This window comes from Pseudoalteromonas sp. PA2MD11, from assembly GCF_017808125.1.
In the GTDB taxonomy this organism is placed as follows: domain Bacteria; phylum Pseudomonadota; class Gammaproteobacteria; order Enterobacterales; family Alteromonadaceae; genus Pseudoalteromonas; species Pseudoalteromonas simplex.
Genome location: NZ_JADKNF010000025.1, coordinates 10,445 through 54,886 on the forward strand (window position 1 = coordinate 10,445; position 44,442 = coordinate 54,886).

The following is a 44,442-nucleotide window of genomic DNA, read 5'->3' on the forward strand; positions in this document are numbered from 1 at the left end:
TTACTCTCGCTAACTTAATCTACCAACTCAAACTGCTCCCATTCGCTTTTAACCATTGCTCTGCTTTTTTATAGTCTGGATAAAACTGGCTCACACGTTGCCAAAACTTAGCGCTATGATTCATATGTAAAAGATGCGCAAGCTCATGGACAACTACATAATCAATCACCCAGGTTGGCGCACTTGCTAAATGTAAATTAAAAGTCAGCTCACGGCGTTTGTTACAACTGCCCCAGCGACGTTTATAATGTTGAATTTTAAGCTTTGTAGGCAACGTCTCAGACATTTGCAAGCAGTAATCATGCACTCGCATTTCGATATAGCTCTCAAGCTTTTCATGCATAAACTGCTCAAGCAAAGCGAGGTAGTTAGCCTCTTGATGTTTGACACGTGATGATATTAGTAAGGTAAGCTGAGGCCGCGCATCTTGTTGCCAAGTGTTTTTCGGGCCTTTGCCGAATACTATTGGGACGTTTTGCCCAAACAACTTAATAGTGGCGTTTACTAATGGCAATTGGCGACGCTCAGCTTGCATAGATTGCTTTGCTATTTGTTCAGCGACCCAATCTTGCTTAGTGTTTAGCCAGGCATCTATTTCAGTTTGTGGAACATAAAAAGGCGCATACACAGTGAGTTTCTGCTCAGCAACTTTAATTGCCACGGTTGTTCTGCGTTTACTGCGCTTTAGGGTGTAATCCAACAAAAGTAAGCCAATTCAATTAATAAAAAAATGAGAGATTCCATTTTACCCTGCTAAATAGCTGCTAATCTATAAAGATGACTCACAAATAAGTTTTCATCCTTATGCCTGACAAACCATGTTGTAGTTATACCTCACCAACAGGTAACAAGTGCCAAGAAACAGATATGGGCTCTGGATTTTGCTTTTGGCATGATAGTAAATTTGATAAATCAGGGCTAGATCTAACCCAAAAATTAGAACGCTATGCCAAAAAAGGAGGCTTAGTAGAAGGGTTACAATTAAAGCGAGCAAATCTTTCTGGGCTTAACTTAATCAAACAGGATGATGAAGAGGGCTATAACCTTTCTTACTGCAACTTCTATCGAGCAAATTTAACGGGCGCTCATTTATTTAATAATAAGATTGCTAATGCCTCACTAATGAAAGCTAACCTTCACAGTGCTAGTTTGCATTACTGTGACTTAAGAAATACCAACTTGTTAGGTATCAAACTCAACGACAGCAGAATTGATAATATCGAGCTAGGCGACCAATTACTGCAAGAAACGGCGGCCATTAAAGCCCGCAAGAATAAGCACAACTCAGAAGCACGAGACTTATTCGAACAATCTGAAGAAATATACCGTAATTTAAGAAAAGCTTCTGAAAATCAAGGACTATTTGAGCTTGCTGGTAACTTTACTTATAAAGAATTGCGCATGCGTCATGCACAATACCCTAAAGGTTCAAGTAAACAAATAACTTCAAGCTTTATCGATATGTTATGCGGCTATGGCGAAAAGCCTGAGAATGTCATTCGTTTTAGTTTGTCGCTTATTATTTGTTGTGCACTCTGTTATTTTTTATTTGGGGTGAATTATCAAGATACGCTAATAAGATTAGATTTTTCTAACTCTATTGAAGACAATTTATTTGCATTTCTAAATAGCATTTATTTTAGTGTTGTTACCTTTACGACTCTAGGTTACGGTGACATAACACCTATTGGTTTCTCTCGATTTATTGCAGCAGTTGAAGCATTTTGTGGGAGCTTTTCACTCGCTTTATTCGTTGTCGTATTCGTCAAACGCATGACGCGTTAACAGTATCTAGTGATAAAAAGTTATGGATAAAAAATATGAATTTAAAACTAAGCATTTATAGCTAATATAAAATAATTAAATTCATTAATTTCACATCTTTTACTCTTAATAAATTTTAAATTGTATTAGACTGAAAGCACATGCAGCCTTTAACTTATTCTATGCTAGCAGAATTTTTTCTTACTGATCAAAGTTCAGATTTATTAATAAACGGTACCTACGACCCGACTCTAGTCCTTTTGTCGATTACCACGGCCGTCTTTGCCGCTTATTTTTCTTTACACCTTATTGATCTTGCAAATAAAACTAACTTTAATTCTTACCGTCAACTCGCCAATGGTACTGGCGCACTGGTTTTATCTGGTGGTATTTGGAGTATGCACTTCATTGGCATGCTGGCATTTTCACTATGCACAACAATTAACTACGATCCGACTTTAACATTCTTTTCGTTTGTACCGGCATTTTTCGCGTGTTTAACAGCATTTTCTTTTCTTCGGCGCAAGGGTAATACCCAGATCCCAAAAACGTTAAAGCTTCTAGTCAGTTCTGTATTATTAGGTGCAGGTATTGGCACCATGCATTATACAGGCATGGGTGCGATGCAAATGAGTCCATTGTTACGTTATGACCCTTGGTGGTTCGCTGCATCTATTGTTGTCGCTGTTGGCCTGTCATTCATAGGCTTATACACTCGCTTTCATTTGAGTGACCATTTTAAGCGTTTATCTAACTTTCAAAGTAGAATAATTTGCAGCATTATTCTCGGTTTTGCCGTTGCCGGTATGCATTACATGGGAATGGCTGCGACTCGCTTTGTTGCGACTTCGCCCCTCTTATCCGATAACGTTGATACATCACATATTGAACTTATTGCTATTTGCGTCGCGTTTGCCACCGTTTTATTAACTGCACTCGTAGGCATTATCAATGGAATGGTTCGCTATCGTATGCTGTTGGTGGAGAAATCTGCCGAAGAATCTCGTTTAGATGCTATTTTAAGTACAGCTATTGATGGCATTGTGACTATTAACATTAAAGGAAAAATTTTAAGCTTTAATAAATCTGCAGAAGCTATTTTTGGCTGGCAGCAACAGGAAGTTCTCGGACAAAACGTTAAAATTCTAATGAACGACGAAATTGCTGCACATCATGATGATTACTTATTAAATAGTGGCAATCATGAGCTTAAAAAAGTAATTGGCATCAACAGAGATGTTTGCGCAAAACATAAAGATGGCCATTTATTTCCTATTCGTCTTGGCCTTGGAGAAGTGAAACAACCAGGTGAAGAGACTCTATTTGTAGGGTTTATTACTGATTTAACTCAGCAACGCGCCCTGCAACAGAGTCTAGAAGAAAAAGAACTACAATATCGTACCTTGATGAATAATACACCTGGTGCTGTATTTCGTTGTTTACTTGATAAAAACTGGACGATGCTGTTTATTAGCCCACGAGTCTTTGAATTAACCGGTTACACAGCACAGGAGTTCACATCAAACGAAGTAGCATTTGCAGATATCATAAATTCCAAGGATGAGCAGCACATAGCAGATGCCCTAGACGACGCCATCTCAAATTCTAACCAATACGCTGTTGAATATAGAATTAAACACCGTAATGGCCAAACAGTTTGGGTACTAGATCAAGGCACAGTTAACCATAATCCAGATACCAACGACAAATGGATAGATGGCGTGCTAGTCGACATAACCTCACGTCATGAATATGAGGAGTCGTTAAAGACAGCCAAGCAAGAAGCTGAAGCCGCTGCACAAGCCAAACAAGCATTTATGGCGAATATGAGTCATGAAATCCGCACACCAATGAACGCTATAATTGGCTTTAGTGATATTTTGATGGATAGCCCGCTTAGCAAAGAACAACAAAAGCATATAATTACTGTGAATAGTTCGGCCAGGTCATTATTGCATTTATTAAATGATGTACTCGACTCCGCAAAGCTAGAAAAAGGTAAATTAGATATCACGCTTGAACACTTTAATTTGCAGGCTCTACTAGATAATATCGTTTCAACCTTTTGGCTTGAAGCGAAACGAAAAAACTTACTTCTCGATTTAAAAATAGCCGAAAATGTTGCGCCAATATACATTGGAGATGATTCGCGTATTCGCCAAGTATTAAACAACCTAATTGGTAATGCGATTAAATTTACTGAAACAGGCTCTGTGACAATTAGTATCAGTAAAACGCAAAACAACCAGTTGTTTTTTGAAGTGCAAGATACAGGCATTGGTATCGCAAAACATAGACTAAAAGCAATTTTCCAGCCATTTGAGCAAGCTGATGGAACTATGACTCGCCGTTTTGGTGGCACAGGGTTAGGAACAACGATTAGTAAGCAACTGGTAGAGTTAATGGGTGGCAGCATTAGTGCTGTGAGCACAGAAAACAAAGGAAGTTGTTTCTTTTTCTCTTTACCTCTAAAAGAAGGTGATATTAATAAAGTTGATAAATTAAGTAATAATATCTTAAACCTGCCGCCTCTGAGAGTTCTAGTTGTTGACGATATAGAACAAAACCTCGAGTTACTGAATATTTTACTTTCTCAAGCTGGTCATGTTGTTACAAAAGCGAAGAATGGCTTAGAGGCTATCAGCGCCTTCGAAAAAAATAGCTTTGATGTAATTTTAATGGATATACACATGCCAGAGTGCGACGGGATTACAGCGTGTAAAGTGATTCGAGAAAAAGAGCAGCAACAACAACTTAAAAAAACCCCTATCATTGCCCTAACTGCCAGTGTTTTACAGCAAGACAAATTAACCGCAAAACAAGCCGGTATGAATGGCTTCGCTAATAAGCCCGTTGATATTCAGCAAGTTAACCATGAAATAGCAAAGGTTTTAGGGTTAGAAGTTAATACAATATCTCAACAACAGCCAGATAAATCTAAGCAGCATATCAACTATGCAAAAGGCCTGAAAATGTGGGGAAGTAGCGAAAAACTAAACTCAGAAATAGCAGCGTTTTTATCTGATCATTATGCCAATATGATTCGTTTAAAAGAGCTTAATACTGATAGTTCTGAGGTGAAAACAATTTTGCACACTTTAAAAGGCGTTGCCGGGAATTTAGCGCTAGGAAAACTGCTACATTTACTTTCTCAAGCAGAGAATGAACTAAGAGGGACTCGTTTTATTTCACTCATCCATGCATGTGAAGATGAATGGCATTTTTTACGCTCAAAAATAGCCGAAACAAAAACTCAAGAGGAACAAACATCAGTTACTATGATGCCTACGAGTGAGCTAAATAAAGCCTTAGACACACTGCTAGAGCACGCAAAACATGCCGAAATTGACGATGACTTTTTGGCTCAAGTGGCGTCGAACACCAAGCCTGCTTTTAAATCGCAAATAAATGAAATTTGTGAACATTTTGACAATTTTGATTTTAATGCTGCACAGGAAGCGATTGAAAAATTGCAACGTGAAATAACTGCAAGTGAGGAGAAATCATGAGCGAACTTATTGAGCGCGAAAGAATTCTTATCGTAGATGATGAACCCGCTAACCTTAAAGTAATGCGTGAAGTATTAGGCAATGACTACCGCTTATCATTTGCGAAATCAGGTGAACTTGCATTGCAACTTATTAAGAATGAGCCGCCAAGATTAATTCTATTAGATGTGATGATGCCAGATATGAATGGCTTTGAAGTCTGTGAAATACTGAAATCTACACCAGAAACCGCTCATATTCCGATTATTTTTGTGACGGCTTTATCACATGAACAAGATGAATCAGAAGGCTTTGCGCTAGGTGCGGTAGACTACATTACAAAACCCATCAGCCCTGCAATTGTCCGAGCACGTGTTAAAACTCATTTATCATTAGTGCAAGCACAGCAATTACAGCTCGCTCATATTGATTTGATAAACCGTTTAGGACGTGCAGCAGAATACAAAGACACAGATACTGGTGAACACATTGCGCGTATGAGCCGTTACAGTAAAGTACTTGCACTTGCCTACGGAATGACTGAATTTCAAGCTGAGCAACTAAGACAAGCAGCACCGATGCATGATGTTGGTAAAATCGGTATTCCTGACGCCGTGCTTCTGAAGCCTGGGCGCTTGGATGAAAATGAATTCGAGCATATGAAGCAACATGCAACAATCGGGGCGAAGATTTTAGAAAACTCTAGTTCGCCTTTATTACAGCTAGCACACAAGCTGGCACTTGAGCACCATGAAAAATGGGATGGAAGCGGCTACCCTTATGGACTAAAAGGTGAAGAGATTAGTATTGAAGGCCGGATAGTGAGTATTGCCGACGTGTTCGACGCACTAACCTCAACAAGGCCATATAAAAAAGCATGGTCTGTTGACCAAGCTGTCGAACTTCTCAAATCTGAATCTGGTAAGCACTTTGATCCGCAGTTAGTCGACTTATTTATAGGTCAGCTGGATGCAATTATAGAAATAAAAAATACATTCACTCGATAAATAGAGCCTCCTATCTGGAGGCTCTTTTATTACTAAGGTAAAGACTTAAGATCTATTTTAGGAATGTCTGTAGGGCTTCTTTCAAACTCGCTGCCATAAGCAGTGGGAGCGGAAAAAAAGCCTGTATTTTTTAGGTAAAACCCTTTCTCTGTCGTACCGCCTTGATAGTCAAAACGCGCATTTTTTTTGGCTGTGGCATCGTAAGTAAATTTAGCTTGGGTCACTTCTTGCCATTCCCCTCGCTCAGGTTTAGCCCATTGGTTTGTATAAATTGCACGACGTTCAAATTGCCCTGCCCCAGGTATGAAGTTCTCTAAAAATGAATAGGTGCCTTGATGATATATACTCGTCTTTGGGCGCCTGAAACTTGCAATTAACTGCCATTTTTCAACCATAGGATCATAAAAGTATGCTGTAAAATCAGTACTTTCAGTTCCTTCAACTGGCCTAATGTGAGTTAGAAAACCATATCGCGTGTCAGCTTTCCAATCGTATCGCTTATAGCTTTGTCCGCCAGAGCCTTCATTGCCAAATTTACCTACATGCACATTTTTACCATGCTTTAAGGTCTGTATTCGGTACTCAGGTGGAATTAATGAAGGATCATCTGTTGAAAATGGACTCCAAATAGAGAATAACACTCTGCGCTCACTATCAGAGTTTACTTGTATACCAAAATAGCCCCCATCAAAACCATTCGCCATGTAATACGAGCCTATTGCATCGGCTCCTTTTGGCACTTCTATTTCACTATAAAACCACGGGTAATTCATCGTTTGAGAAGGCAACGAGTATTGCAAGTGAACCGAAGGGCCTCGACGTCCCCAGTAAAAGTCATCTTTAACATAACTAACTTTACCTAAAGCCACTTCACCACCGATTTTAATCTCACTTATGGCTGGTAAAAGCGTTTCTGCTTGCTCTAATCCCGTGATGGTTAACTTTTGATAACCTAATTCATCAAGGTTAAATGTACCAACAGGTACGCTCATTGGTTGATTATTTTTTACTGTTACAATTTTGCTTTGCCCTGCTATCGAAACTTCAATTGTTGCAGGTTTGTCTTTCACAAAGGTTTGCAAAGAAACGGCTAACTCACCTGTTTTAGATGTGTAAAAATAAGTGCTTAAACTGCCTTGTTCAGCAAACCAATGGGTCACACCACTCTTGTCTATCAGCTTATCTGACAGCTCAACATTATTATCAATCCAACTGTTTCCTGCCACTGGAATACTGAGCGTTGTTTCTATCTTCTTATCTTCTAACTGTAACTGTAACTGCTGATTTCCACATGCGACCAAGGAGGTCAAAAAAAGCGATAAAACAGCCGTTTTTATTCTGTGATTGTTCATTTTCTTTCCCACAAAAAAGCACTATCCGTAATAACGAATAGTGCTCCTTAAAACAGTTTATGGATTTATACGAACAGAGAACTCTGCCGCAGATGCCCAAGCACCACCACCTTGCTCCTCAAGAGCAACAAATTTAACGTAACGCCCATTTGTCGCTGGAAGAATGGCTGATTTTACATCACCATTTGAAGCCCATTCACCTTGTGCAACAGGCTCACCAAATTCAGTTGCTGTTTCACTTACGTACACTTCATATTTAACTACAGTACCATTACCGCCACCTGGGCGAGGCGTGTAGTCAAATTGAGCAACCTCATAAGACTGCCCTAAATCAATAACAACGTCGTGTGGGTAAGTAACTGAACTGTCACTCCATGAGGTGTGCCAGTGCGTGTCAATATCACCATCGAATGCAAGCTCAAGTTCATTTCCAACCTCAGCAGCAGAACTTGATGTTGCAGAAACTGTGCTCATATCAATTGCTTGAGTTAAATTAACTCCCACATTTAATTCTCTTGCTGCCGCCCAAGGGTTACCACCGCGTTCTGCGAGTGCAACAAACTTAACAAAACGACCTGTTACATCATTAAACGTAACCGTTTTAACATCGCCATTATCAGCAAAGCTGCCACTTGATACAGGTTCGTCAGCAAAAGCCTGCTCATCTTCGCTTACATATAACTCATACTGCACAACTGTACCATTACCGCCACCATCTCGTGGCGCATAATCAAAGCGATTGACAGCATAATTCTCACCTAAGTCAATGACCACCTCATGTGGATAAACAACGGATGTATCATCCCAATTGGTATGCCAATGCGTGTCATCTTGGCCATCAAAAGCAAGCGCTAACTCATTGCCTGGTTGTGCAGGAGATGTTGATGAGTAGCTAAATGTCGTATTATCTAAAAGCGTACTATTTACTTCGACCGCTTCAGTAGCAGGCTCTTCAACAGGTTCATCTTCATCACCTGTGCCTGAGCCATCAATAGGTTCATATACGTTGCCATCATCAATGCCTACTCGCAGTTCAGCAGCTGAAGCCCATGCACCACCACCACGCTCTTCTAAAGCGATAAATTTAACAAATCGACCTGTTACTGGGCCAAAAACTTCTAGCTTCAAGTTAGTGTTATCAGCCCAGTTACCTGAATGAACCTTTTCACCATAATCAACTGACGACTCTGAAACATAAATTTCAAAGCTAACAATCGTTCCGTTGCGTCCGCCGTCTTGGCGTGGCGTGTATTCAAAGCGATTTACATCAACTGTTTCGCCTAAATCGATAACAACTTCATGAGGATACTCTTGCATATCATCACCCCAAGAGGTGTGCCACATGGTTGAATCATCGCCATCAAAGGCATATTTTAAGTCATTACCCGGTTGTGCAGGTGTGTTGCCCGTGACTACAAAATTAGCACTATTTAGCATGCCATTTTCTTCGCCATCATGTGTAGCAGTTAAACTCAAACCCTCAACATCAGAGCGTGCAACAACAAGGATTGTATAAGGCGTCTCTTTACGTACATTTACAGCAACGATGCAAGTTTCATTGCTCGTGCCACCATAGCCGATACATTCTGCATTATCAGGGTTAGCAGCTTCTTTTGCAGTGACATAAATATCTGCATCACCAGCATTACCACTTAGTTCTACGGTTAGTTTATTTGCAGAATCTATAGCCATGACCTCATACAGACGCGTTTCTCCTTTACTCATTGCGTCAATTGTCATAGCTTCACCACTAATTAAAGGCTCTGATTCAGTATCAAAAAGTACTGTATCATCATTATTTGTAAGTCCAGCCGCTGCAGTGCCTGTATAACTAGTAACTTTGCCAAGAATGTTTTCAAGTTGTAACTCAACGACAGCATCTGTCGCAATCGCGCTGAAACTTGCTTCACGCGCTGATAAATCTTGCCCGCTACTAACTACCTCACCATTGACGATAACCGTGTATTTGTACATAGGCGTAGATGTTGCCGGAATTGACCAACTAATACTTTGAGTATCAATAGAGTCAATCGTTGCTGCCAAAGGGCTATTTTGCGGTGAGAAAGAAGAATAAGGACGAGATAAAACATCTGCTGCTTCAATTTCATCAGGAGAAATACTGCCGCCAGAGCTCATCCGATAATATTCACTTGTTGATGTCGCATCATAGCTTTCATTGTATGCTGCAGTTGCTTCCTCTTGAATGACATTAAAATCTGCTTTAGTAAACCCAGCCCAAGAACCATCCAACTGACGTTTATGACCAGCGGTAAATAATGCAGTGCGGGTTTGATCGCCCGTCCCCAGCCAATCCTCTACAAACGAGCCTGTATTGCTATTAAAGTAGACATTTTCAACTGGGTAATCCATGGTGACTATATGTGTCCAAATACCCGTTTCTTTATCCATTGACCAATAGCCAAATTGCGTATGGCCATCTTTTTGCCAAACTTTAGCCACCAGCGTATACCAATGATCAGGCTGCCATCCAAGTTCAAAATTCCATGATTTTAACCCTGTACCTTCGCCACCAAAGTTCTCTACTTTAGTACCTGCACCTTGATATGGTGCAGTGATAAGTTCACCATTTGAAGGATCCCACAAAGAAAATATAAAATTACGGCCATCGGGATGATCTTGTATGCCAGCATAACCGCCCCCTTCCATACCTGCGTTCCAATTTAGAACCGAATAGTATGTATATGGTGTTAAACCTTTTGCCGGAATATACACATCTTGCATGATGATGTCCCCAGCCGCGTTATCATTAAAGCGCAACCATACTGAAGGGGCTCGATCAATCGATCCCGGGGTTGCAACAACTTGCTTTCCTGTAGATCCAACTGAGCCTTCAGGCTCTTCGGTCCCGCAACCGAACAGTGTTGCTGTTATTACCGCAATACTGAGCACAGATAATTTATTTGTGAAGCTCATAAATTTACTCACTTATATTTATTCTTTTTAAATTAGGCAATACAACTATTGCCGTGAATTTATCTACTGCTATTAAAACCTGACATTAACCCCAAAGGTAAATAGGCGCCCAGCGCTATCAAGTTTATGAACCTGATCAGAGCGAGAGATATAATGCCAGCCACGTTCATTGGTTAAGTTATTACCTGAAACATTTAAATTGATTGATTCAGTAATATCGTAACTAGCACTGAAGTCTAACTGGCCATAGTCTGCAACCCACTGCGGGCCGCCCCATGCATCTGCATTTGCAACATATTCATCGCGCCAGTTATAGGCAAAGCGTAATTGAAAGTCATCCGTCTCGTAGTACACGACTGCGTTATAAGAATGCTCGGACATTCCTTGATAAGGAAGGCCAAGGCTTCTAAAGTCGTATTCAGGATGATCTTGAGGAACCTGATCATACCCTGAGTCAACATAGGTGTAGTTAAGTTGCACCCCTAAATTATTAAATGGCGCTGGTAGTAATTCCGTAAAGGCATGCTGATAGGCAATCTCATAACCTTCAATGGTACCTCCACCGTCACCATTGATAGATGACTGTACTTTGAAGGTTTCTCCATTGATATCAATTGATCCATTTTCACCATTTATGACAAATGACTCGATATCTTTATAAAAATAAACAGCAGTGAGTGCACCATTCTCAGAAAAATACCACTCAAGAGCTAAATCTGCTTGATTAGCACGAAGCGGTTCGAGTCCAGGATTTGAGGCGTGATATTCCATTTTATTGAAGTTGATGTAACTCCAAGCCTTGAGTGATTGGATACTTGGGCGAGTAATTGCTTTTGAAGCTGTTGTTCTAAGTAATAAAGTATCTGTCAAATTTAGTTTTAGATTTAAACTTGGTAATACATCCGTATACGTATCCTCAAATTCCACAATATCCTGATAATCTTCAACTTTACCTTCGTAGCTTGGATTACCTTGTTTATCAGGAACAAATACAACTTTGTCTAAATTAAGTGAATAACCTTGGCTACCTACAGTTGTTTCAATAGCCCGAACACCTAAATTTAAAGCATAAGGAAAGCCAAAAACTTTGTCTTCTATATTCACGGATGCGTAAATTGCATTGGTTTGCTCATTTACTTCATATGAGTCTTTAGGGCGCGGAAGCGCTTTAATTAACTGATTAGCAGCTTCCGGACTAATAGATTCATAAAATGCGAATAACTCATCGTAGTCAAAACGAGGCCACGGATTAGGGTGCTGACCGGGTTCACCTTTAAAGAAGTTCTCAAAGTCACCATCAATTAACACACTTTCAGGGAGTCTAAATAGGTCAAAGCCGTTAATATTTTCAACTGATGAGTAATCTACGCTGAAGTGATCATAACGTTCAGAATCAAGTTGCGCTCCAGCATTACTAAATGCACTGGCATTTTCTGACGAATTAACATTTGTGGTCTTCGTTTGATCGCCAATATTTAAACCAAAATCGATTGATTTGATCCAATCAACATTTGGCATCCACTGTGCGTCAATACGAAGTTCATTTACGACATCTTTAACACCTGTTCCACTGTTATAGCTGTAGTGGGCGCCAAAAGGAGAGTTCGCAGTTAAGTTAGGAGAAATTGATACATCAGGTAAAAGGTTATTACCTGATTTATCCAGCATAATTTCATCAACAAAACCACGTGCTACAATATATCTATTGTGACCATCATTTTTATTTTCTGAACTCGAATGCGCAACATCGAATGCAACACTAAAGTTATCAGCAACAAACCATTTTGCATTCACACCAACTTGATACGTTTCGGTAACTCGAGGCGACGATACATTAAGTATTTCAGCCATCGCTCCAGTACCAAATAAAGTCATTTTATTAACTAAACCCTCATCATTAAAACCAACATCTTTAACGCCAGGTATGCCTTCGGTCCAACTTTCATCATATGTAACAAACGAAATTTGCGACTCTGTTGCATCCGTTTTATATGATGAATAAATGCTATCAAAATTCATTTCAAAGTCAGAGTTCGGGATCCATTGTAACGCTAAACTTCCGCCAATACGCTCACGAGTATCTTCTTGGTTACCATAACGCATATAGCCCGGTATGATTGAGCCCCACTCGTTATCAACTAACGGATCAAATGCCCCATCACCATTCACATCTTGGCGAACCGTAATATCTGACTCCGTTGTTTCATTCCAAAAGCCTTCACCTTCATAACTGTCGATCCTTAAAGTTCGCTCAGAATAAACTGCAGTGAAAAGGGCACCAAATGTGTCGTCGAAAAACGTGTCGCTTAATAGAAATGAAGCTTGAGGTGTTACATCTTCGGTTCGATCTTCGTAAATACCTTTTATAGAACCTGATGCCGTGAAGCCATCAAAATCCATCGGTCTACGTGTTTTGATATTGATAACAGATCCAATTCCCCCTTCTTGAGTGTGTGCAACGGGAGACTTATATACTTCAACGCCACCTAACAGCTCAGCTGCAATCAAGTCGTAATTAAAGTCACGGCTGCTATGCTCTGAAGCCATACGTCGGCCATTTATGGTTGTAATGTTATAGTCCCCACCTAAACCACGCACTGTGACATTTTGCCCTTCTCCGGCATTACGCGTAATCGTAATACCCGAAATGCGTTGTAATGCTTCGGCTACGTTTTGGTCAGGGAACTTACCGATATCTTCAGCAACAATTGCATCAACAACCTGTATTGAGTTTTGCTTAATAAATAAAGATTCTTTCAAACTGTTACGAATACCGCGAACTTCAATTACCTCAACAGCATCATCGTCAGTCTCTTTTAGTTGTGGGTCTTGCTCATTTGCCGCTAATGCGACTGCTGAGGAGGTCGAAAGTATCGAACCTATGAGCAAGCTTAGGTACTTCTTATTGTAATTTACCATTGCACTTCTCCGAATTAGTTATTCCATGAAAGAACATCTGTAGATGTATAACAATTAATTTACACCTTTCGAAAGAAAAAAATCAATAGAAAACGCAATAAAACTTTCATTTTCTTTTAATTTGATAGTCGCATTTTTATCGCTAGATAAAAAACTAGTTAAAAATCAACACTCAATCAATATGGAACTAAAGGGAAAATATTTGGACTTAAATCGAAAGTCTTCGAAAAAGGAACTACGTAAGTAAGGTACCTCACCAGAAGCAGGATAAGCATAAAGTAACAAAATTGAATCTATTATCAGCTGAAGCAGCCATTTTTGACTGACAAGAGTTGGACTTTCAACTTCAACATGATTCTTTTTAATTTTTACAAATAAAACAACAAAGTGAATTTGAAATATTTTGAAAGGCTGATAATCTAATTTGAAATATTATGAAACAAATTAAGGTAAATCAATTTATGATTAACTTAATAAATAACCGTGTTAGTTTAATCAAACGAATGTTAATCGTCTGTCTTTGGTCTAACTGTGCCTTTGCAGCACTTAGCAATGATTGGGAAAATCCAAAAGTTGTCGGAATAAATAAATTACCCGCTAGGGCAAGCATTTTTCCCTACACCGTTGCAAATTTACAAGCGCCAGATCAAGCGCAAAACTATTTGAATTTAAATGGTATCTGGCGTTTTCATTTATCTAAGAACCCCGCATCAAGATTGAAAGACTTTGAGAGCCCTACTTTTAATGATAGTGATTGGTCAACAATCAAAGTGCCAGGAAATTGGGAGTTGCAAGGTTATGATCGTGCTATATACGTTAACCACCCCTACGCTTTTGCGAAAAACCCGCCTTTTATTCAACAACACGACAACCCAATTGGCCATTACCGTAGAACATTTAATTTAGATGAACTGTGGACTGATAAGCGAGTAATTCTACATTTTGGCGCCGTTAAATCAGCGTTCTACCTTTGGGTAAATGGACATAAGATAGGCTATAGCCAAGGAAGTAAAACCGCTGCAGAATTTGATATTTCTGATTATGTAAAGTCAGGGTCAAATACACTGGCAGTTCAGGTGTTTCGCTGGAGCGATGGTAGTTATTTAGAGGCTCAAGATTTTTGGCGGATCTCCGGCATTCAGCGTGATGTATACCTGTACTATACACCTAAAGATTATATTGAAGATGTGTTTGTAAATGCCGGCTTAGTTAATAACTACAAAGATGGAAATCTAAACCTTGCTGTTGATTTAAGCCCATCAAATAAAGAGCAGACACTGCAAATTCAGCTCAAAAATCCTAACCATGAAATCATTTTCGAAACCCAGCAAACTTTAGCCAAAAAAGAGCTCAGCCAAACAGTTCAATTCAACAAACAATTTAAAAATATAAAAGCCTGGTCTGCTGAATCGCCCACTCTTTACGAATTAAGCATATCACTTTTTGATAATAAGAAGCTGTTAAGTCAATACGTTAAGAAAAAGATTGGCTTTAGAACCTCAGAAATTAAAAATGGCCAACTGCTTATTAACGGCCAAGCTATTTTGATCAAAGGGGTCAACCGGCATGAGCATGACCCTATTACAGGGCATGCCGTTTCACGAGAAAGCATGGAATTGGATATAAAACTATTCAAGCAATTCAATATTAATGCCGTGAGACTCGCTCACTATCCTAACGATCCTTACTGGTACGAATTATGCGATAAATACGGCATTTATGTGGTTGATGAAGCCAATATTGAATCACATGGCATGTATTATAATTTGGCAAAGGGCCACACATTAGGAAATAACCCCGACTGGAAAAAAGCCCATCTTGCACGAATTTCGGCCATGGTCGAACGTTCAAAAAACCATCCTTCAGTAATTATTTGGTCACTTGGCAATGAAGCAGGTAATGGCTACAATTTTTATCATGGTTATGACTGGGTAAGATCTCGCGACCCATCTCGTCCTATCCAGTACGAACGCGCTGTTTTTGAATGGAATACCGATCTCTATGTACCCCAATACCCTACTCCGCAATATCTAAAAGAGTATGCCGAATCAAATCCTGAGCGCAGTATGATCATGAGTGAGTATGCGCATGCGATGGGCAATAGTGTGGGTAACTTTGCTGACTTTTGGCATCAAATACGTAAGTACGACAAGTTACAAGGTGGCTTTATCTGGGACTGGGTTGATCAAGGTATACAAACCACCACCTCTGAAGGCAAAACTATCTATGCTTACGGTGGGGATTTTGGTGTTCCAGGCACTCCTTCAGATGGTAATTTTCTTTTAAATGGTATTGTTTTACCTGATCGCACACCGGAACCTGCTCTATATGAAATTAAAAAAGTTCATCAATCTGTTTTGTTTTCTGTCAATGACAAAGAGTTAACTGTATTTAATGAAAACTTTTTCAAAAACCTCAACCATTACCGTTTAAATTGGCAATTGATGAGCAATGGTAAGGTGTTTAAAGAAGGCCGCATCAATAAACTTGAAATACCACCACAGCAATCCGCTAACTTCACACTTAACTATTCAATTCCAAAAGAAATCGATGATGAAGTATTTTTGAATATAAGTGTGGTGACGCGGCTTGATGAGCCACTGATAGGAAAAAGTTTTGAAATCGCAAAAGAGCAATTTTTAGTACAAACAGCACGTGCGAAAGAACAACAAACTGATTTAAGAAAACTCAATGTTTATCGAACCGTTACCGATAGCGAGATTATTGGTAATAACTTTGTAGTAAGATTTAATCACGCGCGAGCAGAGTTAACAGGCTATCGCTTTAACGAGGTTGAATTAATTAAAACACCTGCCAGAGCCAACTTTTGGCGCGCTCCTACTGATAATGACTTCGGCGGAAATTGGCAAGATAAGTTAAGGGTTTGGAAATACGCCTCAGAGCGTCAACAGCGTACAAAATTCACTTTAGTAGAAGCTGAAAACCAAGTTGTTGTTACCACTGAGTTTGATGTGCCAGATGTTTCTGGAAAATTAAATATTATTTATATCATCACAGCTGATGGCAAAGTAAAGGTCGATTACAAGTTCAGTTCATCTATGCAAGACATGCCTATGATCCCTCGCGTCGGTATGAACTTGGAATTATTTGCCGAGCTTAACAATATTACCTACTTTGGCCGTGGACCACAGGAAAATTATCGTGATCGACATACCGCAGCACATGTTGGTTTATATCACTCTAAAGTGTCACAGCAATATCACCCTTACATCAGACCGCAAGAAAGTGGCTATAAAACGCAAGTACGCTGGCTTCACTTGACCAATCAACAAGGTGTAGGATTAAAAATTACTGGTGCACCTCATTTTGGTATGAGTGCTTTACACTACAGGATCAGTGATCTAGACCCCGGCATGCGACGAAGCCAAACACATTCCGGTGAACTTCAGCCTCGTCCACTCGTTTCACTGAATATTGATTATGGGCAAATGGGTGTTGGCGGCGTTAACAGTTGGCATACAACAGCACTGCCAGAATACACGCTGACAGCCTCAGAGTATGAATATAGCTTTACTCTGCAAGGAGTTAACATAAATTAAAATGTTGGATAAGGGCTCTTTTGAGCCCTTATCTCTTATATGGTTTCAATTACTTATAAACAGCAATCTCTGCTGCACTTGCCCAAATGCGACCATTAATTTCACTTTGTGCGACTAAACGAATATACCGTGCAGTAACAGGTGCAAACTGTGTTTGCTTGATTTGTGTATTCGCAGCCCATGTACCAACAGCGATGGGTGAGCCAAAGTTGATACCATCGTCACTCACATACACCTCATAGTCTGCAATAGTGCCGTTTACGCCAATGGTTCTTGGTAGATAGGTGATTTTTGAAAAGCTTTGCGAGTAACCTAAATCTATATCAACCGAGTGAGGGTACTCAGGCACTGTGCTGTCAGACCAATTCGTGTGCCAAATGGTGGCTGGATTATTATCAAAGGCGTAGATAATTTCTTCTCCAAGCTCTGCCTGCGAGTCGCTACTCACAACAAAGCTCGAACTATCAAGTTTTCCTGTGTGATATAGCTCAATCTCTGCCGCACTAGCCCATACATTCGCGTTTACTTCTGACAAGCCAACCAATTTTATAAAGCGCGTTTGCGTATTATTAAGTGCAACCACTTTGCCTTGTTTGCTGGCATCCCAAGTACCCGCAGCAACTAATTCATCATAGGTTACACCATCATGACTTACATACACTTCATAGTCTGCAATTGATCCATTTTCGCCCACAGCGCGTGGCGTATAATGAAGCTCTGACAACTCATAGTGTTTACCAAGATCAATGATGACATCGTGAGGGTAACTAGGCACTTGTGGAGTTGACCAACTGGTGTGCCACAGCGTGGTTTTGTCTCCATCAAATGCGTTTGCCAATTCATGATAAGGCTCTGATTGCGAGTTAGAACTTACCGTCAATGTGGCGCTGTCGATCAGGTAGTGTTGTGCTGACGTATTATCAATCGTGACGGTCGCTGAGTGCGAAACTGTTCGACCGAAAATATCTTCGAGGGTAATGATAACGTTGTCATTTTCACTTGCAATAATATCTACTTGGCGCTTTTCTGGCAGGCTTGCTGATGCAACGAGTACGTTGTTTATCATCACAGAATAGCTAAATTGAGGTGTGCTCGTTAGCGGCACTTGCCAACTTACGCTTCGCGTAGTGGCATCAGTGATGGTGAATTCAATATTAGGTTGATTGGGAGTATCCGCTACATTGTTTCTGGTTAACGGAGAAAGTGAATTTCTCCCGCAAAATGATGTCAAGTTACCATATGCATCTGTGCAGGTTTGATTGCTAATACTTAACGTAGGTGAGGTTGTCCCGCCAGTTGTCATAGTAAAATAACTTGGGTTTGCGCTTGCATCATAATTATCGTCGTAATTACGTTTTGGTTGGTGCTGTACAACACTAAAACTTGCTGAATCAAAGCCAATCCAGCCACCATTATCGAGCTTTTTATGGCCATTTTTGAGCCTCACGGTTCTTGCGTTCACGCCGCTATACCACCAATCTTCAACAAATGATCCGGTTGTCGTTTCAAAACGAACATCAGCTACAGGGTAATCCATGGTCACCAAGTGCGACCATTCTCCAGCAGCCTGATCATGCACCCAATAACCAAAATGAGTATGCGAGCCCACCGGCCACGCTTTTGCCACTAAGGTATACCAACGGTCAGCTTGCCAGCCTAAATCAAAGTTCCATGTTTTTAACCCTGTTCCTTCACCGCCAAAATTTTCAGATTCAGTACCATGGCCAAGATAACTGGCTACAATTGGCTCTGAAGAGTTGCGCGGATCCCATATGGAAAATATGTAATTGCGGCCATCAGGATGATCTTGTATGCCCGCATAGCCCCCGCCTTCCATGCCCGCATTCCAGTTAAGCACTGAATAGTAGGTGTACTTAGTAAGTCCATTGCTAGGCACATACACATCCTGCATGATCGTGTTACCGCGACCTACATCATTAAAGTTAAACCAAATCGACGCGGCCCTGTCTTCAACCGTATTAGCTTGGGCACTCCAACTACTCAACATACCGACTACTGCCAATTTTATTGTCATTTTTCTCATGCTAGCTCCTGTAAGTGATAAAAGTTAATTTCTAGATTCTGTGGACTTATCCTTTAGTAGCAATAAAGAACCAAAAAATATAAACCACCGAGTAATTAAGGTTCAAAAACGAAAGAATCGCAAATAAAAAACATAAAATGAAAAAAAATCGAATGAAAATGAAACTAATTGAAAGTTAATAACAACGTAAAAATGAGTGAAAAAGCCGTATGAAGGATAGTGAAAAATGTATTGCTTGATTTTTATAAGGCGAAGTGGCATGAAGGTTAAAATACACTATGAAAAGTGCATTTATTAAAACCTTTAGGTAAGAGCTGATTTTATAGCTTCATAATCATGAGAGGTTATTTCATGGCTGTTACCAGCACAATCTTTAAAGTACATTGAGTAAGTAACACCATGATCGGCAACAACAGTTTTAATATCAAGCTGAGCTAGATGCTCAAGCCATGCTAAAAACTGTGTTGCATTTGCGCCAAAAGCAATACCTTTGCTTCTACCGTCAGCTTCAAACAGTGCCAAACGAATTGTTTTTGCTTGATCTTCTAAGGTTAAAGGGCCTTTTCCTTCATCCCAAAATGCAAGTTCCGGTATCACATTAAAACCAAGTACTTGTTGATACCACTTTAGCGCAGCCGATAAATCATCAACATTTAAGTGGCAATGATCAACACCACATAAAGATGGAATAGCCATGTTACTCACCAATTTCGGTTTTTAACTGCTCTAAAAATTCGAGCATGTAAGCTGTGCGTCGTTTAGCCTCATCTTTTGCCGATGGCGTGTTCATACTCTCGCTAATGTGTAACAGCTTAATGAAGAAATGATCGAGGGTGTATTTTGTATCGTCAGGTTCGCGGTTTAAGCAAAATGGATCGTCTTTATGATACAGATAACGACCAATTGAGCCCCCTACTTTCATGCAGCGGCTCACCCCGATTGCACCTAATGCATCCATTCGGTCTGCATCTTGCACAATTTGCGCTTCGACACTTTGTACTTTGATATTGGCACTAAAGCTATGTGCGGCAATAGCATGATGAATAGCACTAAAATACTGCTCAGGATAATTAATTGAGGCTAAAAAACTTAGCGCTTTGTCTGCGGCCATGGTCGATGCTTTTGCCCGATCTGGGTGGTTCTTTGCAACTGCAACACAATCATGTAACCAAGCTGCGGGTAACACCACGGCCATTTCTGCCTGCTCGGCAATACACAATTGTTTTGCAACCCTCACTACTCGTTCGATATGACTAATATCGTGTGCGACATCGGCATGGAGTAAAGACAAAATAAAGTCTCGACATTGAGTTTCTAACGCTGCAAAGTCTATTTTTGGCTGCATATACTGGCTATCACCATTTACTGATTGAAATTATGCTTACTTTAGCGTGCTTACTGGATTTGTTCAAAACATTCATTGTATGTTTGCCAGTGCTTCATTAAACTATGCCCCCCTTTTGTTTGACGCGAGAATCCCTATGTCATCTGCTATTTACCTGCAAGCTGGACGAGAAAAATCATTAAAAAGAAAACACCCTTGGGTGTTCTCTAAAGCCATTAAAAAAGTAAAAGGTAAGCCAGGACTAGGTGACACTGTCACTATCTATGACAATGACGGTAAGTTTTTAGCGATTGCAGCTTACAGCCCGCAATCGCAAATTCGCGCTCGCGTATGGAGCTTCGATCAAAACGAAGTTATTGACCAAGCATTTTTTGAAAAACGTTTACGCCGTGCCTATGCTGCGCGTGAACAGGTGATCAGCGAAGGCGGTTTAACGGGTTTTCGTTTAAGCGCTGCTGAGTCTGACTACTTGCCAGGCATCACTATCGATAAATTTGATAATGTATTGGTGTGCCAACTACTTAGTGCCGGTGCAGAGCGCCATAAAGGTGAAATTGTTGCTGCACTGATGACTATTTTTCCAGGCTGCGATATTTATGAACGTTCAGACGTTGATGTACGCACTAAAGAAGGCCTTGAGCCAATCAAGGGAATACTTTGGGGCAAGGAACCAACTGAGCCAGTCATCATTGAAGAAAATGGCTTAAAACTCGAAGTAGACATTCTAGAAGGCCACAAAACAGGTTTTTACTTAGACCAACGTGATAGCCGTGCAGCCCTTGAGCGCTTTGTGAAAGACAAAACAGTATTAAATTGCTTTAGCTACACAGGTACTTTCTCGCTTTATGCTTTGCGTGGTGGTTGTAAACACGTTACTAACGTCGATGTATCACAGCCAGCACTTGATACGGCTAAGCGTAACGTTGAGCATAACAACCTTGATTTATCTAAAGTTGATTTCGTGAAACAAGATGTCTTTAAGTTATTGCGCCAATACCGTGATGAAGGTGTGCAATTTGATACTATCGTTATGGATCCACCAAAATTTGCTGACAACAAAGCGCAACTAACCGGTGCATGTCGTGGTTATAAAGATATTAATATGATTGCGATGCAAATCTTAAAACCAGGTGGCACTTTACTTACCTTCTCGTGCTCTGGATTAATGGAACAAAATTTATTTCAAAAAGTGGTTGCGGATGCAGCCCTTGATGCAGGTAAAGACTTATTAATTATGGAACGACTGAACCAAGCTGCCGACCACCCAATTGCTGGCAGCTATCCAGAAGGCTTTTATCTGAAAGGCCTGATCTGTAAGGTTTACTAGTTAAAATTTACAATTTCTAAACCGGCACTCAAGGAGCCATCTTGCTCCTTGGTTGCCCGAATTACACGGGCTGTTGCATCAAATGAAGTAATCGCCGTGCTAGTCGAAGCAATTAGCACCCGATAAAGACTGCCTATTTCTAAAACTTCATCAAGGTGTATTGCCAGCCCTGTTGCACTTAAGTCAGTACACGTAACCTGAATTTCTTCGCCATTAACTGCATCTAATGGTATCAGTTTTGCAGGGGTATGAATTTGCATGCGGCGAAAATCGCGTTTCTCCTCATGAAACATATGGCCTCCTATACCAGTGTTTTTATTTTCTCTATTAATGTTTTAACAGAAAAAGGCTTCACTACATAGGCGTCGCAACCGGCATCAAACCCCGCTTTTTGTTCAAGCTCGGTTTCAAGACCAGACACCATGACAACAGGAATTTGCGCAGTTTCTGGGGTGTTTTTTAGTAATCGGCACGTATCATAGCCATCTAAGCCTGGCATACAAACATCGAGTAGTATGGCATCTGGCAACTCTGCAATGGCAGACGTTAAACACGATGCGCCTGAGTTTGCATAACTTAACGAAAACTCATTTCCAAGGCTTGCTTTGAGCATTTCAAAATTAAAATATTCATCATCGACGACCAAAATAGTTGATCGCGGTCGATTTACCGCCCGTTCAGGAACTGAGATTGGTCTTTCCTTTTCAATGCCCACATAACCTCCTTTTAGCATCTGTGTTTTTAGCGTCAAGCAAGGAGGTTACACCTCCATTGCTCATTCCTTAGTATTATAACTCAGATTCTTTAATTGCGTTTAAAACACGTTTAGCAGATACAGGATAAGGTGTCCCTAGTGTTTGTGCAAATAAAGAAACACGTAACTCCTGTTGCATCCAAAATATCGCACTGATCTCTTCAGGAATTGGCATTCCCTTAGGGATTTTGTTCGCTAGTTTTTGATATTGCTCGGCTACTTTTTCAAGCTCAAGTACACACAACCTATCGCGGTTAGGGTCAACAGGTAGCTTTTCTAAGCGGCGTTCAATGGCTTTTAAGTAACGAATTAAATCCGTCATCTTTGCTGCCCCATGCTGGCTAACAAAGCCTTTGAACACTAAGCTTTGTAACTGTGATTTAATATCACCGTGCGCTGTTATCATGGTTAGATCAACGCGTCCTTTCATCCGTTTATTTAAGCCATGTGCAATACTTAACACTTGCTCTACTTGGGTGGCAATCTCAACCACCGTGTCACCAAGCTCACCACGAATTTGCTCTTTCGCTTTTTCAAACGCATCTGCAGTGCGGATGTTGCCATATTTAGTTAGTAGGCTATCGACGGCTGCAGCGATACAGTCATCAATTAAGTCATTGACCTTACCAAACGGATTAAAGTACAAACCTAATTTAGATTTATTCGGTAAATTTTGCTGTAAATACTTAATTGGTGATGGCACATTTAATAAGACTAGGCGACGTAAACCTTGTTGGTGCGCCTGCTGAGCTTTGTGTTCATTATCAAATAACTCAACCGCTGCTGAGTCTTTTTTATCCACCAGCGCTGGAAACGCTTTAATTTCGTATTGACCTTGCTTTTTCACGTAAGAACTTGGTAACTCACCAAAACTCCACTCGGTCAAATCAGCTTTCTCTATGCCCTTTTCGGCTACTTTCGATAAGGTATCCGTTACCTTACCTTGTAACTGGGCTTTTAGTTTAGATAAATTTAAACCGCGAGCGAGTAACTTATCGTGTTCATCGCGTACTTCAAACTGTAAGCGTAAATGCGGAGCAAGGGTTGATAAATCCCATGCATCTGGCTCAACACGCACACCTGTCATACGTAATAAGCGCGTGCTAATTGCATCAATTAGGTTACCTTGCATCGGCTCAATTGCAGCGAGTACCGCATCGGCGTAGTTTGGCGCAGGCACAAAGTTGCGACGAATTGTTTTTGGTAGCGACTTGATAAGCGCACAAATTAATTCATGTCTAAATGCAGGAATATGCCAATCAAAGCCAGTTTCTTGCACTTGGTTTAACAGTGCTACCGGAATTTGTACCGCAACACCATCAACGGCTTGCCCTGGATCAAAGTGATAAGCCAGTGGTAACAACAAGTTCTCTTGCTGCCAAGTATCTGGGTAATCAAACTCAGTGACATGATCGGCACCATGCTGCATTAATTCTTCTCGAGACATGTGCAAAAAGCGCTTATCTTTTTGTTTTTGTCCCTTCCACCACTTATTAAACGCGGCACGATTATTTACGTCTTGCGGAATTTTCTTGTCGTAGAATTCAAATAAGGTTTGTTCATCAACTAAGATATCACGGCGGCGAGATTTATTTTCAAGAACCTGAATATCTTCAATTAACTCTTGGTTATAGTGTAAAAACCCTTCATTTTGACCCAGCTCTTGCTCTACCAACGCCGAGCGAATAAACAACTCGCGACTTACTTTTGGATCAATATTGCTATAAACACAGCGGCGCTTATTAACAATTAATAGGCCATACAGGGTTTGCTGTTCAAACGCGATAACTGCACCCGGCTTTTTCTCCCAATGCGGTTCGCTGTAGCTGCGCTTTACTAAATGCTGTGCAAAGCCTTCAACCCATTTTAGGTCTATGCGTGCGTTGATCCGCGCATAAAGTTTGCTGGTTTCAACAAGCTCAGCCGACATAATCCATTTTGGGCTCTTTTTAAATAACCCTGAGCCTGGGAAAATATGGAACTGGCTGTTGCGTGCGCCTTTATAAATTTGTTTTTCATCTTTAAAACCAATATGACTTAGCATACCGCTCAATAAAGATTGATGGATTCGTTCGCTATCAGCAACATTGGTAGTGGCCTTCATGCCCATTTCATTACATACCGTTGATAGCTGATAAACAATATCTTGCCATTCGCGGATCCGCATATAGGCTAAAAAGTCTTTTTGGCATAACTTTCTAAATTGGCTATTGCTCAATTCAGATTGCTGCTCTTCAAGGTAATTCCATAAATTTAAAAAGGCGATAAAATCTGAATCTGGATCGTCAAAGCGGCCATGCTTTTCGTCCGCTGCACCGCGTTTTTCTTGTGGTCGCTCTCGTGGATCTTGAATCGACAATGCCGCAACAATAATGATCACTTCACGCAGTGCACCTAAGCCATCGGCAGTCAGCACCATTTTCGCTAAACGTGGATCAACCGGTAAACGGCTTAAACTTCTGCCTGATTTAGTAAGCTCAGTCTTTTTATGACGTTTAGCTGGCTTAATGGCTTCGAGTTCTTCAAGTAGCGTTAAACCATCGTTGATATTTCGGCTATCTGGCGCTTGCACGAACGGGAACTGTTGCATGTCGCCAAGCCCTAAACCAAGCATTTGCAAAATAACAGAGGCTAAGTTGGTTCGTAAAATTTCAGGATCAGTAAACTCTGGACGCGAAATAAAGTCTTCTTCGCTATATAAACGAATACAGATACCCGCTTCAATACGACCACAGCGGCCTTTTCGCTGATTGGCACTAGCTTGTGAAATTGGCTCAATCGGTAATCGTTGTACCTTGGTACGATAGCTATAACGGCTGATACGCGCGGTACCTGGGTCGATAACATAGCGAATACCCGGCACCGTTAGTGATGTTTCAGCCACGTTGGTGGCTAAAATAATATGACGGCGGCTATGCGGCGCAAAAATTCGGTTCTGTTCAGCGTTTGATAAACGCGAATATAGCGGTAAAACATCGGTGCCTTTGAGGTTTCGCTTTGATAACGCATCGGCGGTATCGCGAATTTCTCGTTCACCGTTCATGAAAATTAGAATATCGCCGGGACCTTCATCACACAACTCATCAACGGCATCAAAAATACCCTGTAATTGGTCACCATCCGCTTCCATCTCATCTTTATTGATTTCAGTAGTTGGTCTGTAACGAACCTCTACTGGAAAAGTACGACCTGATACTTCAATGATGGGTGCATCGTCAAAATGTTTAGAAAAGCGCTCAGGGTCAATTGTTGCTGAGGTAATAATAACTTTTAAGTCAGGACGTTTTGGCAGTAAATTTTTTAAATAGCCTAAGATGAAATCGATATTCAGACTACGTTCGTGGGCTTCATCGATGATGATGGTATCGTACTGATTTAGGTATCTGTCTTGTTGAATTTCAGCCAGCAGAATACCGTCTGTCATCAACTTAATGTAGCTATTGTCAGAGACTTGGTCACTAAAGCGAATTTTAAAACCCACTTGTTGACCTAGCTCGCATTGCATTTCTTCTGCAATACGATTCGCGACACTTCGAGCAGCGAGCCGACGAGGCTGCGTGTGGCCAATGTATCCATCAACACCGCGGCCAAGCTCTAAACACATTTTTGGGATCTGCGTCGTTTTGCCAGAACCTGTTTCACCGGCAATGATCACCACTTGGTTATTGGCAATCGCCTGTTTAATATCATCTTTCTTTTGGCTAACTGGAAGTTGCTCTGGGTAGGTCACTTTAGGTAAGGCAGTCAAACGTTGCTCGCGCAATTGCTGCGAACGGCTAATATCTTCAGCTATTTTTTGCGCTATGCTCGCTTGCTTGGTTTCATCGTTGATTTTTTTAATACCATGAAGGCGTTTTTTGAAGATGAATTGATCTTTGCGTAAACACGTTTTTAATTCGCCGAACAGCGGACCTAGGTTAACCACCCGATACCCTTATATTTCTTAACCAATAGACTGATATTGTATCAAATAATCTATCAGGTGGTCATGGCTTTATTTAATCCGTTCTGTTGGGATAGGCATTGCACAAACATCGATGTGATCAGGGCTTTCGACAAACCATGCTTCTACTCGATTTTTTCGTGCTTCGATAAGGGCTTTAAATGCATTTGAGTCTGTTTTCATCACCCGAAATTCACTGTTATCAGTGTCTTTAATATCTGCTAATACTTGCATATCGGTGATGGGGTTAAATGTCTGACCTTCAGTGGCTGTACGCTGCAATAAATTAAAGTGTTCCATGCCTTCTAAAACACGACCAAACACGGTGATATTACGGTCTAAATAGCGCTGGCTATTGCCAATGGTTACATAAAATTCGGTACCACCCGAATTGATATCATTATCGCGGGCCATGGCAAAGACCCCTGGGCAATGTACTTGCCATGTTTCGGTTTGGCTTTGGTTTTGTGCCACAGCAAAGCCATTTAAAAAGCCCGTTTTAGTGGCATAGCCATCAGGCCCTTTAAGCTCTGTAATCTCTAAAGGCGTCTTTGTGCGTAGATAAAACTCAGCGGGTAACCCTTTTTTGGCATTTTTAACGGGTTTACTTTCGCTAGCATCCCCGCCCTGCGCGACAAACCCTTCAACAAATCGATACACACTTAGGCCTTGATAAAACCCTTCTTTGGCAAGCTGTCGCATGTTATTTGCGTGAATGGGCGCTAGTTTATCGTTTAGTTCGATATAAGCCGCACCCGTAGGTAAGGTTAATTTAATGACGTTTTCGGCACTGACTTCTCGCCACTCACTGCTACTTGCGGTCATAATGATTTCGCCAGCAGAACGTTTTTGACTAGTTTCTTTTGCATCAACATCAATTGGTGCAGCTAAGAAGGCACCAAGGCATAAGGTTAATAGACTTAATTTCATTGTTATTATCTTTTAAGTAATTGACAATTCAGCCTATTAACTTAAACCTAAATAAGCAAGTAAAAGCGATGTTTGATCACAAGCGTAGGTATTAATCCCAATCAAACTTATAAAGAATATCAACATTTTGATTCAAGCCACTGGTCACCTCAATATACAGTTGCGACAGCAGTTGATACCGAACCGCCACTTCACTTAATGAATCAAAAATTCCGACACTGTATTTAACTTGAATACCTGGAGTAACATAGCCAGATATTTCAACTTTAGTGTCATCGCCACTACCACTTGAACTTAAACTGACATCTGACAAACCAAAGCTTTCGCCAATCTTAGAAACCATTCCTTCACTACGGTTAACACCTTGGGCAAGCAATAATTGAGTGAGCATCGCATCGGTCGAGCTATCTCCTTCATCAAGAGGTTGCCCATTTAATAAATAAGCCAATGCTTGTGCTTGATCCATCGCAGGCTCTGAGAATACTTTTAACGAAGGTTGTTCAACATTACCTGTTAAGGTAATACCTGCAATCACACCATTCGAGGTGTTATCAGGGTTACGAATTGCCTTAATATTTAGGTAAGGCTTCTCAATTGAGCCGCTAAAACCAACTTGTCCAGTTCGGATTATCAAATCTTGGCCAAAAGCGCGATAGGTGCCTTGAACAAGGTTCAATTCACCCGTTGCTATCATCGGTGTAACTTGGTCCATGCTGATGTTGATGTCGCCTTCAACTTTCGACTGTAAGCCAAACGAGTCAACGCGCACATCATTTTCAACCAACACCTTTAAGTTAATAGCATAATTAAAAGGGACTTTTTCTGACTGTTGCTGCTCAATATCAACAATGACTTCATCATCGCTGACTTGCACGGCACCTTCTGGTAGCTCTTCAATGGCGATACGCCCCCATGGCACGACGACTTGGCCATCAAGATTAAACGCATTATCTTTCAACGACATAGTTAAATCTGGAGACACCTTAAAGGTAACATCTTGCTGAGCACGAACAAAAAACTCTTTACCATTTAACTTCACATCAACGTCTGGTAGTTCTTGCTGCCAATCAATCCCACCTGACAAATCGAGCGCGCCTCCTTCAGCATCTTTGAGCTCCCCCTTGAGCGTTGCACTTTGATTATTAAAGGCAATGTTCACATAAGAGTTTTGCAGCGATACAGGCAAGGTTGCCCCTTCAAGATTGATTTTTTCGACATCAAAGTCACCATTGAGTAATGGTTCTTTCAAGGTGCCTGCAATAGCTAATCGACCTTTAATGTCGCCTGTTAATTGCTCAAGTGACGCAATAAAAGGCCGTAAGTTTGTTAACTCAATTTTCTCAATAACCAAGTCGCCCGCTAAGTTCTGCTGATTTTGAATATCATCAATGTTGAGCTCGGACGTCACTTTACCTAACACAGAGGAGTCAAGGGTGGCATTAAGTTTACCAACTAGCGCGTCACTCATTGCCGAGACCTCTAAAACCTCGACTGGTAATTTATAAACATTTGCCCCATCAATTAAAGATGCTTCTAGCTGCTGAGTTTTGATATTGGCACGGATGGTTTTTAATGCGCCATTATTCCAATTAGCAACAAACTCCCCGTTTGCATCGCCAGTTACTTTTAAGTTATCGGGTAAGAAGTGTTTAAATTCAGCAATAGATAACGCAGCAAGCTGTGCATTTAACTGACCTAATTGTTTAGTTTGCTGCAAGGTCTCAAAGCATAGTTTTGAGTTATCGCTTTGCCAGCAATGCGCGCCTACATTAAAGTCAAAGGTTTTGGTATTCACTTGAATATTAACTGGCTTATTAGTGCCAAAACGAACCTGATTATCAGTAACAAGAATTTGACTTAATGCACCTTGCCAAGTTTCTTTATTAAATTTACCGTCAACATCGAATGATGCCTTGCCTTGATCTGCATCGAGTAAAAAAGTTAAATGGTGATCTGTTTTATCGCCACTGGCATCTAACTCAATTTGATTAATTTTGTGCTCTGCGATCGATGCGGAATCAAGCACCAGTGATACATCCGTTTGCCAGTTTGCGGCGTAATCAAATTGCCCTTTTAATGTTAAACCGTCAACCTGAATATCTTGATAACTCAAGGTATTCAGGACTAAACTTAAATCAACAGTAGGCTCAAGACGCTCTCCACGCAAACTCAGATCAGCAAAGCCCTTGCCTTGCATAGGCAAAACATCTTGATCACTTGCATCTAAACGCAATTTACCGTCGACACGCCATACTTTATCCACCTGTCCCGATAACGCAATTTCATTTTTACCGCTTTTTATTTCAAGTTTTTTAAAACTTGCATGCAAGCTACTATCAAGCTCAAAATCCGACAACAAAGTCACTGGAATTTGATTCACAGAGCCATTTAATTGCGTGTTATCTAACGCAAGCTGCCACTCACCTGCCTGTAAGTTAAATGAACCATTGAATTCACCAGATAAATCACTACTAAGAGCATCCGTTAAATATTGGGCTTTTAAGTGGCTTAAAGCCCCTTTAAATTCGCTTTTTACCCCATTCGACCAATCAACAGATGCGTTAATATCTGCTTTACTGTCATTAGCATTGAGGCTTAATTGCTCAAGTTTTGCATTTGTTAAACTACCCTGTAATTTTGATTTCACAGTCATCGCAGGTAATGCGTCTAGTTGCGTGACTAAACTCAAATCGACAGCATAAGCATCGGCATGGCCTTTGGCTTTTAAATCAAAGTCCGATAATTGCAGCTGCTGTGTGTCTGTGGCAATTTGCCACTTTGCTATCTGGCCTGTTAAATCAAATGGGTAATTTGTTTGTTTTAGATTCACAGCCCCTTTTAACTGTGCAGGGTATGTTCCTTGCATTACTAAACTTAACTTTAAATCCGCAAGCGGGCCTGAAAGCGACAAATTAGCTTGATGTTCAGTGCTTTTTACAGACACGGCCCCCTCAATAGTGTTTTCACCAGAAAGCTCAGCCGTTAAATTAGTATGCAATTGCCATTGCTGATAGCTAGCAGCAAGCTTTTTAAGATTAATATCGCTCTCTTTGGCTGAGGCAACCAATTCAATATTTTCAATAAGCTGAGCCTGTTCTGCGCCATAAGGGGTAATGGCAACTTTACTTATTTGAAATTGCTTTAGCTCAACATCAATCGGGACCCTAATATCAATTGCGGGCAATGCTGGCAACTCAGTTAATGGGGCTGATTTAGGCTGCTCTTTTGTTTCGTGCAGCATTACAGCAACATCAGCAATAGTCAGTGTATCCACTGTTAAATCCGATGCTTCGCCGCGAGCACTTAAGTTTAGTTTGTTGACTGTTACATCGGCACTCGGGTGCGCTAGATTAAAGCGATTAATTGCAACACGCTTAACAACGACCTTCATAGGTAAACTAATTTGTGTGACTTGCTCAACATTAGGTTCTGTTTCAGTGCTCTGCTCAGTTGATGCAGCCTGATTTTTAATATTTAAATCAATCGATTGGGCGCTTAAATTATCAAGACAAACCCCATCACAACGCCACCAAAATAAATCAATTTTTAGCTGCTTTGCATCAAACTTGATGCTTTGATTTTCAAAGTGAACATCAAACGCATCGTTATATAAAAAACGACCAGATGGCAACTTGATTGATAAGCCATCAACTAACTTATTCGCCGTGAATGCAATAAAGTGATTACCAGGCGCGGTGAATAACAAACAAAACACAATAACTAGCAAACTTGCCAGCGTAATTAATAGAACCTTGGTTATCTTTTTTAACATCTTCATTAGATTTCAGGCCCTATGGTAATACTTAATCGGGTACTTTTACTTTCTTTTGTTAAACCCCAAGCATGGTCGATACGTACAGGACCAACCGGTGTTAAATACCGAAAACCAAAGCCAGCACCGACTTCGACGCGGTCGCTAAAATCATTTGTTGCGGTACCACTATCGACAAATAAAGCTGCTCGCCAATGCTCGGCAAATTGATAGTTATACTCAATTGTACCGCTTATTAAGTATTTACCACCAATTAAACGACCTTGTTCATCTTCAGGTGAAATAGATTCATAAGCAAAACCACGGACACTTTGATCCCCCCCCGCATAGAAACGAAGCGATAACGGTACGTCATTAATATCTTCAACCAGCATGGCACCTAAATTAGCTCTTAAGTACAGTAAATGACGATCGGCGAAGGTATTCAACCATGCGTTTTGCAGTTGTAAACGTAGGATATTAGTTGAAGACATCATGTCCTCTAACCCAAATTCAGCTGACAGCAGCCATTGGTACCCCTCATAAGGAGTCGTTCCGCCCTCAGTGTCTTTTTTCGCGTAGCTGATACCCGGCATCAACATTTTTGCACTTTGTTCTTCTTCTCCAATTCGGTAGGTTTCATAATCACGGCGGATAAATGCGGTTCGCACCCAATCATCTTCGGTTAGCCACTGGCGCTGTAATTGGCCAGTTAAAATTTTACTGTAAAGGTCATTTGTTACACCATCTTCGAGTTTATAGCCTAACGAAAAACGCCAAAGATCATCATTAGGGTCGTCTACTGGGACGGTATAACCTAGCGAAATATCTTGCTGCCTCTCTGACACATTTAAGTTGCTTTCAAGATAATGACCGTCTTCCGTTATCCATGGCTTAGTCCATTTAAAGCGAACTTTTGGGCCAAAATCAGTATTAAAACCGCCACCCACTTCATAGCTATTGGCTGGTTTATGTAATACATCAACATTAACAGGCACTTGGTTATTTTTACGTTTTGCAATATCTGCATACACACGAACACTGGCAAAATAAGGGGTGCTCGACAATGCTAGGTTGTAATCAGAAATGTCAGTCGCTTTATATGGCTGACCTTGTTTAAATTCAGCCAGCGAGCGAATGTATTTTTCAGCCGGGGTCTCTGTACCAATAGTGATATCACCAAACTGATAACGAGGCCCAGTATCGACATTAAAAATAATCTTTGCGCTATTATTTTTTAGCGATACCGCCAATTTATGCTCATGCCATTTTGCATCAAAATAACCTAAGTCTAATAGTTGGCTTTCGATGCGCTTTCTCGCGGCTTCATATTTGCCGTGATTTAAAAAGTCACCTTGTTTGATTTTGATGCTGTTGACGGCAGACATAAATTCGGCGTCATCTTTACCGGCACCTGTAATGGTTACATTGATAACTGCAATTCGAGTAACAGGACCACGCTCAACATCGACAATTAATAGCTGTTGTGCGTTATCAAAACTAATTTTGATAGTCGGCTTATAATAACCAAGCGCTTTTAAACTCGTTTCTACTTGGCTTTTAGCATGACGCTTTAATGCCTTTGAGGTTTTTTCATCAATTAGTTGCTTAATGTAAAGCTCAACGTTTTTTTCGAGCTCACCACTGATCCCCTGAATTTTGTAATCTTTAATAACAGTTGAGGCACTAATTGCGTGCTGGCTGTATGAAAAGCAGAAAAACACAAAGACAAAAAAGAAATGCCGAGTATACAAAAAATATCCTTACTTTTTTGGAAGAGTCATAATCTCAAATGAGTACAAAAAGATACTAGCACAGTGCCATAGCCACTGACATAATTGAAATGTTAAAATTAGTACGCGTTAAACAATTATTTTCGCTACAATAGCGGATAATACCTAGATTTATAATGAACGAGCGACTAAATGCACTTCCCTGATGACGAAAACGGTCAATTATTAGCTGAAATTGCTGACGCTGGTGTTGATTTAACCAGTATGCAAACTATCGATTTCTATATTCTTTTTGAACAAAAGCCTGAAGCAGAGAAATTTGCTAAAGCGATAACAAGTGATGAGCTTGCCCCTTCAACAGAATTAACCAAGTGCCCAGATACAGGGGTGTGGGAAGTAATCACCCGTGTGAAGATGGTGCCAGAACACACCTTACTTAGCCAAACAGAACAATACTTAGAAAGCATCGCTAATGGCCATAATGGATATGGCGATGGCTGGGGTTTAATGGCCGAAGAAGAATAAGCCATTCCCACAATCTCGTAAGGGGATCAACTTAGTTGATTCGCCTTACGAAAACTGCCCTGATAATCAAATAGCTTTTCTGCCACTTTCCAACCGTATTTTTTACTTTTACGCGCAATCACAAAATCGGGTGCAAGTAGTTGCTGTTGTAAATTAACAACCTGCTCCGCGCTTTGCCAATTCATTGGGGTAAAACCGGGTGCTGCTCGTTTACCAAACTGCTTATTAAAAATAAATCGCCCGGTGTCATTTGCTAAGTTAAAAACCTCATCACAACTAGCTCCATCTTCATCATAGTAGCTAATTTTAAGTAAACCTTTTGCGAGCAACTGTGCCGACAAACCACTACACCTTAATACCAAAGCATCTTTTAAATTAAGCGCTTCCCGAAGTTTATCATCCGGGTCTGCCATCATGGCACCACAAGACTGACACTGCCTTGCTGCAATGTCATTTTGCTCACCACACTGCTCACATTCTTTAAAACGAAAACGATAATCACACTGTATTTGCTCTTCACCATCGTCCAGCAAGCCTTGGCAGCGCCTACCAAAATGCTCAATCACTTTGCCTTCGCTGTCTGTTTTACCCCAAAAAATATTCGCAAATCCACAGCCTGGACACAGCACTTGAACAGGCTCATTATCACTTTGCGCTTTTTTACTGCCGACCTCAGGGTAAAACAAATCAAAGCCGTTACCTGCATAATCAATCACTAAGCAGTCTTTTTTTCCTTCGCTTAAACGAAGGCCTCGACCAACAATCTGTTGATATAAACTGACCGACTCGGTGGGACGTAAAATCGCAATATAATCAACGTGAGGGGCATCAAAACCCGTCGTGAGTACGGATACATTAACCAAATACTTTATTTTTTTGGCTTTAAATTGATTAATAATTCGATCACGCTCGTTATTATCAGTATCACCGGTGATAAGTGCCGTACTACCCTCAGGTAAGTAGCCAGTAATTTCTTTGGCATGCATCACGGTTGCAGCGAAGATCATCACACCATGACGCTGTTCACTGTACTCTATTACTTGCTTGATAATGGCTTTTGTCGCGCGCGTGCTGTCTTTTAATAACGCATTCATATTCTCAATGCCGTAACGACCAAATGAATCACTCGGCAGTGATGAAAAGTCATAATGGCTAATAGCTGCATCGACTTCATGAGGCGGCGTTAAATAGCCGTTTTTGATCATATAGCGCAGCGGTAACTCAAAAATACACTTTTTAAATGGTGCGTCTTTATCACCTCTAACAAAACCATGATAGTGATGATGATAAACCCAGCCCATTCCCATACGAAATGGTGTTGCAGTTAAACCAAGTACTTTAAGATTGGGGTTTTGTTTTTTTAGACTCGTTATCACCTGCCCGTACTGACTTTGTTCATCACCACTGACACGATGACATTCATCAATGATCAACAAAGAGTAAGCATCGGTAAGCTTATCGGTATTACGTGCCAATGATTGCACACTCGCAAAGGTCACTTGCTCCGTTAATGACTTTTGTTTTAATCCCGCAGAAAAAATACTTGCCTTAAAGCCAAAGCTAATATACTTCTCGGCGTTTTGTTCCACCAATTCTTTAACATGCGCAAGCACCATAATTTTTTGTTTGGCAATACGCGCAAGTTCAGCAATAACTAGGCTTTTTCCAGCCCCTGTTGGTAACACAATTAGTGCTGCGTCATCTGTTTGTCGAAAGTGAGCAACCGTGCGCTCTACGGCCTCTTGTTGGTAGGGTCTGAGTACGTACTTCATGTTATCGGACTATAATCGACATAAAAAAGGGAAGCATACGCTTCCCCTGGTATTCTTTAAAGCAAAAAATTAAGCAAGGTGTTTTGTTAAATCGACACCTTGGAATGCTTTAGGTCGTTTACCACGGCCTGTCCATTCTACAATTTCGCCATTAAATTCGATGCGGTACTTCGGTTTTACCTTAGTGCGTTTGTCAGTTGTTACTACATCCTGTAGATCTTCTAATGTAAGTCCTTTTTCTTTTAGTAAATCGAGTACCTCTTTTTTAGCTTCTTGCTGTTGAGTATATTTCTCGATAGCTGTGTCGATTAGCTGTTTTGCTTTTTCTAATTCAGATAATGACGCAGATTTTACAAAAGATCGGATTTCTTTCATTGAGAGCTCTCTTTAATATTAAAGTTAAGTAAAATGTATAAACATGAGTTAGTATATGCCCTATTCATAAAATAATCTATTCGACTCTAATTCTTTATCCTAACTTTTTATTATACCCATGCTCTGATCTGAACAATGACGTCTTTTAACTCAGTAATTAAATCAATAACAATGGCAGTATCATGATTATCAGTAAACGTCTTTTCCGTATCTACAATTAGTTTTGAGATAGGTGGATATTGAAGCATGACAAGCGCTCCTTTCAGTTTATGAATAGCAGCAGACACTTTATCCAACTCATCACTATTGAGGTGACCTTCTAACGTACTCAAATCATCCTGCAAACTATTTATAAATACCTCAGCCAACATTTTTGCATCACTTTCGTTACCAAAAACATTAAGCCAATGCTGTATATCTTTGATCCCTTGCAAACTTACATTCTTACTATCTGTAATAATGTTTTCATCGTCTTTATTAAGATCAATAAATTCTGCAAGCCGATTATACAATTCATTAAGTTTATACGGCTTAAACAAAACACTGTTCATGCCTGAGCTGAGAGCTTTATTTAAGCAGGTTTTAGAGTCATCTGCAGTAAAACCGATAATTGGCAAGTTCTGGAATTTTTCTATCGTCCTGATCTGTTCGGCTAACTTAAAACCATCTAAGTGAGGCATATGGCAATCTGTTAAGAGTAGATCAAAGTCCCCTTCTTCAAGCGCCCTTAAAGCAGCTAATCCATCCTCGACCATTACAGCTTTTATACCTAATTTTTGACATTGTTTTTCAAGTAATAATTGATTAGTTTTATTATCTTCAGCAATTAAAATCTGGCCATATAAATGCGCTTTATCTGGGCTAATTATATCTAAGGTGGTATGAATATTATTAAGTAGCTCTCGTAATGAATCGGGATAAAGTGGCTCGATAGGTAGTAAATGACAATTACAATCATTTACTTGTTGAGTATTTCTGCTTGATGGCACAATAGTATACTTAGCAGCAATGCCTGCTTTTTTAGCACGCCACTGCTCTCCCAGTAACTCAACCATGTATTGCTCATCAATAATTAAATTTTCAGTCTGACTAATTTCAGATAACTCCAAGGGCCAATCAAGTATGGTATGTTTGACTGCCATGGTTCCAAGCAGCCGGACCAGCTCTTCACTTTTACTACAAACAATCCAATACCCAGATGATGTGCTTAATTGAGGCTTTTTAGTATGTTGCAATGGGATAGATAGATAAACATGCGTCCCCTTGCCGTATGTGCTAGACAAAGTGATACTGCCTTGCATCGCGTCAACCAGCTGTTTTACTAGCGCTAAGCCTAAGCCTGTTCCGCCAAATTGGCGTTGAAAAGAGTTATCGGCTTGCTCAAATGGTTTATAGATTTGAGCAAGCTCTTCAGTTGTCATCCCCTTACCGGTATCTGTAATTGTGATATTTAACAACTGTTTCTCAAACTTTACCTCGCAAGTTATTGAGCCCTGACTTGTGAATTTAACTGCATTACTTAGTAGGTGTGATAAAACCTGCATTAAATGATTAATATCAACCGATGTCGATGTGTAAGCAGCAGTCAGCCAATTTAAGTTGAAATGAAGTCCCTTCTGTTTAGCCTGATGTTCATGTGCTCGTAGAATGCGACACAAATGAGTTTCCAAATCAACATTCTCAACCACTACTTCGATGTTACCCGTACTAGTGTCTGCAAAATATAGAATATCATCAACTAAACCTTGTAGTTTAGTTACTGAAACCTCAATGTGTTCGATTAAAGTAGATTGCTCACTGTCTACTTGTGATGATTTTAAAAGCTCAATAAAACCATTTACCCCAGATAAAGGCGTCCTTAATTCATGACTCATCGTCGCAATAAAACGACTTTTAACTAAATCAGCTTGAAGCGCCTGTTGGTTTGCCTTATTTAATTCAACTTGATGATGTTTGAGTAAGCTAATATCTAATAAGATACCATTCCACCTAACCCCTTGTTGTATGTCATTGCCTTTTGTTTGTGCATTGGCAATATAACGACACCAAACTTTTTGGCCAAGATTATTAATTCTAAACTCAATATCAATCATGCCTTTGCGCTTACTTGCTTGCTTAAAGGCTTTAGCTATTTGCACCCGGTCTTCGTCAACAATACAAGGGGAAATACATCCGGTCATACCGCGGCTATTGAGTTGTCTTGATGTTACTCCCAATAAACTTTGCGCCCCTTTGCTAATATAGGTATAACACCCTTCACCATTATCATAATATTCATACTGAAATACCCCGCCAGGGATAGTATCAGTAATCGTTTGTAATAATTGTTGAACCGCTTGGTTTTCCCTTTGAAGGTTATGATGTTCAGTCAAATCAGTGATGACGGTCATAATCCCAGCCAACTGACCATCAACTCCAAGATATGGCTTTTTAGTGTAGAGAAGCTCAAGCTTCTTTCCTACTTTATTGGTAAAGTTCATTTGACGATTAAAAACTTTTCCAGAGTGCAAGCTTTGCTTATTCTGCGTCAATAACTGGCTAACTTGTGCTAAATCGTCACGTAAATACCGTTTTTTTTCGTCCCATAAATGAGCAAAATTATCCTTATAGGCTTTGTTCCACATTATCCTTTTTTGCTCAGAATCTTGTATCACTACCATTGTAGGTAAATCGTCGATGAGTTTTTGAGTGAAGTTCAATTTACTTAACGCAACTTGCTCAGCCTCTTTTCGTTTTGAAATCTCACGGTTTATGGTAATCCGCCAGCTAACAAAATAAATAATCGAAATACAGATAAGAATTAAGGTTAAAATTGCAGTTGTATTAACGGTGGTTTTGTCATATCCACGCTCGATATTAAAAATACCATGGCGATTGACAATATGATTGAAGTCATTGCTCGTTAGTGTTTTGAAAAGGCTTTCAAGTAAACTGACTAATTCAGTAAAATTTTTATTCACAAGGAAATAGATCGGCTGATTATATCGGTATTTAGGGTTGATATAAAATTCGCCTATGTAAAACTGATTTAATTGATATGCCGCAATGCTTTGCGGTAAGATAACACTATCAATCGTGTCGTTCCTCAAAGCATAAAAAAGTGTCACAATTGAGCTAAATGACACCGTTTCTAAATTCTCAGCACTTGGCAGCTTCTTTTTTGGATCTGCAAACAGATCTATATAACCAATACGCTGAGTTTTACTCGAACGTTTAGAAATTAAAACCATTTCTACGCTTACGTGCGGCGGTAAAGCAATCAAAACACCTTCATTAATTCTTGTTGGTGTCATCGTCGGAATGAGATCGATCTTATTCGCTAAAAATAATCTTTCTAATTCTTTGGAATTTGCAGCAGGGATATATTTAAACTGGAACCCACTTCGTTCAGATAGTAACTCAAGGGTATCATTTAAATAGCCTGTAGCTTCGCCAATTTGATTTGTGTCATTAATCGGAAACAAACCATCAATAAACGAGAACGTAAGTAAATAATTATTGTTGCCTTTCACACTTACTTTATTGAATTCACGTTTGAATTGACTATAGGCTTTTGCGGCTAAATATTCTTCACTTGCCGAACTTTCCCATAATTGTTTCGTGGTTGGAGAGATAGATGCTAAAAAAGAATTAACTTGATTACGTAAAGCCGTCTTCTGTTGGTTGAACATGACATGAAATGTTTCACTAGAAAGCCAGATAGGACTTACAACTTTAAGACCGTCTTTACCACGATTTTTTAACTGATGAGACAAAACTGAATAATCACCTAAAAAAGCATCAAATGAGCCATCCGCCACTTTTTTAAACGCATCATCTGGTTTTATAAACCGATTTATATAAAGCGCCCCATTTTCAGCTAAATATTCGCAATGCGAACTCCCAGTGATACAAACCCATCGTAAACTAGCAAAGTTCTTTAAGGCACTATTTGCAATAGATTGATTTACAACTATTCCACGTGGACCTTCCATAAAGGGTGTTGAAAATAAATAATGTTTTTTGCGCTGCGTAGTTTTATTCAATCCAACCGCAAAGTCTATTTCACCAGCTTTAAGTCCGTCCAGAAGCTCGTCAAGACTGTCGTAAACTCGGTACTCTAAATCGGCACCAGCTAAACGCGCTATTTCGTTACTGTAACCAACAATTACACCAGTATATTGACCATTTGCGTCTTGGGTGTGATAAGGAAAAAAACTATAACTTACGATACCCGCTTTGAGTTGTGTGGCTAAGACATCGAATGAAAGACACAGCGTCAAAAACAACACTATGATTTTATAGAAATAACTCAACTGAAACATCGCTTTTATTAAGGTTTTTTAAGTATAAGAGCATAAATTGATTTAAACAACTGCACATAAATCTTGAGCAAGAGCTTAAGTAAATAATTAAGCCTTAAAAATTAATTATTTTATAAATGTAAAACCTGTAGTGAATTTGTTTATAAAATAAAAAACCCTGCAAGTGCAGGGTTTTAATATACAAGTATTTAAATCGTTCGTTTAGAACTTAAATTTGAAACCTGCATAGTACAGACGACCAACTTGACTATAAAGAGTATCGTCGTAGTCTAATTCAGAGTTCAATACTGGATCTTTATCAGCTAAGTTATTAACACCTAGTGTTAGATCAAGATTCCAAGGCGTTGCGTAAGTATAGTTAATATCGATAATGTTATACGAAGATAACTCACCAACTGCTTTGAACTTAGTACCTTCATCATTTGCATCTTCAGTTTCTTCAGCTGTTGAGGCAATGTGGTTCCAGTTTACGTTTAACATGTGAGCTTCGATATCCCATGTTAAGCCCCAGCTGATTCTTCTTTCTGGTAAACCAGCACGGCCAATTTTATCAACGTTCGGGTAACCGATGATATCTGGCTCTTCATAGCTAAGTACTTCAGACCAAGCAAACTTAGAGCGAAGTAGACCTGCGCCACCTAAGTCAAATACTGCGTTAAGTTTGAAATCTAAGCCATCTGTAGAGAAACCAGGGATGTTAGCCATTGGTGCAGTAACAAGTAACGAACGACCAGTTGGATTACCACCACGGTCCACTGATACTTGGTCATAACCAGCAGCGTTATCATTTGGATCTTCAGGGTCACCTAGAAGACCAGCTAACTCAAGGTCAAATACGTCTTGTGTAGATAACGAGCTAACTTGGTTAGTGATTTCGATATCATAGTAATCAACTGACATATCGATATTATCAGTGATGTTATAAACCATACCGAAACTTACACTTTCTGATTCTTCAGGTTTTAATGAATCAGTACCGATGAAGTAAGTTGTATGTTGTTGTGTACGACAATCAGAACGTGATGTACCTGCTGATGTACATACCACAACATCTTTAGCTGATGAAGCTGACTCTTGTGGTGCTTTATATAGATCTTCCAGCGTTGGAGCACGGAAACCTTCACCCCAAGCAGCACGTAAAACTAATTCATCAAATGGCTGGTATTTAAGTGAAACTTTAGGAACAAATGATGAACCCACATCGCTGTAATCATCATATCGAGCAGCTAAGTTTAACTCTAATGTATCTACTACAGGGATTAACATTTCAGCAAAAACAGCTGATTCTGTACGGTCACCTGCCGCTGAACCACCAGCAGTACCAATGATGTTTTTCGCTTCGTTTTGAGCTTCCGCTTGGTCAAAGTAATCAGTTTCACGGTAGCTAGCACCAACATATAGGCCTAGTTCACCTGCAGGTAAAGTAGCTAACTCATTAAAGCTTACGCCTGCAGTTACTTCACGTAATGTACTACCAGAACGACGGTTACTATTTGCGGCGATATTAGCTAATTGAGTAGCATACGCAGATTGATCTGGGTCACGTGGATCCCAACCATCAATGATCGCATTTTCTACGCTTGGGCGATGAACATAGCCTTGACCCCACTCGTTCATTTCATAACGGTTGTAGTGTGCATCTACATGCCAATCAAACACTTCACCCATACCATTTAGAGATGCACTCCAATCAGCCATGTTGCTAACTTGCCAAGTGTCACGTGAAGTACCTACGTTATTAAAGCGGTAATAACCACGGTCGCCTTCATTAACAGCCATTAAGCCTTTTTCTGTGTCTTCAGCAAGCGCAATAGGGAATGTAAACCAGCCTGCTGCAGGTGCGAAACGACCAAAGCTTTCATTACGCGAATGTAATGAACGGAAGTTAAAGATTAAATCATCATTGATGTCATAATCAAAGTTAACAAATACTGAGTCACGCTTTGTTGAAGCAGCGTCAGCAGCAACAGCAGTATAATCATAGTGACAGCCGTCGTCAGCAGGGAAATCTGGTGCATCATTATGATAAGCAAATGAATCACCGTACTGCGAACAGTCTTGACCAGTGATCATTGGGTTAAACTCAAATGTTTGCATATCTAGAATGTTACGGCCATACCAGCTTTGACCTGTTGTACCAGCGAATGTACCTGAGCCATCGTCTGTTGCACGTGAGAACCAACGATCACGAGCAAAAATAATATCACGCTCGTCATGCTCATAGCTGAATACTAGGTTAGAGTTTTCTGATTTAAGACCTGTGATAATTGAGAATGATGACTCATCACCACCGCCATCACGGCTCGGAGTACCCATACGCCCCTGAACTTGAACACCTTCAAAATCTTTTCTTAAAATAATGTTAACTACACCGGCGATCGCATCAGAACCATATACCGCAGATGCGCCATCACCCATAACTTCAATGCGCTCTACAGCTGCAAAAGGAATGGTATTTAAGTCAGCTGCACCACCACCCATAACAGGTGAACCTGGCATTTTCTTACCGTTAATTAAAACAAGTGTTCTTGAAGAACCTAAACCACGTAAGTTTACTGTTGCCTGACTTTGCGCAGTACTACCTGATGATGGTTGAATCGAACCAAATGAGTTAAATGTTGAACGGTTTAATACGTCTGCAACACTTAATTGACCTGAATTATCTAAAGATGCACGGTCGATTACAACAACAGGGTTTGCACCCTCAATGTCAGTTCGTTTGATACGTGAACCTGTAACTTCGATTCGCTCAACTTTTTCTACACCTTCTTCTTCAGCAGCAAAAGACGAAGCTGAAAATGCAGCAGTTGACGCTGCACCAAAAGCAATCGCTAAGCGAACTGCTTTTGAAACTTGATTATTTAACATTTGATTCTCCCTGGTCATATCCATGTTATGACTTTATTAATTTATTTTACCCCTTAAAAAGGTACTAGTACCCCATAAGGGAATTAAATACTAATATTAGGGACAACTTTTGGTCAACAGTTTTTTAACCATTGTTTTTCAATGTAAATTTTAAGTTTCAAGCGCATATAAGATTAAAGAAAAATTTGATTACATATATTTCACATTAGTTTATATATTAGAAACAATAAAAAACCCAGAACAAGGTTCGAGCCTTAATTTCTGGGTTTTTTACATTTTTTTGATAATTTATTATTTCAAATATCTAGCCAAAAACTTTTCCATTTTTGTGCAAAGCTCAACTTTATTTTCTTGCTATTAAAAGGCTCGTTCTTAAATTTCTTTCATGATCCATTCAACATCAGACAAAATTTCCTACTGCTTTGTCTGTGCTTCACGTAAATCGGTCTTGTGCTACATAACCGACAGCCTTCAATTCTTTGAACAACCATAACCGACGCTTTAATTTTATCTGTGTAACGTAAGGTGACATTTTTATCATCAAAGATTTATTTACTATACCGCCAATCTGATTTTCTAAAAGGCTCACGGTGAGGTTCCCAATGTTTAGGTAATGGCTCAACTAATATCTATAATCAATAACACTACTCAAATTTTGAAATAAGCTCGGCCTGCTGCAGTTACATAATCTAAGGTTGCATACACTGAAGCGCAGAGTTAACCCCCTTATAACCTCGAATACTAAAAGAACGACGATAGGGATTAACAATTAGTGGGGAATTTTTTCCTAAAGAACTTTTTGATAACCATAAAATATAAGCTTATTTCGGCTCTTAAGTTTGATCGATTTCAGAAAAGGCATAGCACCAAGCTATATTTCCAACACATAGGTGCTGATGGAAACTTTAGCTCTGTTTTGCTTCATCGAATAAATGTAGTGTTCAGGGTAAGTATCGCTTTATAATAAACAATTTTTATTACAAATCGAATACTTATAACATCTACAAATTTATATCCTTAACTACAACATTAAGCAATTTAAGCACCTTGAAGTTTTGTACGGCTTTACCTTTATAGAGAAAACCCTTAAAAATTATCAATTTTTGCAGTTCCACGAACTGTACCATCATGATCAAGTGGCTAAGATCTAACATTACCTAAACTTTTTGTCATCATATCTATTTTACGAATACGCCTTTTAAGCTCATTCCTACGGCTATTAGTGGTAGTTTATAAAGTTCCGAAACCTTTAAGTTTCAACCGTTAAAGCTAATGAAAATATGCTCGGGATTTGTTGTCAGCATTTGTACTATAGAAAACGCTGAGCATATGCCTGATGTGCCTTCATGGGCGCCAACAAATTGCACGCTTTAGAGTCAGTTTTGGTTTTATAAATACTAAAACTTTCTTTTGCATTGTTATTTAATATAAAAACAACCTCCTTACTCTTTGGTCACGATACGGTATTCATATCATGCTCTTCAAAATGGAGAATTACTTTTATAATTTATAACCCTTCGGTTTCAATATTTATTATATTTTACGCTTTTTTTATTGGAGAAAATAATTTAAAGACAGTGATAAATTGGAAAATTTGGCGATTTCTAGAAGTCTTCAAGTTATAGTTATCAGTGTGTTGCTGGCTTGCTATCACATACCAAGAAAACACCGGTAATCCTCCCATTTTTAATAGCCGTCAAAAATAGAGAGTTAAGCCACAGCCAACGGCGGTTTTCCTCCATTAGCT

General features: G+C 39.9%; 23 protein-coding genes. 6 read left to right on the top strand and 17 right to left on the bottom strand.

Annotated features, from left to right (window positions below; genetic code table 11):
• Positions 1 to 19: 19 nt before the first annotated feature.
• Complete coding sequence (locus ISP07_RS19490; RefSeq protein ID WP_054553652.1) at positions 20 to 700, bottom strand: M48 family metallopeptidase; 681 nt, start codon at positions 698 to 700, stop codon at positions 20 to 22.
• 104 nt (positions 701 to 804) lie between these two features.
• Here ISP07_RS19490 and ISP07_RS19495 point away from each other — a divergent pair, with 104 nt between their 5' ends.
• The 3 genes from ISP07_RS19495 (at position 805) to ISP07_RS19505 (ending at position 6,259) form a co-directional block, all read left to right on the top strand.
• A complete protein-coding gene (locus ISP07_RS19495; RefSeq protein ID WP_209328623.1) occupies positions 805 to 1,785 on the top strand; it encodes an ion channel in 981 nt (326 codons plus the stop codon).
• A 161-nt stretch (positions 1,786 to 1,946) separates the two neighbouring features.
• Complete coding sequence (locus ISP07_RS19500) at positions 1,947 to 5,273, top strand: MHYT domain-containing protein (RefSeq protein ID WP_209328636.1); 3,327 nt, start codon at positions 1,947 to 1,949, stop codon at positions 5,271 to 5,273.
• Complete coding sequence (locus ISP07_RS19505; RefSeq protein ID WP_054553654.1) at positions 5,270 to 6,259, top strand: response regulator; 990 nt, start codon at positions 5,270 to 5,272, stop codon at positions 6,257 to 6,259. The genes ISP07_RS19500 and ISP07_RS19505 overlap by 4 nt, the downstream gene beginning before the upstream one ends.
• Positions 6,260 to 6,291: 32 nt before the next feature.
• On the opposite strand, the gene ISP07_RS19510 is transcribed toward ISP07_RS19505, so the two are convergent.
• The 3 genes from ISP07_RS19510 to ISP07_RS19520 all read right to left on the bottom strand — a co-directional run bounded on the left by ISP07_RS19510 (position 6,292) and on the right by ISP07_RS19520 (position 13,464).
• The gene (locus ISP07_RS19510) at positions 6,292 to 7,611 is read right to left on the bottom strand and encodes a DUF3472 domain-containing protein (RefSeq protein WP_209328624.1); all 1,320 of its coding nucleotides are present in this window, start codon (positions 7,609 to 7,611) and stop codon (positions 6,292 to 6,294) included.
• Between the two features lie 57 nt (positions 7,612 to 7,668).
• The gene (locus ISP07_RS19515; protein WP_209328625.1) at positions 7,669 to 10,545 is read right to left on the bottom strand and encodes a discoidin domain-containing protein; all 2,877 of its coding nucleotides are present in this window, start codon (positions 10,543 to 10,545) and stop codon (positions 7,669 to 7,671) included.
• 72 nt (positions 10,546 to 10,617) lie between these two features.
• Positions 10,618 to 13,464 carry a TonB-dependent receptor gene (locus tag ISP07_RS19520; RefSeq protein ID WP_138602118.1) on the bottom strand — a complete coding sequence of 949 codons (2,847 nt, stop codon included), beginning with the start codon at positions 13,462 to 13,464 and terminating at the stop codon, positions 10,618 to 10,620.
• Between the two features lie 461 nt (positions 13,465 to 13,925).
• On the opposite strand from ISP07_RS19520, the gene ISP07_RS19525 reads away from it, so the two are divergent.
• Complete coding sequence (locus tag ISP07_RS19525; protein WP_209328626.1) at positions 13,926 to 17,024, top strand: glycoside hydrolase family 2 TIM barrel-domain containing protein; 3,099 nt, start codon at positions 13,926 to 13,928, stop codon at positions 17,022 to 17,024.
• Positions 17,025 to 17,073: 49 nt separating this feature from the next.
• Here the strand turns inward: ISP07_RS19525 and ISP07_RS19530 are convergent, their stop codons facing one another.
• From ISP07_RS19530 to ISP07_RS19540, 3 genes are all read right to left on the bottom strand, one after another.
• Positions 17,074 to 19,068, bottom strand: coding sequence for a DUF3472 domain-containing protein (locus tag ISP07_RS19530; protein ID WP_209328627.1), 1,995 nt, complete (start codon positions 19,066 to 19,068; stop codon positions 17,074 to 17,076).
• Between the two features lie 303 nt (positions 19,069 to 19,371).
• Complete coding sequence (locus ISP07_RS19535; protein WP_228290690.1) at positions 19,372 to 19,764, bottom strand: VOC family protein; 393 nt, start codon at positions 19,762 to 19,764, stop codon at positions 19,372 to 19,374.
• 1 nt (position 19,765) lies between these two features.
• Entirely contained in the window at positions 19,766 to 20,413 is a 648-nt protein-coding gene (locus ISP07_RS19540; RefSeq protein ID WP_209328629.1) for an HD domain-containing protein, read from the bottom strand.
• Between the two features lie 136 nt (positions 20,414 to 20,549).
• Between ISP07_RS19540 and ISP07_RS19545 the strand changes: the two genes are divergently transcribed.
• Positions 20,550 to 21,740: a class I SAM-dependent methyltransferase gene (locus tag ISP07_RS19545; RefSeq protein WP_054553662.1), complete on the top strand. Its 1,191-nt coding sequence runs from the start codon at positions 20,550 to 20,552 to the stop codon at positions 21,738 to 21,740.
• On the opposite strand, the gene ISP07_RS19550 is transcribed toward ISP07_RS19545, so the two are convergent.
• From ISP07_RS19550 to ISP07_RS19575, 6 genes are all read right to left on the bottom strand, one after another.
• A complete protein-coding gene (locus ISP07_RS19550) occupies positions 21,737 to 22,033 on the bottom strand; it encodes a PilZ domain-containing protein (RefSeq protein WP_209328630.1) in 297 nt (98 codons plus the stop codon). The two genes, ISP07_RS19545 and ISP07_RS19550, sit on opposite strands and share 4 nt — an antisense overlap.
• An 8-nt stretch (positions 22,034 to 22,041) precedes the next feature.
• Positions 22,042 to 22,449, bottom strand: coding sequence for a response regulator (locus ISP07_RS19555; protein WP_324616140.1), 408 nt, complete (start codon positions 22,447 to 22,449; stop codon positions 22,042 to 22,044).
• 79 nt (positions 22,450 to 22,528) lie between these two features.
• Positions 22,529 to 26,419, bottom strand: coding sequence for an ATP-dependent RNA helicase HrpA (gene hrpA / locus ISP07_RS19560; protein WP_209328631.1), 3,891 nt, complete (start codon positions 26,417 to 26,419; stop codon positions 22,529 to 22,531).
• A 69-nt stretch (positions 26,420 to 26,488) separates the two neighbouring features.
• The gene (locus ISP07_RS19565; RefSeq protein ID WP_209328632.1) at positions 26,489 to 27,367 is read right to left on the bottom strand and encodes a peptidylprolyl isomerase; all 879 of its coding nucleotides are present in this window, start codon (positions 27,365 to 27,367) and stop codon (positions 26,489 to 26,491) included.
• A gap of 91 nt (positions 27,368 to 27,458) precedes the next feature.
• The gene (locus ISP07_RS19570) at positions 27,459 to 31,145 is read right to left on the bottom strand and encodes a translocation/assembly module TamB domain-containing protein (protein WP_209328633.1); all 3,687 of its coding nucleotides are present in this window, start codon (positions 31,143 to 31,145) and stop codon (positions 27,459 to 27,461) included.
• Positions 31,145 to 32,872 carry an autotransporter assembly complex protein TamA gene (locus tag ISP07_RS19575; protein ID WP_228290691.1) on the bottom strand — a complete coding sequence of 576 codons (1,728 nt, stop codon included), beginning with the start codon at positions 32,870 to 32,872 and terminating at the stop codon, positions 31,145 to 31,147. Before ISP07_RS19575 ends, ISP07_RS19570 begins: the two co-directional genes overlap by 1 nt.
• A 171-nt stretch (positions 32,873 to 33,043) precedes the next feature.
• Here ISP07_RS19575 and ISP07_RS19580 point away from each other — a divergent pair, with 171 nt between their 5' ends.
• A complete protein-coding gene (locus ISP07_RS19580) occupies positions 33,044 to 33,376 on the top strand; it encodes a ribonuclease E inhibitor RraB (protein ID WP_054553668.1) in 333 nt (110 codons plus the stop codon).
• A 26-nt stretch (positions 33,377 to 33,402) separates the two neighbouring features.
• Here the strand turns inward: ISP07_RS19580 and ISP07_RS19585 are convergent, their stop codons facing one another.
• The 4 genes from ISP07_RS19585 to ISP07_RS19600 form a co-directional block, all read right to left on the bottom strand.
• Positions 33,403 to 35,148 (bottom strand): DEAD/DEAH box helicase, encoded by a 1,746-nt coding sequence (locus ISP07_RS19585; protein WP_209328634.1) that lies wholly within the window; start codon positions 35,146 to 35,148, stop codon positions 33,403 to 33,405.
• 69 nt (positions 35,149 to 35,217) lie between these two features.
• Positions 35,218 to 35,523 (bottom strand): H-NS family nucleoid-associated regulatory protein, encoded by a 306-nt coding sequence (locus ISP07_RS19590; RefSeq protein WP_054553670.1) that lies wholly within the window; start codon positions 35,521 to 35,523, stop codon positions 35,218 to 35,220.
• 110 nt (positions 35,524 to 35,633) lie between these two features.
• Complete coding sequence (locus tag ISP07_RS19595; RefSeq protein ID WP_209328635.1) at positions 35,634 to 39,827, bottom strand: ATP-binding protein; 4,194 nt, start codon at positions 39,825 to 39,827, stop codon at positions 35,634 to 35,636.
• A 201-nt stretch (positions 39,828 to 40,028) separates the two neighbouring features.
• On the bottom strand, positions 40,029 to 42,695 hold the full coding sequence (locus tag ISP07_RS19600) for a TonB-dependent receptor plug domain-containing protein (RefSeq protein WP_054564038.1): 2,667 nt from the start codon (positions 42,693 to 42,695) through the stop codon (positions 40,029 to 40,031).
• Between the last annotated feature and the right edge of the window lie 1,747 nt (positions 42,696 to 44,442).

Excerpts from the sequence above, each read along its gene's own strand:
- ISP07_RS19520 (WP_138602118.1), bottom strand. The coding sequence starts at position 13,464 with ATGGTAAATTACAATAAGAAGTACCTAAGCTTGCTCATAGGTTCGATA.
- ISP07_RS19540 (WP_209328629.1), bottom strand. The coding sequence starts at position 20,413 with ATGCAGCCAAAAATAGACTTTGCAGCGTTAGAAACTCAATGTCGAGAC.
- ISP07_RS19505 (WP_054553654.1), top strand. The coding sequence starts at position 5,270 with ATGAGCGAACTTATTGAGCGCGAAAGAATTCTTATCGTAGATGATGAA.
- ISP07_RS19585 (WP_209328634.1), bottom strand. The coding sequence starts at position 35,148 with ATGAAGTACGTACTCAGACCCTACCAACAAGAGGCCGTAGAGCGCACG.
- ISP07_RS19530 (WP_209328627.1), bottom strand. The coding sequence starts at position 19,068 with ATGAGAAAAATGACAATAAAATTGGCAGTAGTCGGTATGTTGAGTAGT.
- ISP07_RS19510 (WP_209328624.1), bottom strand. The coding sequence starts at position 7,611 with ATGAACAATCACAGAATAAAAACGGCTGTTTTATCGCTTTTTTTGACC.
- ISP07_RS19565 (WP_209328632.1), bottom strand. The coding sequence starts at position 27,367 with ATGAAATTAAGTCTATTAACCTTATGCCTTGGTGCCTTCTTAGCTGCA.
- ISP07_RS19535 (WP_228290690.1), bottom strand. The coding sequence starts at position 19,764 with ATGGCTATTCCATCTTTATGTGGTGTTGATCATTGCCACTTAAATGTT.
- ISP07_RS19570 (WP_209328633.1), bottom strand. The coding sequence starts at position 31,145 with ATGAAGATGTTAAAAAAGATAACCAAGGTTCTATTAATTACGCTGGCA.
- ISP07_RS19590 (WP_054553670.1), bottom strand. The coding sequence starts at position 35,523 with ATGAAAGAAATCCGATCTTTTGTAAAATCTGCGTCATTATCTGAATTA.
- ISP07_RS19545 (WP_054553662.1), top strand. The coding sequence starts at position 20,550 with ATGTCATCTGCTATTTACCTGCAAGCTGGACGAGAAAAATCATTAAAA.
- ISP07_RS19495 (WP_209328623.1), top strand. The coding sequence starts at position 805 with ATGCCTGACAAACCATGTTGTAGTTATACCTCACCAACAGGTAACAAG.
- ISP07_RS19500 (WP_209328636.1), top strand. The coding sequence starts at position 1,947 with ATGCTAGCAGAATTTTTTCTTACTGATCAAAGTTCAGATTTATTAATA.
- ISP07_RS19515 (WP_209328625.1), bottom strand. The coding sequence starts at position 10,545 with ATGAGCTTCACAAATAAATTATCTGTGCTCAGTATTGCGGTAATAACA.
- ISP07_RS19600 (WP_054564038.1), bottom strand. The coding sequence starts at position 42,695 with ATGTTAAATAATCAAGTTTCAAAAGCAGTTCGCTTAGCGATTGCTTTT.
- ISP07_RS19595 (WP_209328635.1), bottom strand. The coding sequence starts at position 39,827 with ATGTTTCAGTTGAGTTATTTCTATAAAATCATAGTGTTGTTTTTGACG.
- ISP07_RS19525 (WP_209328626.1), top strand. The coding sequence starts at position 13,926 with ATGATTAACTTAATAAATAACCGTGTTAGTTTAATCAAACGAATGTTA.
- ISP07_RS19580 (WP_054553668.1), top strand. The coding sequence starts at position 33,044 with ATGCACTTCCCTGATGACGAAAACGGTCAATTATTAGCTGAAATTGCT.
- ISP07_RS19550 (WP_209328630.1), bottom strand. The coding sequence starts at position 22,033 with ATGTTTCATGAGGAGAAACGCGATTTTCGCCGCATGCAAATTCATACC.